This window comes from Janthinobacterium sp. TB1-E2 (assembly GCF_036885605.1).
GTDB classification, from domain to species: Bacteria; Pseudomonadota; Gammaproteobacteria; order Burkholderiales; family Burkholderiaceae_D; genus Janthinobacterium; species Janthinobacterium aestuarii.
In genome coordinates this window covers 5,605,244-5,660,839 of record NZ_CP142523.1, presented here as the reverse complement: position 1 = coordinate 5,660,839, position 55,596 = coordinate 5,605,244, and the positions used below count along the sequence as shown (strand labels likewise).

Sequence of the window (55,596 nt, the reverse complement as noted above, 5' to 3'; positions counted from 1 at the left end):
CGCGGCCGTGGCCGGCGGCAGCGTGAAGAAGACCGACATCGTGCGCTACCTGGAAACGGCCGGCGAAAGCGCGCGGCTGATCATGAACAATGCCTACCGCGCCGCCCATCTGATCCACAGCTTCAAACAGATCGCCGTCGACCAGGTCAGCGAGGCGCGCCGTTTGTTCGAATTGCGCGACTATATCGGCGAGGTGATCTCGAGCCTGCAGCCGACCCTGAAAAAGACGCGCATCAGCATCGATATCGACTGCCCGCCAGACATCATGCTCGACAGCTATCCGGGCGCGCTGGCGCAGGTACTGACCAACCTGGTGTTGAACTGCGTCGAGCACGCGTTTGATGCGGACACGGCCGGCAACATCCATATCGGCGTGCACCGCGATGGCGACGCGATCGCCATGCAGGTGCGCGACAACGGCCGCGGCATCGCACCCGACATGCTCGACCGCGTGTTCGATCCGTTTGTCACCACGCGGCGCGGGCAGGGCGGCACGGGACTGGGCTTGAATATCGTGTTCAACTTGATTGCCAAGCAGTTTGGCGGCACCATCACGGTCAGCAGCACCTTGGGGCAGGGTGCGGCGTTCCTGCTGCGCCTGCCCACGGTGACGCCGTTGCCGGAAAGCACCAACAGCCAGGCATAGGCAAGGAGACAGCATGGCACAGATAGAAAACAGTCAGCAAGTGGCGCTGTTGCGCGGGATTAATGTGGGCCGCGCCAAGCGCGTGGCCATGGCCGACCTGCGCAAGCTGCTGGGCGACCTGGGTTTTGCGCAGGTGCGCACCGTGCTCAACAGCGGAAACGTCGTGTATGACGGCGGCAAGGTGGCGCCGGCCGAGGCCGCTGCCCGCATCGAGGAAGCGCTGGTGCTGAAACTGGGCGTGGCGGCCAGGGTGACGGTGCTGTCGGCCAGCCAGTTTGCCGAGCTGGTCGAACAAAACACCTTGGCGCCGGCGGCCGATGCGGCCCGTCTGCTGACCCTGGTGCTGAACAATCCGGCCGACATCCAGCGTCTGGCGCCGCTCGTGCAGCAGTCGTGGCAGCCCGAAGCGCTGGCGCTGGGGCGCTGGGCCGCATATGCGTGGTGTCCCGATGGCGTGCTGGCCAGCAAGGTGGTGGCGGCGCTGGGCGTGCTGCTGGGCGACGGCGTCACCTCGCGCAACTGGGCCACCATGCAAAAACTGCATGCGCTGCTGAGCGAACCCGATGCGCCAGCCACCTCTTCATTTTCCAAGGAGCACTGATGCCTTCCATTACCGGTACCTTCGACGTCACCATCACCCCGGAAACCTTGTCGGACACGGCCGCGCAATCGGGACTGGGACGCTTGTCGCTCGACAAGCGCTACCACGGCGCGCTCGAGGCCAGCGCGCAGGGCGAGATGCTGAGCGCGCGCGCCAGCGTGAGCGGCTCGGCAGGCTATGTGGCATTGGAGCGGGTGGAGGGTACTCTGGACGGACGCCGCGGCAGTTTTTATTTGCAGCACAGCGGCACGATGACGCGCGGCGCGCCCGCCTTGTCGGTGACGGTGGTGCCCGATACGGGGACGGAGCAGTTGCAAGGACTCAGGGGCAGCCTGGCCATCCGCATCGAGGACGGCAAGCATTATTATGATTTTACGTATGACATTGTTGAGGCGCAATGAACTGGGATATCGTCAAGGGTGTCCTGATTGTCCTCGTCGCCATCAGCGTGGTGGTGACGGCCTTCGTGCTTATTTCCGCCTCGGGCCCGGACAAGGCGGGCTGCATCGCGCGGGCCCTGAAGTCCGGCATTCCGGTGGGGAACATCGAACGGGTCTGCCGCCTGCTCGACAAATGATGGCGCCATAACAAAACATTCCGCACCAGGCGGAATGTTCTTCAGCAGCACCTTGCCAGTGCAGGCGCCGTCAGTTATCGAATTTTTCCTGTTTTTCGCCGTGCAGGCTCAAGGCCACCAGGCCCAATCCCACCAGCAACATCGAGTACATGCTCGCTTCAGGCACGGGGGCCGGTACGTTGGCTTGCTGTGCGGGTGCGGCCGTCATGGGCCTCGGCGGCGCCAGGGCCACATGGCGCGCGCCACTGGTGCTCCAGTGCGGTGCCGCCGTCGCGCTGCTGCTGGCCAGCAGGCGTGCATACGGCAAGTCCGGCGTTTCCCAGCCGGGATTATTATTCAAGCTGATGCTTTCATCGATCATCACGCGTTCGCCGGCTTCGTGCAGCTTGCCGGCTGTCGTGTCGCTGACTGCCGCCATGCTCCATGTGCTGGCCGACAGCGCCAGCAAGGCCATGCATAGCGACTGATAGATTCTCATCGTGCTCTCCCTGTTGTTCACCGCGCGGCGCAGCCGAAACCGGCTAGCGCATGGACGGACAATTCGCCTGTACGGGGGCGTATCATGGTTTTTCTGCTGTTCTCCCATTACAGCATAGATCGTGACAATTTTGATACGCTTATTTCCTCTTTATTACGAATATTTGTCATTTTGATAGCGTAAACGTGATCGCTGCCGCACACTTTGCATAAGCACGCTATCGACGAAAAAACACTGTTGTTTTTTTGTGCGAATCGTCAGCACGAAAACAATATATTGATTAGTATATTGTTTATCGCACGCTATTCAACATGACCGCCTGTGGGAGGGCAAGATGGAGACAGTCGCAACACAACACGCCGAATACAACCTCGACGCCATGCGTGGCTCGGCCTACAAGGCCAGCTCGCTGCTCAAGGCCATGGGCAATGCCGACCGGTTGATGCTGCTGTGCCAGCTGTCGCAGGGCGAGCATTGCGTCAGCGACCTCGAGCAAAAAGTGGGCATCGGCCAGCCGACCCTGTCGCAGCAGCTGGGCGTGCTGCGCGAAGAGATGCTGGTGGCCACGCGGCGCGATGGCAAGCAGATTTATTACCGCGTCGCCAGCGCGCCCGTGCTGGCCGTGCTGCAAGTGCTGTACGCGCAATTTTGCGCGCCGCGCGCCCCGTTCAACGACGAAGCGGACTGAACCCTGCCATGACGATAGACTGGCAGCACTTCACGCCGTGGGCCTCGCTGGCCGGCGGCATGCTGATCGGCCTGGCGGCTGCGCTATTGATCCTGTTCAATGGCCGCATCGCCGGCATCAGCGGCATCGTCGGCGGCTTGCTGCGTCCGCATAGCGGCGACCTGGGCTGGCGCATCGCCTTTCTTGCCGGCCTGATCGGCACGCCCTTGCTGTACCAGCTGTGGCAAGCCTTGCCGCCTGTGCAGATCGACGCGGGCACGCCCGCCCTGATCGTGGCGGGCTTGCTGGTGGGCGTGGGTGTGCGTTATGGCGCCGGCTGCACCAGCGGTCACGGCGTGTGCGGGCTGTCGCGCCTGTCTCCGCGTTCGCTGGCGGCCACTTGCGCTTTCATGGCGGCCGGCTTCCTCACCGTCTATCTGTTGCGCCACCTATGAACAAACTGATTCTTTCCCTGTTAAGCGGCCTCGTCTTTGGCTTGGGCCTGATCGTCTCCGGCATGTCCAATCCAGCCAAGGTGCTCGCTTTCCTCGACCTGGCCGGCGCCTGGGATCCGTCGCTGGCGCTGGTGATGGGCGGCGCCATCGGCGTGGCCTTGCCCGCCTTCTGGCTGGCGCGGCGGCGCACCAGGTCGCTGCTGGGCGAAGCCATGCAGTTGCCGACATCGCGGCGCATCGACCGGCGCTTGCTGCTGGGCAGCCTGGCCTTTGGCGCGGGCTGGGGCATCGCCGGTTTCTGTCCCGGTCCCGCCCTCGTGTCGCTGCTGGCGGGCCAGCCGAAGGCGTGGATGTTTGCCGGCGCCATGCTGGCAGGCATGGCCGTGTTTGAAGTGCTGGAGCGCCGCAAGCTGCCTGCGCCGGCCTGAGACGGTACAATCTGGCGCATCGCCACTTTGGATACCGCTTACATGACCACCGTGATTTTCCGTGCCGGCGCGCGCGCCGCCCTGCTGTGCAGCGTGCTGGCGCTGGCCGCCTGCGGCAGCCTGCTGAAGAAGGAAGCGCCGCCCGCTCCCATGCCTGTGGCCGACGCCTTGCCCAATCCGCAAGTGCTGCTGCTTGGTGAAGTCCCTGACAATGCGCAAGGCCAGCGCCTGCGGGGCGAGGAATTGCGCCGCCGCCTGGCGGCCGGCTGGCGTCCCGTGATCGTCATGGAGCAGTTCGACCGCGAAAATCAGGACTTGCTGACGCGCGCCGCGCGCGAATGCGCCGACCCCGATTGCATCATCCGCGTGATGGAACAGCCGCGCTGGGACTGGAGCGTGTACCGTCCCGTGCTGGACCTCGTCATCAGCTACCAGCTGACCCTGGTCGCCGGCAATTTGTCGCCGGCCGATGCCTCGCGCATCGTGCGCGACGGCATCCAGTGGTCGATGCCGCCCGCCATGGTGGCCACGTACCTGGCCGCGCCCGTGCCGGCCGATATCCTGGAAGGGCAAAAGAAGGAAGTGCAGGCGGCCCGCTGCAATATGCTGCCCGACATGATGGTGGGTGGCGTCGTCAACGCGCAAGTGGCGCGCGATATCTGGATGGCCAAGCTGATCCGCGACCAGGCGCCGCGCGACGTGGTGCTGATCGCCGGCAATGAACATGTGCGCAAGGATATCGGTGTGCCCCGCTGGCTGAAGCTGGCCGACCCGCAACTGAACGTGCGCAGCATCGGCTACCTGGAGCAGGGGACCACCGGCTACAAGGGCACGTTCGACCTGACGCAAACAATGCCGGCGCAGCCGCGCCCGGATCCTTGCGCCAAGTTCAAGAAATAAGGTTCAAGAAATAAGCCTACTGCTGCACCCGCACCAGAGCGCTGACCCGGCTTGCCGTATCGAGCAGTTTCGGCAAGCTGTGTTCCAGCAGATGCGCCACGGACGGCCCCGCCGTCTGGCCGCTGACGTTGATCGCCGCCACCACCTTGCCGGCCCGGTCGAACACGGGCGCGGCCAGGGCGATCAAGCCCTGTTCCAGCTCTTCCTGCACCAGGCACCAGCCCTGGCGCCGCACTTGCGCAATCTCTTCCATCAAGACGTCGATATCGACCTTGGTCGCCGGCGTGATTTTCAGCAGCGCCATCTTCGACAGCCGTTCGCGCAGCACGTCCGGCGTCAGGCCCGATAGCAACACTCTGCCCATCGAGGTGCAGTAGGCGGGCAGGCGGCTGCCGATGCCCAGGTTGATCGACATGGTGCGGTGCGCAGACAGGCGCACGACATACACGATGTCGTCGCCGTCGAGCACTGTGGCCGAGCACGACTGGCGCAAGGTCTGCATCAATTCTTCCAGCAGCGGTTGCGCCTGCGTCCACACGGGCAGCGACGACAGGTAGGCGTAGCCGAGGTCGAGCACCTTGGGCGTCAAACGGAACAGCCGCCCATCCGCTTCCACGTAACCGAGATGCAACAAGGTGAGCAGGATGCGCCGCGCGCCGGCGCGCGTCAGCTGCGCCCGTTCCGCCACTTCGCTCAAGGTCTGCTGCGGCGCGTCCGCGCCAAAGCTGCGCAGCACGGCCAGGCCCCGCGCGAACGATTGCACATAGCTGTCGCCGGGACGCGGCGCGCCGTCGGCATCGGCGGTTTCTTCGGCGGAAAGGGAGGTGCTGCTGCGTGCGGTCATGGCAATTCCAATTGGTCAAGGTGGCAATTATAGCCATGGCGCTGGCGAAAACGGCAAATTGACAAGCGCCCCGATCAGGCATATTCTCACGAATAAGTTCTAAATACGAATATTTGTTCGTTATGCGAACAGATGGCCGATAGGTTTGATTGGGAGGAGACCGCAATGATCGACAAACTGCGTTCCAGCGTGCTTGATGCGCTGGCCGATATCCACGATGGCGCCACCGTCATGATTGGCGGCTTTGGCGGCGCGGGCCAGCCGGCCGAGCTGATCGACGGCTTGATCGCCCAGGGAGCGCGCGACCTCGTCATCGTCAACAACAATGCGGGCAATGGCGACACGGGCCTGGCGGCCCTGCTGAAAAACGGGCAAGTGCGCAAGATCATCTGTTCGTTCCCGCGCCAGGCCGATTCCCACGTGTTCGACGCGCTGTACCGCGCGGGCAAGCTGGAACTGGAACTGGTGCCGCAGGGGAACCTGGCCGAGCGCATCCGCGCCGCCGGCGCCGGCATCGGCGGCTTTTTCACGCCTACCGGTTATGGCACGGACTTGGCCAAGGGCAAGGAAACGCGCGAGATCGATGGCCGCATGTATGTGTTCGAGTCGCCGATCCACGCCGATTTCGCGCTGATCAAGGCGGAGCAGGGCGACCGCTGGGGCAACCTGACTTACCGCAAGACGGCGCGCAACTTCGGCCCGATCATGGCCATGGCCGCCAAGGTCAGCATTGCTTCCGTGCATGAAATTGCCGAGCTGGGCAGCATCGACCCCGAGCACGTCATCACGCCGGGCCTGTTCGTGCAGCGCATCGTGCAAGTGCCGCGCACTGCCACCGGCCCCGCCGGCTTCAAAGCAGCCTGAGGAGTATCAAATGAACAAATGGAATCGAGACCAGATGGCGGCCCGTGTGGCGGCCGACATCCATGAAGGCAGTGTCGTCAACCTCGGTATCGGCTTGCCGACCCTGGTGGCGAACCACTTGCCGGCTGGCGCGGACATCATCCTGCACAGCGAAAACGGCGTGATCGGCATGGGCCCCGCACCGGCGCCCGGCGAGGAAGACTACGACTTGATCAACGCGGGCAAGCAGCCCGTCACCCTGCTGCCCGGCGGCAGCTATTTCCACCATGCCGACAGTTTCGCCATGATGCGCGGCGGCCACCTCGACATCTGCGTGCTGGGCGCGTTTCAAGTGTCCGCCACGGGCGATCTGGCCAACTGGCACACGGGCGCGCCCGACGCCATTCCCGCCGTGGGCGGGGCCATGGACCTGGCCATCGGCGCGAAAAAAACCTGGGTCATGATGGAATTGCTGACCAAGACCGGTGAAAGCAAGCTGGTGCAGGCCTGCACCTATCCGCTCACGGGTATCGGCTGCGTCAGCCGCATCTATAGCGACCTGGCCGTGCTCGATTTGTCGCCCAACGGGGCCGTGGTGGTCGAACTGGTCGATGGCCTGAGTTTTGAACAGCTGCAAGCGTTGACGGCCGTGCCGCTGACGGACGGACGTTAATTCAGTATCAATACGCAAACCACTTTCTTGGAGGAAAGAACATGACCCACGCTTATATCTGCGACGCCCAGCGCACGCCGTTTGGCCGCTACGGCGGCGGCCTGTCCGGCGTGCGCGCCGACGACCTGGGCGCCGTGCCCATCCGTGCCTTGATGGCGCGCAATCCCGACGTGGACTGGACTGCCGTTACCGACGTGCTGTACGGCTGCGCCAACCAGGCGGGCGAGGACAACCGCAACGTGGCGCGCATGGCCGCCCTGCTGGCCGGCTTGCCCGACAGTGTGCCGGGCGCCACCCTGAACCGCCTGTGCGGCTCGGGCCTGGACGCCATCGGCAGCGCCGCGCGCTTCATCAAGAGCGGCGAAACGGGTTTGCTGATCGCCGGCGGCGTGGAAAGCATGAGCCGCGCACCATTCGTCATGGGCAAGGCCGACAGCGCTTTTTCGCGCGGCATGAAAATGGAAGACACGACCATCGGCTGGCGCTTCATCAATCCGTTGATGAAGGCGCAGTACGGTGTCGATTCGATGCCGGAAACGGCGGAAAACGTGGCGTCCGACTTCGGTATCAGCCGCGCGGACCAGGATGCGTTCGCGCTGGCCAGCCAGGTCAAGGCCCTGGCGGCGCAGCAGGCGGGCGTGTTCGACAGTGAAATCTGTCCCGTCAGCATCGCGCAAAAGAAAGGCGATCCCATCGTCGTTGTCCGTGACGAGCACCCGCGCGCCACCACGCTGGACACCCTGGCCAAATTGAAGCCTGTCGTGCGCGCGGACGGCACGATTACCGCCGGCAACGCCTCGGGCGTCAACGATGGCGCGGCGGCGCTGCTGCTGGCCGACGAGGCGAACGCGGCCCGTTTTGGCCTGACACCGCGGGCCCGTGTCGTGGCCATGGCGACGGCCGGCGTGGCGCCGCGCATCATGGGCATCGGCCCCGCGCCCGCCACCCTGAAAGTGCTGGCCATGACGGGTTTGACCCTGGCCGACTTCGACGTCATCGAACTGAACGAAGCATTTGCCGCCCAGGGCCTGGCCGTGCTGCGCCAGCTGGGTTTACCCGACGACGATGCGCGCGTCAATCCGAACGGCGGCGCCATCGCCCTCGGCCACCCGCTGGGTGCCTCCGGTGCGCGCCTGGCCATGACGGCCGTCAACCAGCTACACCGCACGGGCGGCCGCTATGCGCTCTGCACCATGTGCATCGGCGTGGGGCAGGGTATTGCATTGGTGCTGGAACGGGTCTGATTCCACACGCCCGCAGGCGAAAAAAAGTTACCGGCGATACGTATTAACGCGTATGCCGGGCGGCTTTTTGACTCTGATCAAGGGCGTATGATGCAAAACCAGCCCGGGCAACCGGGCTGGCGTTGGCTTTTTCACACGAACAAAAAGACTGATATGACATCCCACGATACTCCGCATGACGTTGCGCAGCTGACTTCCCAGCAGCGCATCAAGGCCATCATTGGCGCTTCCTCCGGTAACCTGGTCGAATGGTTCGACTTCTACATTTACTCGTTCTGCGCGCTGTACTTCTCGCACGCCTTCTTCCCCTCCGGTAACCCGACGACGCAGCTGCTGCAGACGGCAGGCATCTTCGCCGCCGGCTTCCTCATGCGTCCCGTGGGGGGCTGGCTGTTCGGCCGCATCGCCGACAAATACGGCCGCCGCCAGTCGATGATGATTTCCGTGCTGATGATGTGCGGCGGTTCCCTGATGATCGCCGTGCTGCCGACCTATGAAACCATCGGCGCCTTCGCCCCGTTCCTGCTGCTCGTGGCGCGTCTGTTCCAGGGCCTGTCCGTGGGCGGCGAATACGGTACCAGCGCCACTTACATGAGCGAAGTGTCGGAATCGGGCAAGCGCGGCTTCTTCGCCTCGTTCCAGTACGTGACCCTGATCGGCGGCCAGCTGCTGGCCTTGCTGGTGCTGGTGGTCTTGCAGCAACTGCTGACCCTGGAAGAGCTGCGTGCCTGGGGCTGGCGCATTCCGTTCGTCTTCGGCGCCCTGGCGGCCCTCGTGTCGCTGAACCTGCGTAAATCCCTGACGGAAACGACTACCGCCAGCGAGCGCAAGGACAAGGATGCGGGCAGCTTGCGCGGCTTGCTCAAGCACAAGCGCGCCTTTATCACGGTGCTGGGCTTTACGGCCGGCGGCTCGCTCGTGTTCTACACGTTTACCACCTACATGCAGAAATACCTGGTCAACACGGCCGGCATGGATACCAAGACGGCCAGCGCCGTCATGACCTGCGCTCTGCTCGTCTACATGATTCTGCAACCGGTGTTCGGCGCCTTGTCCGACCGCATCGGCCGCCGTACCTCGATGCTGTTCTTCGGCGGCCTGGCCACCCTGTGCGTGCTGCCCATCATGCATGCCCTGAAAGACATCACCAGCCCGTACGCGGCGTTTGGCCTGATCATCATCGCCTTGGCCATCATCAGCTTCTACACGTCGATCAGCGGCTTGATCAAGGCGGAAATGTTCCCCGTCGAAGTGCGCGCGCTGGGCGTGGGCCTGTCGTATGCGGTCGCCAACGCCATGTTCGGCGGTTCGGCCGAGTACGTGGCGCTGCAGTTCAAGGCCTGGCACGTGGAAGAGTATTTCTATTGGTACGTGACCGTCATGTGCCTGATTTCCTTCATCGTCGCCATCCGCATGCCGGACCCGAGCCGCTCGGGACTGCTGAAGTAAGCTTGCCGTAAAATGGGGGACACTGCGGTGTCCCTTTTTCATCACCGCCTTTTTATCGTGCCGATCAGGAGTTTTCATGTCGTATGTCATTCCCGCACCGATCCAGCCCAGCGTTCCCGTCACGGGCAGCGCCGACAGCTTTCCCGTCCACCGCATCTATTGCGTGGGCCGCAACTACGTCGACCACGCCAAGGAAATGGGCCACACGGGCCGCGAGGCGCCGTTTTTCTTCATGAAACCAAACGATGCCGTGCTGCCCGTGCCTGCGGGCACGACGGGTGAACTGCCGTACCCGGCGCAGACGCAGGATTTCCAGCACGAGATGGAACTGGTGGTGGCCATCGGCAAGGGCGGCAGCGATATCGGCGTGGCCGACGCGCTGAGCCACGTGTGGGGCTATGCGATCGGCCTGGACATGACGCGCCGCGACGTGCAGGGCGCAGCGAAAAAACTGGGCCGCCCGTGGGACACGGGCAAGGCCTTCGAGCACTCGGCGCCCATCGGCCCCATCACCCCGGCCGCGCAGGCGGGTGACATTGGCCATGCCGCCATCACCCTGCACGTGAACGGCGAGCTGCGCCAGGCGAGCACCATCGACATGCTGATCTGGAACGTGGCCGAAACCATCGCCGACCTGTCGACCTATTTCACTTTGCAGCCGGGTGATTTGATCTACACGGGTACGCCGGCCGGTGTGGCGGCCGTGCAGCGCGGCGACGAGCTGGTGGGCGCCATCGATGGCCTGGGCACCTTGCGCGTGAAAGTGGTCTAAGTTCTCAAGGAGACGCACATGATGAACGACACGTATTCCGTAGCCCAACCGACGCGCGCCGAGATCGACGCCTTGACCGGGCCGGCCCTGCTGGAATTCGGCACGGGCTGGTGCGGCCACTGCCGCGCCACCCAGGCGCCGCTGGCCGCCGCGTTTGCGCAGCACCCTGGCGTGCCGCATATCCGCGTGGAAGACGGTCCCGGCCGCGTCCTGGGGCGCGCGTTCCGGGTGAAGCTGTGGCCGACCCTGGTTTTTTTGAAGGATGGCCAGGAAGTGGCGCGCCTCGTGCGCCCGCTCGACAGTGCGGACATCTCCAGGGCGTTTGCCCTGATTGCGGCATAACTTGGGGTCAGACCCGCCGGGTCTGACCCCGGCAGTTGTCCACAACTTCTTGCCGCACCGCACCACTGCGCGTATCATAAGCCGCTTACAGCAAGATCAACCGCATCCTGAGTGATGCAGCGCGATGATCGCCGGCCCGCTCCACCCGGAGGGGCCGCAGGCAAGGACTCACCACAAATGACCGATGCCGCGATGCCGACGCGCGGGTCTGGTACGGAATGCCTGGCGATACGCCGGGCCTGATACACGTCGCCCACCCCCTGACGCCTTTCCTGCCGTGCCCCGGGTAACCGGATGGCGCACGACCGTTGTTTCTCTAAATCAGCACTGATCGCGGCGCGATAGCGCGCGTTGGTACACCGTTGTCTGCCGTTAACAACGGCGTGTTGCGGGGTGAAATTTGTTTGCGAATTTAATAGCAAATTCGCAGCAATTACGCCCGAGCACAGCTATGATATGTGAACCGCGCGCCTAGACAACGTGCTGTGCTGCTGCCTGAAAAAACATCCAGAGAATGGCCTTTAGACACCCTCCCCAAGGAGCGCAGTAAATGAGCACCCCCCCCAAGAAAAATTCCCCCGGCACGGTGCTGTTCGCCAGCCTGATCGGCACCACCATCGAGTTCTTCGACTTTTATATCTACGCCACCGCCGCCGTGCTGGTGTTCCCGAAACTGTTCTTCCCCGCCGGCGATCCGTCGGCCGCCGTGCTGCAGTCGCTGGCCACGTTCGCCATCGCCTTCTTCGCCCGCCCCATCGGTTCGGCCGTGTTCGGCCACTTCGGCGACCGCATCGGCCGCAAGGCCACTCTCGTGGCGGCCTTGCTGACCATGGGTATCTCGACCGTCATCATCGGCTTGCTGCCGACGTATGCCGCCATCGGCACCCTGGCGCCGCTGCTGCTGGCGCTGTGCCGTTTCGGCCAGGGCCTGGGCCTGGGCGGCGAGTGGGGCGGCGCGGTGCTGCTGGCCACGGAAAACGCGCCACCGGGCAAACGCGCCTGGTACGGCATGTTCCCGCAGCTGGGTGCGCCGATCGGCTTCTTCCTGTCGGGCGGTATCTTCCTGCTGCTGAGCGAAACCATGACCGATGAACAGTTCTTCAGCTACGGCTGGCGCATCCCGTTCCTGGCCAGCGCGCTGCTGGTCATCGTCGGCCTGTACGTGCGTCTGAAGATCACGGAAACGCCGGACTTCCAGAAAGTCATCGACAAGAACGAAGTCGTCAAACTGCCGGTCGCCACCGTGTTCCGCCAGCATGGCCGCATGCTGTTCCTGGGCACCATCATCGCCCTGGCCACCTTCGTGCTGTTCTACCTGATGACGGTGTTCGCGCTGAGCTGGGGCACGACCAAACTGGGCTTCACGCGCAAGGAATTCCTCATCGTGCAGCTGTTTGCCGTGCTGTTCTTCGCGCTGACGATTCCATTCTCGGCCGTGCTGGCCGACCGCCGTGGCCGCCGTGCCACCCTGATCTGGGTCTCCGTCGCCATCGCCATCTTCGGCCTGGTGCTCGCGCCGATGTTCGGTTCGGGCGTGACCTGGGAAGTGACCGTCTTCATGGCCGTCGGCCTGGGCCTGATGGGCATGACCTACGGACCGCTGGGTACAATGTTGTCCGAGCTCTTCCCGCCGGAAGTGCGCTACACGGGCGCCTCGCTGACGTTCAACCTGGCCGGCATCCTCGGTGCCTCGCTGGCGCCGTACATCGCCACCTGGCTGGCCACCAACTACGGCTTGCAATACGTGGGCTATTACCTGTCGCTGGCGGCCGTGCTGACCTTGGGCGCGCTGCTGATGGTGGGCAAGCCGCGCGCGGGCAAGGAAGCCTGGCAGTAACTGCTTGCTACACGATGGTCGAAAGCCGCCAGCTGCCCAGCTGGCGGCTTTTTTTATTTCGCCGCCACGTGGCCGTAGCAGGCTTTCAGTCCCGCATAGTCGTAGAAGACGCTGCCGGGCGCGATGCGCGCGCCGTCGCAAGCGGCCTGGAAATCGGTTTCCTTTTCGTTGTACAGCAGGCGCACGATCAGCTGTCCTGCGCCGTTGCGGTACACATCCCACTGCATATTGGCCGCCAGCGGCGAGATGCTCTGGCCGCGCCATCGAGTGCCGTCATGGCTGTCGCCGGCCGATGCCGGCAGCGGTGCCAGCGCCTCTTTCAAGCCCATGGCCGAAGCGAGCGGGATGATCATTTCGGCGTGCGTGAAGCGCAGCTTGGCCGCGTGGCGTAAATCCCCCTTGGCCAGCGCATCGACTTCCTTGAAAAAATCGTCGCGCAAGGCCAGCGCGAAGCGCCAGGTCACGCCTGCGCTGGTCGTGCTGCCCGGTCCTTTCTGGTAAAAATCCTCGTGGTCGGCGATATCGGCGTAGTAGCGCGCATCCTCGGCGGGCATGTAGCTGCTGAAATCGGCCGGCACTTCATGGCGCATGCCTGCGGCGATCGCATACAGTTCATATAGTTTTGTCGCGGCCGCATTCAGGCTGCGGATGACGGTCTTGCCGCTGCCCGTCATGGTGCGCGTGAGCTGGCCGTCCGCGCTGGTGAAGGTGTAGCTACCCGTGTCCGCATAGCTGGCGGCGCCGCGCTCGAGCTGGTCGAGGAAGGCGGGTGCGAACAGCCGTTCGAGCACGTGGCGCGCATGCGCGGCCGCCGCAGGCAGCCTGGCGGGGGCATCCATCAGCGCATGCAGCTGCTTGGTTCTCTCATAATACTGGTAGGCCTGGCTGGCGGCGTAGGTGGCGTAATACGGGCTGGCGCGATCAGCGACAAGATCCGTCCGCGGCGCCAGCTTGTGCGCGTACAGCAGGAAGCGGTTGACGCCATCCGCTTGCGGTACCGCCTTGCGTCCCTGCGGATACGGCGCCGGCGCGGGCGGCAGGTAGAGCAAGGGCGCCAGCGCGGGCGCGTGCTCGAGCAGTGACTGCGTGAAAAAACGGGCGCTGTCGCGCGCGCGGTCCACGCCGGAATCGATGGTGACGAGCTGGCGCGGCGCCGTCGCTGCGTCCTGGCCCACTTGCGCAAACAGGGCGGGCAGGCGCGCCAGCATGCGCACGGCCAGCTGCCGGTGTTCCTCGATGCCCGTCTGCGACAGATTGCCGTAGCCGGGTTTCTCGATGCCGGCCACGCCATAACCAAGCAGCGCGTTGGCCTTCATCAGGGCCAGGATGTCGGGACCCAGTTCGCGCCCCAACGGCGTGAGCGCATCCTGCGCGGCGGCCTGCTGCCACATCGCATACAGGGCCGCATCGCTCTTCATGCCGGTCAATCCGCGCGACCCGTGGCGCGCCACCAGTTGCGTGTAGATGGGCTGGAAGCCGGCCGGTGGCGCGGCATAGGTGGCCGGGTCCTGCTGCGGCGCATATGGCGTCTTGGTCTGGTAATGGCCTTCGGTGGCCAGGACGGGACTGGCGTACAGGGCAAGGGCCAGCGCAATGCTGGACAGGGGTAGCAGTAAGGGCATGGTTTTTTCGTGGTGAATATTTCTCGTACGCCAGCCTAGCACTGAACGAAAAAAAGCGGAAAAAAAGGCGGGCACGGCTGAATGCCGGCCCGCCTGTGCCGTCAGCGCAGCGCGTCAGCCTACCACTTCGGCGTGTACTTCAGGGTCAGCTGCACGTTGCGCGGGTCGCCGAAGTGGTTATTGCCGCCCGTGTCGTTATACGACGGGATCACGTAGCGCTTGTCGAACAGGTTGTTGACGTTGACGGCCAGCGACAGCTGCGGCGTGGCTTGCCAGGCCAGGCGCGCGTTCCACAGCGAGAAGCCGGCCACGTCGAACGAGCGGCCGAAGTCCAGCGTGTGGCTTTGCATGTTCACGCCGGCGCCGACGCTGAACTTGTTCCACTCGCCAGGCAAGGTATAGCCGGACCACAGGCGCAGCATGTGCTTCGGCGTCCACGTCGAGAAGACCTCGCCCTTGTTGTCCGGGTCGTCGAGGTAGGTCGTCGTCGTGTAGGCATAGCCGGCCGACAGCTGCAGGCCGCGCGCCACTTCGCCGGACACTTCCGCTTCCAGGCCCTGGCTGCGCACCTTGCCCGAGGCGCGCGAGCAGTACCAGCCGTCGCAGGCGAAACCGGCGGCGTAGTCGTTGACGGCGCGGTCCTTGTGCTCGTAGCGGAAGACGGCCAGCGAGGTGTTGACTTTGCCGTCCAGCAGTTCGCCCTTGACGCCAGCTTCATAGCTGTCGCCCGTGACCGGTTTCAGGACCTGGCCCGCCGCGTTGCGGTTCGTCTGCGGCTGGAACACGCCCGCATAGCTGGCGTAAGTGGACCATTGCGGCGTCAGCGCATACATCAGGGCCGCCGATGGCGTGAACTTGGCCGTGACCCTGGTGCTGTCCGCCGTGCCGCCCTTGGGGGCATACTCGAAGTCATACCAGCTGAAACGCCCGCCCAGCAGCGCTTTCAGGTTGCTGGTCAACTGGCCGTTCCAGGTGCCGTACAGGCCTTTCTGGCGCATGTCGTAGGTGCTGCTGGAGCTCACGCCGCGCGCGGCGATGGTGTCGAAGTCCTGCCATGGACGGTGGTGGTTGATATTGAAGATCTGCGCGCCTTGCGTCCAGGCGCGCGCATAGCGGTCGTCGGAGTGGAATTTCACATAGCTGGCGCCCATGACGACTTCCTGCGCGATGCCCAGGCCATCGAATTTGCCGCGCACGAAGGCGTCGATGCCGCGCTTCTGGTTCTTGAAATCGGTGGAGAAGTCGCCGTACATGGAACCGCTGCCATCGGCCTTGATGGTGCCGGCCATGCGCTGGTGGGTCGAATTGGTGCGTTCATTGACGCCCAGCGCGGCCGTCTTGAAGGTCCACCGGCTGTTGAAGTGGTGCTCGAGGTCCAGGTTGACGGTGGTCTGTTCCACCTTGCTGCGGTTCCAGTCGGCGCCCGTATAGGTCGAGCGGTGCAATCCCAGTTCGCTGCCGTCGGCGTAGCGCGCCAGGCCGATGAACATCGGGCGGCCGCGCCCATTGACGTTGCTCACGGCCAGGCCCACGGTGGTGGCGGGACCGAGGTCGTAGTCGAGCGCCGCATACACGGTGCGGTTCTTGCTCCAGACCTGGTCGATGAAGGAGTGGCTGTCGTCTTCATCGATGATGGCGCGTCCACGCAAAGTGCCTTCCGCATTCAGCGGCGTGCTGACGTCGAGCTGCGCGCCGTAATGGTCCCACGAACCGGCGCGGCCCGTGAGCGCGACCTGGCGCGTGGCCAGCGGGCGCTTGCGCACCAGGTTGACGGAGCCGCCCGGGCTGCCCGTGCCTTCGAGCAGGCTCGATGCGCCGCGCAGCACTTCCAGGCGATCGTAGATGACCATGTTTTCCTGGCCCCAGTTACCCAGCGCATAGGTGTTGCGGTCGATCGGCACGCCGTCGTACTGCCACTGGTCGATCTGGAAGCCGCGCGAGGTGATCACCACGCCCGCGCCCACGCCATGCACGCCGACCACGCCGGTGACGTTGTTGACGGCTTCGCGCAAGTCCGTGATGCCCTGGTCGTCCAGGCGCTGGCGCGTCAGCACGCTGACCGATTGCGGCATGTCCTTCATCGACTGCTCGCCCTTGCCGAGGGTGATCTTGCGCGCCGTGTAGGAGCCGCTGCCTTCCGTGGTGGCGCCTTGCTCGGCCTGGCCGACGATGGTAATCGACGGCATGGTGCGCTCGGCCGCCGAGGCGGCGCTTGCCGCTGCCGTGGGCGCGGATGCCGGCGCGGCCACCAGCACATAGCCGGTCGCCGTCTTGCCGATGGCGTAGCCGCTGCCGCGCAGCAGCACGGCAAAGCCGTCGTCGATGGCGTAGCTGCCCTGCAGGCCGGCCGTCTGCAGTCCCTGTACCTTGGCTGCGTCGATGACGATGGATACGCCCGCCTGCTGCGCATAGCGGTTCAGGGCGGCGGCCAGCGGACCGGCGGGGATGGCGTAGCTGGCGGTGGCAAGGCTGGCCTGCGCCTGGGCGGCTGCCTGGACGTGCATGCCGGCGCCAGCGAGCAGCAGGGCGGCCAGGGCCAGGGGATGGAGCCGCGTGCGCAGCGCGCGCGGCGAGGAAACGGTAAGGATACGAGCGGACATGGTGACAGCCTTTTTTGATTGATCTCAGCTGCCTTGACGCACGAGATGCGCAAAGTGGAACCGCGAACGCAAAAAATATTTACTTTTTGGCGGGGGCGTCCACCATCACCAGGTAGCGCGTCAGCATGCGGATGCGCAGCTGGGGGAAATTGTCGATCAGCAGCTGCAGCGCCTTGTCCGTGTCGTCCAGCGGCAGTACGGCCGCCACGCGGATGCCGGCGATCTGCGCGCGGTCGTAGTGCAGCTGGCCGTGACGGTGGCGCGCCAGCTCGTCGAGCACGTCGGCCAGCGGCAAGTCGTCGACCACCAGCTGGTGCGCGCGCCACGCTTGCTGCACGCTGGTCGCATCGATGCTGGTCAGTGGCCCGACGCCATCGTCGGTGATGCGCGTGCGCTGGCCCGCCTGCACCACGACGGCCCGATGCTGCGGCACCTGCGCCGATACTGTCGATTCGAGCATGCTCAGGATGGTGGCATCGTCTTCCCTGCGCACGGCAAAACGCGTGCCCAGCGCGCGGATCGCCGCCTGCTTGCTGTCGACGATGAAGGGGCGCTGCGCATCCTTGGCCACATCGACGAGGATGTCGCCAAGCACCAGCTCCACATGCCGTTCGCCCGCATTGAAGCGTACGTTGACGGCGCTGCCGCCGGCCAGGGTCAGGCGGCTGCCATCGGCCAGGGTGTGCGTCTGCCATTGTCCCGTGGGGCTGCGTAGGTCGGCCAGCAGGTAGGCGGGGCGCTCGCCGAGGACCAGCGCGCCGGTCAGCACCAGCACGGCCACGGCGCTGGCGGCGGCCAGCTGGCGCAGACGCTGGCGCTTGGGCGCGATGGCGGCCAGGGCGGCGCGCGCGGGGCGATGGTCGCCGCCGGCCGGCTCGCGCACGGCATGCAATTGGCGCAGCAGGTTTTCCATGCCGGCGGCCACTGTCGCGTGCAGTGGATCGGCCGCCTTCCACGCGGCGAAGCCGGCCCGCGCCATGTCGCGCTCGGCCGTGTCGTCGGCGCTCAGCTGCACGATCCAGCGGGCGGCCTGCTCGGCGGCGATATCGGTGCGCGTGCCGCTCATGCCGCCATGGCCGGGCAGGCGTGGCGGCAGGCCAGCAAGGCTTGCACCAGGTATTTTTGCACCATGCGCGTGGAGACGTTCAGCTGCGCGGCGACGGCGGCCTGCGGCTGCTCTTCCAGGTAGTGCAGCAAAAAGGCCTCGCGCGCCTTGGCGGATACTCCGTCCAGCGCCGTGGCGATCTGCCCGAGCGCCTGTACGGCCATCAGGATCTCGTCCGGCGAGGGCGCACCGGGCAGGCTGTCGGCCAGCAGGGCCAGTTCCGCCAGGTAGCTGCGTTCGAGTACTTGCCGGCGCGCGCGGTCGAGCAGCAAGCGCTTGGCCGTCGTCGACAGATAGGCACGCGGCTCGCGCATGCCGAACAGGGCGTCGCGCGAGGCGATGATGCGTAAAAAAGTGTCTTGCGCCACGTCGGCCGCGCCATGCGGGCAGCTGAGTTTCTTGCGCAGCCAGCCCACCAGCCAGCCGTGATGCTCGCTGTAGAGCGTGTGCACTTGCTGTTGCAGGCTGGGCTGGATGGCGGACATGGGGGATGAATAATATAAATGAGAATTATTCTCATTGTAAGCGGCAGAGGCGACTTGTCACAATCCCCGATTGCATGTGGATGGGGCTGGTGTTGCGCGCAGGCCGCATGCGTGGTGCTGCCGGAAATGAAAAAACCCGCCGCTGCACGGGGCAGGGGCGGGTTCTTCATACTGCAAATTCTTGGTGGTGATAGGTGGACTTGAACCACCGACCCCAGCATTATGAATGCTGTGCTCTAACCAACTGAGCTATATCACCAAACAGACCGGTCAGACCGGATGCTCGTTTTGACCAGAGGAAACCTGATCGATGTTCTTTGGTGGTGATAGGTGGACTTGAACCACCGACCCCAGCATTATGAATGCTGTGCTCTAACCAACTGAGCTATATCACCCAACAGCCGAGCATTATCCAGTCTTCCCATTTCCTTGTCAATGCCGGCGCAAAAAAATGTGCGGTTTTTTCACGCGCCGGCGCAGGCATGATTATTTCAATAACGGCTGGATCTGCGCCAGCATGGACGAGGCCGGATCAGGGCCCAGGCAGTTGATGACGATGCGTTCCGACATTGAGCGTAGCCTAAGTCGAGCCTAGCGCTTGGCCAGTTGTTGTGTGGCGATGCTTATTTCAGCAAAGGGACAATTTGTGCCAGCATGGCCGAGGCCGGATCAGGGCCCAGGCAATCGATGACGATGCGTTCCGGCATCGAGCGCAACCAGGTCAGCTGACGCTTGGCCAGCTGGCGCGTGGCGATGATGCCCGTCTCGCGCAAGGCGGCGCGGTCGATGCGGCCATCGAGGTAGTCCCATGCCTGGCGGTAGCCCACGCAGCGCATCGACGGCAGGCCCGGGTGCAGGTCGCCGCGCCGGCGCAACCCATCCACTTCATCGAGCAGGGCGTCGTTTTTCAGCATCAGGTCGAAACGCGCGGCAATGCGCGCGTGCAGCAAGGCGCGGTCCGACGGTTCCAGCGCGAACGATTGCAATTGAAACGGCAGCACGGTCTTTTCGCGGCGGTCCAGCAGGGCTGACATGGGCTGGCCGGACAGGGCGATGATTTCCAGCGCGCGGCCGATGCGCTGCGCGTCCTGCGGCGCCAGGCGCGCGGCCGTGACGGGATCTTGCTGCGCCAGGCGCGCATGCATGGCGGGCCAGCCGATGGCGGCCGCATCTTCTTCCAGCTGGGCGCGCAAGGCAGGATCGGCGCCGGGCAAGTCGTCGAGGCCATCGGCCAGGCCTTTGAAGTACAGCATGGTGCCGCCGACCAGCAGCGGCAGCTTGCCGCGTGCGGAAATTTCGCTCACCAGGCGCAGGGTATCGTTGCGGAACTGCGCCACGGAATAGGCGTCCAGCGGGTCGATGATGTCGATCAGATGATGCGGTACCTGGGCCAGTTCTTCCTGCGACGGCTTGGCCGTGCCGATGTCCATGCCGCGGTAGACGAGGGCGGAATCGACGGAGATGATCTCGGACGGAATCGCTTGCGCGATGGCCAGCGCACTGGCCGTCTTGCCGCTGGCCGTGGGGCCCATGATGGCGACGGCCAGGGGGAGGTGTGGGGTGTTTAGCATGTTGACTCTTGTAAGGTGATGCGTAGGTCGGATTAGCGCAAGCGTAATCCGACGTGATGCCGCCGCTGCAGTGTCGGATTACGCTGCGCTAATCCGACCTACTGGCCGCGCAGGAACAGTTTATCGAGCGCATTGATCTCGACCTGCACCCACGTCGGCCGGCCGTGGTTGCACTGGTCGGCGCGTTCCGTGCTTTCCATCTGGCGCAGCAGGGCGTTCATTTCCTGCACCGACAAGATCCGGTTGGCGCGCACGGCCGTATGGCAGGCCAGGGTGCCCAGCAATTCGTTCTGGCGCTCGATCAGCACGCGCGAGCCGCCGTATTCGCGCACGTCGCGCAGCACGTCGCGCGCCAGGGTTTGCGCGTCCGCGTTTTTCAGCAGTGTCGGCACGCTGCGCACGGCCAGCGTGGTGGGCGACAGGGCGGCGATGTCGAAGCCCAGCGCTTTCAATGTGTCCTGGTTTTCATTCGCCGTCGACACTTCGATGGCGTCCGCATAGAAGGTGACGGGGATCAGCAAGGATTGCACCTGCATGTCCTGACCGGACACTTGCGCCTGCAGCGCGTTTTTCAGCTGCTCGTACAGGATGCGCTCGTGCGCCGCGTGCATGTCGACCAGCACCAGGCCCTTGGTGTTTTGCGCCAGGATGTAGATGCCATGCAGCTGGGCCAGGGCAAAGCCCAGCGGATATTCTTCGCGCGCCATCGCTTCGGGCGAGGCGATGTACGGCTCCACCTGCGTGATCGGCGAGTTGGCGGCGCCTGCACCGCCGCCGAACAGGGCGCCATAGGCCGCCGTATCCTGGGCCACGCCTGGGGCGTCGGCAAAAAAGGGACGGTTCGCGCCGGGCGAGGCGGGCGCGAAGGTGTTCGTGAATTGCGCGCCGAACGAGGTCTGCGTCTGCTCGCGGCGCCAGATGCCGGACCCACCCAAGCCCGCGCCCGCGGTATCGCCGCTCAGACTGGAGGCGGCCGGCAAAGGCGCCGGTACGCTGCCGAACGCTGTGGCCGACGTCTGCGCCAGCGCGCGCTGCACGGCGTGGAAGACGAACTGGTGCACGGAACGGCTGTCGCGGAAGCGCACTTCGATCTTCGACGGGTGCACGTTGACGTCGACCAGGGCCGGGTCGAGGTCGAGCGCCAGCACGTACGATGGAAAACGGTCGCCGTGCAGCACGTCCTGGTAGGCCATGCGCACGGCGTGCACGAGCAGCTTGTCGCGCACGAAGCGTCCGTTCACATAAAAGAACTGGCCATCGGCGCGCGCCTTCGATGCCGTCGGCAAGCCGGCAAAGCCGTGTATGCGCAGGCTGCCGGCCGACTCGTCCAGCGCCAGGCGCGCTTCGGCGAAGTCATTGCCGAGGATGTGGGCGCTGCGCTTGGCCAGTTCGCTGATATTCCACTGGTCGATGGTGCGCCCGTTGTGCGACAGCGAGAACGATACGTCCGGCCGCGCCAGCGCGATGCGGCGCACGACTTCGGCGCAGTGGCCGTATTCCGTCTGCTCGGATTTGAGGAATTTTCGCCGCGCGGGCGTGTTGAAATACAGGTCCTGCACGTCGACCGTGGTGCCGTGCGCGCCCGACGACGGAGAGACGCTGCCATTGTGCGAGCCGACGATTTCCCACGCATGCGCCGCGTCAGCCGTGCGCGAGGTCACGGTGACGGCGGCCACCGAGGCGATCGAGGCCAGCGCCTCGCCGCGAAAGCCCAGGGTGCCCACGTTTTCCAGGTCGTGCAGCGAGGCGATCTTCGACGTGGCGTGGCGCGCCAGGGCCAGCGGCAGCTGATCCTTGTCGATGCCGCGGCCGTTATCGGTAATCGCGATGCGTTTCACGCCCCCTTCTTCCAGCCGCACCGTGATCTGCGTGGCGCCCGAGTCGAGCGCGTTTTCCAGCAGTTCCTTGACGACAGCCGATGGCCGCTCGACCACCTCGCCGGCGGCGATTTGCGAAATCAACTGGTCAGGCAAGGCCTGGATCGGGCGGTGGGGCGTAATGGGAGCGTTCATGCGCCAATTATACCGGGGTCAGACCCTCAACGCCGCCAACGCCAGCGTACTTGGGGTCAGACCCTCAACACCGCTAACTCAAAATTTAGCGCCTACGTGCCCGGGGGTCTGACCCCAGCCTTAGTCCCTATTTATTCCCCACCTCCCGCACCGGTATCGGCGCATTGCACACGTCGACGTGGCCGGCCGTGACCTTGCTCCACGGGCCGCCGCGGTGGCGCTGGGCTTCCAGCACGGCCTGGTAGGCGGCGCTGTCGGTGCGCATCACTTCCAGCTTGCTGCGCTGCTCGGGCGGCACGCTGGCGGCCAGGCGGATGGCCTTGATCGGCACGTTTTTCTCGGGGCTGTCATAAAAGCCCATGGGCCCCGTGCCGCGCGGCAGGGTGGACAGCAATGGCATGCCGGAGACGACCCTGCCGACGACGGTGATGTCGCGGTCCAGGTGGCGCGGCGACTGGCCGATGACGGCGTACAGTTCCGTGCCGCCGCCGCTGTCGCTGGCGCTGTCGCGGCCCACGCCCACGGTGGCATAGCAATGCGTGAGCCAGGCCGTGCCCGTTTTCGGATCGCGCGCGGACGGGAAACCGTTCGAATGGCCCACTTGCGGCGCATAGCCGTCGACGTCCGGCAGGCGCGTGAAGCTCTTGATATTTTTCAGCGGTACCGTGAATTCGCCGGGCAGGGTGCGCTGCGCATGCTGGATCGGCTTGGGATTCTTCTCGTTCGGATCGCCCCACTGCGCCACCCAGTTGTCCTGCGCGCGCGTGATCGCCAGGCCGTCGTAATACTGTTCCGCCACCAGGGCCTTGATATTGGCCACGTGCTTGGGCGCGAAGTCCGGTGCCAGTTCGATCACCACGCGGCCGGCGGGAATGTCCAGGTACAGGGTGTTGTCCGGGTCCAGTGGACGCCAGTCGGACGACTTCGAGGCCTTGATCACGTCGGCCAAGGTCGCCTTGGCGGGCAGTTCGGCGGGCGCCTTGATCTGGACGGGCGCCGCGTGGGCAGCCAGCTGTGCAAGGCCCAGTACGGTGGCCATGGTCAGGCCGCTCAGTGGGTGTCGATACATGTTTTCTCCTGGTCGGCGCGGGTTGCGCCGTGCAGAAAGTGTATACCGGAATGGCAATATTTCGTCGTAAAAACATTGCATACCGTAATCCTGAGAGTTGCCTGCCGATATGGTGTTTCCTTAACCTTTACTTAAATTGCCACACGCGCAAGGGCGCCGCATAATTAATCCAGAAATATCGGCCCGGGGACTGCCGTTGCGCGGGCCGGGTGGTGTATGATTCCGCCGCTACCTTTAGGGAAAAATATATGGATTTTGTGCAATTCCTCGACATGATCGTGCATGTCGACAAGACGTTGGGTATCTTGATCGAGCAGTACGGCACCCTCGTGTATGCGGTGCTGTTCGCCATTATTTTTTGCGAGACAGGCCTCGTGGTGCTGTTTTTCTTCCCTGGAGATACCTTGTTGTTTATCGCCGGCGCGTTTTGCGCGACGGGACAGATGCACCTGGGCTTGCTGATCTTCCTGCTCGTCACGGCGGCCATCACGGGCAATACGCTCAATTACTGGATAGGCGAGGCCATCGGGCAGAGGGTGTTTACCCACGATTACCGCTGGATCAACAAGGACGCCATGCGCCGCACGCATGAATTCTTTGAAAAGCACGGTGGCAAGACCATCATCCTGGCCCGTTTCGTGCCGGTGGTGCGTACCTTCGCCCCGTTCGTGGCCGGCATTTCCGACATGACGCATGTGCGCTTCCAGATGTACAACATCACGGGCGCCCTGTTGTGGGTGGTCGGTCTGGTCACGGCGGGCTACTTCTTCGGCAATATCCCGTGGATCCGCGACCATCTGACCTTGATCGTGCTGATCGGTGTCGGCGCCGCCGTCGTGCCGGTGGTACTGGGCGGCATGTGGAAACTCTACAAGCGCATGGTCGGCAAGTCGGCGTAATTGCTGCAAAGATCCAGGGCAAGCATGCTGCGGCGCCGTCCACAGCTGGCCCTGGATCCCGTTTTCTCTTCGGTACTTCTGTTTTGCTCCTGCCCTGATTCAAGTTTTGTTGCTTTACAGCCGTAAACCAGAAGGTATTCTCACTTTCTGGATTTCCATGCGACATTTGAGCGCCCTGTTAGCTTGCAGCCTTGCCGTGATGACGGCCATGGCAAGCGCCAAAGATGCCCCCGCCCCGGCGAGCGCCACCGCATCCGCGCCCATGTCGGCGTCGGCGCGCGCGGCCGCCATGAAAACCCTGACCGAGTCGGTGAAGGGCAAGGAGGCCAAGGCGCCTGTCGTCGTCGCGCCCACGGCGCGCGAAAAGGAGGAAGCGGCCGAAGTCGATCTGTCCGAACGCATCGCCGCGCGCCTGGCGGAAATGCGCGCCACCCAAGCTGCCCGCGCCGCCGCCCGCGCCAAGCGCGCCGCCGTGGTGAAGGCCGCGCCGCCGCCACCGCCACCCGTGCCGCGCGGCACGCACTGGTCGTACGAGGGCGACAGCGGTCCGGCCAACTGGAGCAAGATCAATGTCGACTGGGGCAAGTGCGGCAATGGCAGCCGCCAGTCGCCGATCGATATCCGCGACGGCATGAAGGTGGAGCTCGAGCAGATCAGCTTTGACTACCGCCCGTCGTCGTTCAACGTGGTCGACAATGGCCACACGGTGCAGGTGGGCGTGAGCGGCGGCAATTACATCACGGTGCAGAACCGCATGTTCGAGCTGCAGCAATTCCATTTCCACCGCCCGTCCGAAGAGCGTATCAATGGCAAGGCCTTCGAGATGGTGGTACACCTGGTGCACCGCGACGCGGAAGGCCGGCAAGCCGTGCTGGCGCTGCTGCTCGAACGCGGTGCGCCGCAAGCGACCATCCAGACCGTGTGGAACAACCTGCCGCTGGAAAAATTCGAGACCATGCAGCCGACCATCCTGCTCGACCCGGCCGAAATGCTGCCGGCGCGGCGCGACTACTACACGTACATGGGATCGATGACGGAGCCGCCTTGCAGCGAAGGCGTGCTGTGGATGGTAATGAAGCAACCGGTGCAGGCGTCGCCGGCGCAGATGGCGCTGTTCAGCCGCCTGTATCCCTTGAATGCGCGCCCGGTTCAGCCGACCAATGGCCGCATCATCAAGGAATCGAATTAAACGAATGCGAGGCGCTGGCGCCCGGTCCATTCGGCGCCGGCGGCCAGCGTATCGGGCTGGATCAGGGCCGGCTCGATGCAGATGAAGCGCGGCTGCTCGTCGTCGGCCAGGTCGGGCAGGGCGGCCGCGTCTTGCGCGCCCGGGTTCCACACGACGGCGTCCGTAAAGCCCTGCTGCTCCAGGCGCAGGGTGTGGCGGCCAGACTGCAGGCTCAAGGCGCCCGGCAGCTGGTAGTAGATGCGGTCCAGCTTGTCCGAAAATTGCAGCACTTCTTCCGCCTGCAGGGCATCTTGCGGCGTCTCGTCCGAATAGCGCACGCGCTGCAAGCCTTTGATGCGCGCTTCGCTCAAATCATCAATCGAAAAATACGTATGCAGGGCGGCCGAAAACGGAAACGCCTGCTCGCCCGTGTTGTGCACGGACAGGTCCAGTTCCAGCGCCTGCGCCTTGACGGCCACGCGCAGGCACAAGGTGAAGGCGCAGGGCCAGCTGGCGGCGATCGCTTCGGGCAAGTCGGCCTGGGTCAGGATAAACTGCGCCCATGCGGCGCCATCGCTGTCGCCGCTCGATTCCAGCTGCCACGTTGCCACGCGCGCAAAGCCGTGGCGCATGCCCGTACCGCGCGCGCCGAACTGGGGAAAGATCACGGGTACGCCACCGCGGATGGCGCGGCTGCCGTCGAGGGCCGAATCGCGGCTGCAGAACAGGCGCTCCTGGCCATCGCTGGTCTGCCACGAGACCAGGTGGCCGCCGTACAGGGTGACGGTCGCCTGCGCACCATCGGCCGCGCGGATGGTCACGGCCGGCAGCTCGCCAAAGATACTCTCGCTCATGCTAGGCTTTCATGTCAGGTCAGGCGGCTTTTCGCCAGCGGCGGATTCTTCGCAAAATAATTCTTGATGCCCGTGACGATGGCGTCGGCCATCTGGTCCTGGTAGCCGTTGTCGGTCAGCTTGGCTTCTTCTTCCGGATTCGAAATAAAAGCCGTCTCGATCAGGATGGAAGGGATGTCGGGCGCTTTCAGCACGGCGAAGCCGGCCTGCTCGACGGAGCCCTTGTGCAGGCGGTTGATGCCGCCGATTTCGCGCAGCACGGCCTTGCCCAGCTTCATGCTGTCATTGATCTGCGCCGTCGTCGACAGGTCGAGCAGCACGCTGGCCAGCTGCTTGTCGTGGTTCTTCACGTTCACGCCGCCGATCAGGTCGGCCTGGTTTTCCTTGTTGGCCAGCCAGCGCGCGGCCGTCGAGGTGGCGCCCTTTTCGGACAGCACGAACACGGACGAGCCGCGCGCCGTCGGCTGGATGAAGGCGTCGGCGTGGATGGAGACGAACAGGTCGGCCTGCACCTTGCGCGCTTTTTCCACGCGCATGCCCAGCGGGACGAAGAAGTCGGCGTCGCGTGTGAGCATGACGCGCATGTTCGGCTGCAGTTCCAGCTTGGTCTTGAGGCGCTTGGCGATGGCCAGCACCACGTCTTTTTCGCGGCTGCCCCGGCTGCCCATGGCGCCCGGGTCTTCGCCGCCGTGGCCGGGATCGAGCGCGATGGTAATCATGCGCATCACTTTCTGGCCAGGCTGGGGGCGCGCTTCGGGGCGCTGTTCCGGACGTACGTCGGGCACGGGCGGCACGATCGGTGTTGCCGGTGTGACGGCGGCCACGGGCGGCTTGCCGCTCTCGGGCAGAGGCAGCGCGGGCGGCGGTGTGTGCGTGTCGGCCATCGGTGGCTTGGCCGGGTCGCTCGACCAGTCGCCCTTTTCGATCATCTGCGCGATCAGGTCCGGTTCGCGCACGGGATACAGGTCGAAGATCAAGCGGTGGTTATAGGAGCCGGCCGGCGGCAGGGTAAACAGCTGCGGCGTGACTTCCTCTTTCAGGTCGAACACCAGGCGCACGACGTTGGGCCGGTTCTGGCCCACGCGCACCTGCTTGATGTACGGGTCGTTCGACTGGATCTTCGCCACCAGGCCCTTCAAGGTGGGATTGAGTTCCAGCCCCTCGATGTCGACCACCAGCCGTTCCGGATCCTTGACGATGAAGTGGGTCGCCTTGAGGATGCTGTCGTTTTCCAGGGTGACACGCGTGTAGTCCTCGGCCGGCCAGACGCGCACGGCGAGAATTTGCGCCGCCATCGCCGACATGGGCGCGAACACGGACAACAGCAGGGTGCCGCCGGCCTTGAGGACCGTGCGCCGGGTGATGGGCGAGGAGATCAAAGGTTCGGGGCGAATTTGAGACGGTGAAGGCATGACAGACCCAATTCAGAAGACGCTTGCAATTCTACATCACGTCCTGTACCCGCAACGTTCAAATAAATATTCAGGTCGGCCGGCGGCAGTACCGGTTCGGCTTTCTCCGGCCATTCGACGATGCAGATATTGCGGCCGTCGAAGTCTTCGCGAAAGCCTGCATCGAGGAATTCCTCGGCGCTGCCCATGCGGTACAGGTCGAAGTGGATGACGTTGACGCGCTGGCCATCGAGCTGCACCGTGTACGGTTCGGACAAGGTGTAGGTGGGGCTTTTCACGTGGCCCGCATGGCCGGCCGCGTGCAGCAGGGCGCGCGTGAGGGCCGTCTTGCCGGCACCGAGGTCGCCGTGCAGGTAGATCGCCAGGCCCGGCGCCAGCGCGCGCGCCAGCGCGGCGCCCAGCGCGGCGGTGCCGGCTTCGTCGTGGAGGTGGGCTTTGAAGTGTTCGGTCATTATCTTCGGTATCGCATAAAATGGAGGCTGCTGTCATTGTAACCGCCCGCGCGCCTGCCGTTTTCCGTAAAGTCCCTTATGTCCGCCACCGTCACCGATCTCGCCGTCCTGGCGCGCACCATCAAGGAATGGGGGCGCGAGCTGGGTTTTGCCGAGGTGCGCATCGCCGACGTCGACCTGTCGCACATGGAAGCGCCCTTGCAAGCCTGGCTCGATGCAGGGTATCACGGCGAAATGGATTACATGGCCAGCCACGGCATGAAGCGCGCGCGCCCGGCCGAACTGGTGCCGGGCACGGTGCGCGCCATCAGCGCCCGCATGAATTATCTGCCGCCGGCGCTGGGACCGGACTGGCGCGAACGCGAGGCGGCGCGCGACGCCGACCCTGAAGCGGCCGTGATCTCCGTGTACGCGCGCGGCCGCGATTATCACAAGGTGATGCGTTCGCGCCTGCAGCAGCTGGCCGACCGCATCAAGGGCGAGATCGGCGACTTCGGCTACCGCGTCTTCAGCGATTCGGCGCCCGTGATGGAAGTCGAGCTGGCGCAAAAAGGGGGATTGGGCTGGCGCGGCAAGCACACCTTGCTCATCAACCGCCAGGGCGGCTCCTTCTTTTTTCTCGGCGAGATCCTCATCGACGTGCCGCTGCCCGTCGACCCGCCGGAAACGCCGCGCTGCGGCCAGTGCTCGGCATGCATCACGGTGTGCCCGACACAAGCCATCCTGGGGCCGTACCAGCTCGACGCGCGCCGCTGCATCTCCTACTTGACCATCGAATTGAAAGGCGCCATTCCCGTCGAAATGCGCCCCTTGATCGGCAACAAGGTGTACGGCTGCGACGATTGCCAGACCGTTTGCCCGTGGAACAAGTTCGCCCAGCGCGCCGTCGTGCCGGACTTCGACGAGCGCCACAGCCTGGGCAGCGCCGGCATGGTGGAGCTGTTCGCCTGGACGGAAGAGGAATTCAACCGCCGCATGGAAGGCAGCGCGATCCGCCGCATCGGCCACGAACGCTGGCTGCGCAACCTGGCCGTCGGCATGGGCAACGCGGCCGCCAAGGCCAAGGGCCAGGCCGACATCGTCGCGGCCCTGCTGTCGCGCCGCGAGCACCCGTCGGCCATCGTGCGCGAACATGTGGAATGGGCGCTGGCGCTGCACGGCATCGCCTAGACCGTCCTTACACCTGCTTCAGGCGCAGCGCCGACCAGTCCGCGTCGATGGCGACCATCGCCACGCTGTCGAGCCCCACGGTTTGCGCAAAGTCGCGGATATCGTCGCGGTGGATATCGCTGCCCGCTTTGATTCCACCCTTGCGGTACGCCACCCACAGTGCGCCACCGGGCGCCAGGCGCGCCTGCGCCGCTGGCAGGAATTGCTCCAGTTCCGCGCGGCTGCGCGCGAACAGCAGTATCCAGTCCGCATTTTCACCTTCCCGTACCACCCGCTCGGCCGGCAACTGCGCCAGCAATGCCTCATGCTCGCCGCCGTCATTGAGCACGGCCAGGGCCGTGGCATTTTTCACATACATTTTTTCAGCAAAGGTTTTTTCGGACATGGCATCGGCGTGTGGAGTGGGGAAAGACGAGCATAACAAATTTCTCCTTGACTTATCGATATATCGTTATAAAATAGCGATACCTACTAACGATATATCTTTAAAGAGAAAACATGAGAAACTCACACCATACAGAACACGGCCACGGCGGTCATCATCATCACGGCCATTGTGGCCAGCATCACCACCATCATGGCGAGCATCGCCACGAATACTCCATGCATGGCCGCGGCCCGCGCGGCTTCGACGAGCGCGGTGACGGCATGGGCGGTGGTCCTGGCGGGCGCGGTGGACGCGGCGAGCGGGCCGAGCGCGTCTTCGGCCGCGGCGACTTGCCGCTGATCGTGCTGGCGCTGATCGAAATCAGCCCCCGCCACGGCTATGAAATCATCAAGGCCATCGAAGAGCGTTGCGGCGGCGCGTACGCCCCCAGCCCGGGCGCCGTCTATCCCACCTTGACCCTGCTGGAAGAGCAGGACCACGTGACGTCGTCCGAAAGCGCCAGCGGCAAGAAGCTCTACACGATCACGGACCTGGGCCGCGCATATCTCGACGAGAACCGCGCCCAGGTCGACGGCATCCTGGCCCGCCTCGACATGTTTGCCCGCGTCCAGGCGCGCAAGGCCTTGCCCGAGCGCGTGCACCAGGCCATGCACACCTTGAAGCATGCGCTACTGCTGAACAAGACCAATTGGAGCGACGCGGAAGCCGAGCGCGTCTCCGCCGTGCTGGAACAGGCGGCCAACGCCATCGTTGACGGCCACTGAGCCCACTTTACAAGGATACCCAATGACTACTGTATCAACTGCAACGCCACGCCCGCACGCCATCGAACGCGTGCGGCATGACTTGAAACTGCGCGTGCTCACCGTCGTGCGCACCGAACAGATCACGCCGCACATGCGCCGCATCACGCTGGCGGGCGACGACCTCGATGGCTTTGTCTCGCCGGCGCACGACGACCACGTGAAACTGTTCTTCCCCGCCCCGGGGCAGACTACTCCCGTGTTCCCCGTGCTGGGCAATGGCCCGAATCCCATCCAGTACGCGGAAGGCGCGCGTCCCATCGCCCGCAACTACACGCCACGCCGCTACGATGCCGCGCGGCGCGAGCTGGAAATCGACTTCGTGCTGCATGGCGATGGCCCAGCGGCCAGCTGGGCGGCGCAAGCCGCACCGGGCCAGACCCTGGGCGTGGGCGGCCCGCGCGGCTCGATGCTGGTGCCACTCGACTTCGACTGGTATGTGCTGGTGGGCGACCAGACGGCCTTGCCGGCCATCGCCCGCCGCCTGGAGCAGCTGCCGGCCACGGCGCGGGCCATTGCCGTGATCGAGATCGTCGAAGACGGCGAGCAGATCGCGCTCGATTGCGCGGCGCAGCTGGAGGTGCGCTGGGTCGCGCGCAATGGCCGCAAGGGGCCGCTGCTGCTGGACGCGCTGCGTCAGGTCACGCTGCCGTCAGAAGGCGACGGCTATGTGTGGGTGGCGTGCGAGCATGCGCAGGTGCAGGGCTTGCGCGGGCACTTTATTGAAGGCGGGGTGCCGAAGCAGCATCTGCATGTGGCCAGTTACTGGAAGCATGGGGCGGCCGAGCATCATGAACATCACGATGAGTGATGGTGGTGGTGTCGGCTTACGCGCGGGGCGCTAAGCCGACCTACGCCTGATGTGCCGCGCCAGCCGGAGGCCCGCTTCGCGCATGAGACGATTGCCTGGTTTTTAACTTTCCAATTGCATATAATATTTTTTTATAGAAATAATATTCAAGGGGAAAATGTTGAAATTACTGTCTTTGAGCGTGCTGGCCGCAGTGCTGATGGGATGCTCGACGCCGCGTCCACCCGTTGTCATGCCGGAATTCCAGCAGGCGGAATATGACGCCTTGCAAAAAAACGGTACTGGCGGTGTCAAGGGCCAGGCCTTCATGAAGACCAAGGGCGGCGAATTCAAGAAGGCCGGTGGCGAGAAGGTCACTTTGCGACCGAAGACGGAGTATGCCCGCAAGCTGGCCATGCTGCCTGCCTCGCTGTACAAGCGTCAGGTGGTCGGCACCGTCAGCCCGAAGATCCGCGACTATGACCGCACGACCATGGCCGACAGCGACGGCCGGTTCGAATTCACGGAAGTCCCCGATGGCACCTATTACGTCACCACCAACGTGACGTGGTCGGTGTTCTATCCGGGCGCCTTCACGCCCGTCGAAAGCAAGCAGGGCGGCACGCTGACCTCCGAAGTGACGGTGGCGGATGGCAAGGTCTCGACGGTCATGCTGACGCGGTAAGCCCCGTTTCCGTTGTCGTCAACAACCGCGCCCGCTTTACCTTCGTCTTGAGTGGTGGTGTCGGCTTACGCGCTGCGCGCTAAGCCGACCTACGCCTACGCCGACCTGCATTGCAATGTAGGTTGGATTAGCGGCGCGAGAGCGCCGCGTAATCCAACGACAGCGTCATTACTTCAACAACCCAGCCAGCTCCACCGCCGTCTTGACCTGCATCTTGTCGAAGATATGCGCGCGGTGGACTTCCACGGTGCGCATGCTGATGCCCAGCTTGTCGGCCACCACCTTGTTCATCTTGCCCGCCAAAATCAGGTCCAGCACTTCGCGTTCGCGCGTCGACAAGGTGGCCAGGCGCGCGTGCACGGCGGCCAGTTCGCCGGCCTGGCGCGAGTTGGCCAGGCCTTGCTGTACGCGGTCCATCAGGTCGTTGTCGTTGAACGGCTTTTCAAAGAAATCGAAGGCGCCCCGTTTCAGGCTGTCGACGGCCATCGGCACGTCGCCGTGGCCGGTGAGGAAGATCACGGGCAGGCGCGCCGTCAGGTCGCGCTTGACCAGCTGGTCGAACATGGCGATGCCGTTCATGTCGGGCATGCGCACGTCGAGCAGCACGCAGTCGCCGGCGGCGTCGAAGTTGCCGTCCAGGCTATCGAGAAATTGCTGGGCACTGGCGTAGCTGCGCGCCTCGATGCTGCGCGAGGCGGCCAGCCAGGACAGGGAGTCGCGTACGACCTCTTCGTCGTCGATGATGTGTAGCATGGGGTCTCCGGCTTGTCGTTATGCGTTATTAGTTATTCGTTAGTGCGGCGCGCTTGGCGCGGCCGGCACGCTGAAGGTAAAGATCGTTCCGCCAGCGGGGTTGGCGCCGAAGGTCAGCGCGCCGCCGTGAAATTCGATGGCGGTGCGGCAGATATTCAGGCCCATGCCCATGCCTTCGGACTTGGTCGAGAAAAACGGCGAAAACAGCCGTTCGGCCACGTCCTGGGGAATGCCATGGCCATGGTCGATCACGTCCACCGTCACCATGCCCTGCTGCGCGTCGTGGCTGGCCCGCAGGCGCATGATACGCCGTCCCGGCGCCGCATCCTGCATGGCCTCGATGGCGTTGCGCGTCAGGTTCAGCAGCACTTGTTCGATCATCACGGGATCGGCGCGCAGCAGCGGCAGGTCCGGCGGCAGCTCTTCCTGGATGGTGACATAGTATTTGCGCGCCTGCAGGTCGATCAGCGCGCGGATGCCGTCGATCAGGGTGCGGATGGCGATATCCTGGCGCTGCGGCTCGCTCTTGCGCACGAAATCGTGCACGCTGCGGATGATCTGGCCGGCCCGCTGCGCCTGCGCGCTGGCCTGTTCCAGTGCCGGCTTCAATGTACCCGGATCGACGGGGGCGTCATGGTCGATGGCGCGGCGGATCAAATTCAAGGCGCCCGTCGTGTAGCTGGAAATGGCCGCCAGCGGCTGGTTCAATTCGTGCGCCAGCATCGACGCCAGCTCGCCCATGGTGGCCAGGCGCGAACTCGTTTGCAGCTTTTCCTGCTGCTGGCGATTGAGTTCCTCGACCCGCTTGCGGTCCGAGATATCGAGCACGGACCCCATCCAGCCCGTCTGCTGGCCGTTCTTGTCCACCAAGGGCGCCTCGAAGATCAGCACGGGCACGCGCGTGCCGTCCGGGCGCTGGAAATAGGTTTCGAACTGCGGCGTGGGATTGCCGGCCAGGGCCTTGACGAAGCGCTGCTGGTATTCCTCCAGCGCTTCGGGCACCCAGTAGGGCATGGGCGGCAGGCGTCCGAGGATTTCCTCGGGCGGATAGCCGACGATCTGGCAAAACGCGGGATTCACATACGTGACCCTGCCTTCCAGGTCGCGCGCGCGCATGCCCGTCACCAGCGAGTTTTCCATCGCCGTGCGAAACAGCATCTGCTGGCGCAGCGCGCCTTCGGCCACCAGGCGGCGCGAAATATGCCGCCACAGGGCAAGCAAGCTCCACAGCAAACCCAGCGACAGGGCGATGACGGAGCCGACCAGCAGATTGGGCAGCAGCTTGGGCTGGCTTTTCACGCTGTCGGTAAACAGGGTGATGCTGGCGCCGGGCACGTCGAGCGCGCGCTTGTGCGTGTACACGCCGTGACCGGGGCCGGCGGCGGCGCGCCGCGCCAGCACCTTGTCGTCGCGGTCGATCAGCGAAATCTGGTTATCCTGCGCAAACCACCACGGCACCATTTCATCGAGCAGGCTGCTGATCTGGTAGGTGGCCACCAGGCTGCCCACATAGCGCTGGCCATCGAACAGGGGCTGGTGGTAATCCATCAGCATGGCGCCCGGCGGCGCGTCGGGAAAGCCCGTCTGCTGCGAAGGTTGGGCATACTGGCCCCGGTGCAAACGGCGCGCATTGTCGGCAGCCGTCAGCGAGGCCGGCGAAAACGACAGCGCGTGCGGCAGGCTGTTGTCGCTGGTGGCCAGCACCTTGCCGCTGGTGTCGAGCCACAGCACGCGCTGCAATTCGCGGCCATTGCGCAACATCTGCTGCAGCCGTTCGTGCACTTTTTCCGCGCCCAGCGAGCCGCTGGCGATGTCCACGCCCAGGTTGAACAGACTTTCCTCGTTGCGCGCCAGCTGGAAGCGGATGGTCTGCTCCACCCACAGCGTATCGGCGATCAGCTGCTCCTGGCGTTCGTTGCTCTCCATCTGGCGCGCCTGCCAGGGCAGCCAGAACAGGATGGACAGGAACAGCAGCAGCAGGATGACGGGCAGCAGCCAGCGCATCGGGCTCGATAGCTTGAAGCGGCGCGCAAGGGTGGGGGGAGTCGGCATGGCTGGCAGGGTAGCGGCTTATCGGGAACCGGCTATTGTGGTTAACCACAATAGCCGAAGCAGTTTCTTTGGCACAATATTCAAGTAGACAAATAATAAAGTTTTTCAAAAACCACTCAGGAGACAAAAATGCAGATGAAAACCATGTTCGTCGCGCTGTGCGCGGCCATCGGCGCCACCGTCGGCGTCCACGCTTACGCGCAAGCCCCCATCGTCATCAAGTTCAGCCACGTCGTGGCCACCGACACGCCGAAAGGCCAGGCCGCCGAGCGCTTCAAGCAGCTGGCCGAAAAAGCCACGAACGGCAAGGTCAAGATCGAACTGTACCCGAACAGCCAGCTGTACAAGGACAAGGAAGAACTCGAAGCGCTGCAGCTGGGCGCCGTGCAGATGCTGGCGCCCTCGCTGGCCAAGTTCGGCCCGCTGGGCGTGAAGGAGTTCGAAGCATTCGACCTGCCCTACATCTTCCCCACCAAGACGGCGCTGTATAACGTCACCGAAGGCGAAATCGGCAAGAGCCTGCTGAAAAAACTGGAACCCAAGGGTATCACGGGCCTGGCCTACTGGGACAACGGCTTCAAGGTGATGTCGGCCAACAAGCCGCTGCACATGCCGGCCGACTTCAAGGGCCTGAAAATGCGCATCCAGTCGTCGAAGGTACTCGACGCGCAGATGCGCGCGCTGGGCGCCAATCCGCAAGTGCTGGCCTTCTCGGAAGTGTATCAGGCGCTGCAGACGGGCGTCGTCGACGGCACGGAAAATCCGCCATCGAATATGTACACGCAAAAGATGCATGAAGTGCAAAAGCACGTGACCGTGTCGAACCACGGCTACCTGGGCTATGCCGTCATCGTCAACAAGAAATTCTGGGATGGCTTGCCGCCCGATATCCGCGGCCAGCTGGAAAAAGCCATGCGCGAGGCGACCACGTTTGAAAAAGCCATCGCCCAGCGCGACAACGACCAGGCCCTCGACGCCATCAAGAAAGCGGGCAAGACGCAGATCTATACGCTGACGGTGCAGGAACAGGCCGAGTGGCGCAAGGCGCTGGCGCCCGTGCAAAAGGCCATGGAAGCGCGCATCGGCAAGGATCTGATCTCGGCCATCAACAAGGAAAGCGCGAAGTAAGCGCGCTGGCCGCGCCACCCGGCGCGGCTGTCAGGGATATTCCTGTCTTTCTGTAGCAACGGCACCTGCGCGTCCTGCGCGGGTGCCAGCGTACCCGCATTCTTTGAAAGTCCACCATGAAATTTCTGGATCACCTGGAAGAGTGGCTGATCGCGACCCTGATGGGCGCGGCCACCTTCATCATCTTCGTTGCGGTCGTGCACCGCTACCTGGCGGGCCTGCCGATACCGGGCCTGCAAGACTTCCTGATTCAAATCAATACCAGCTGGGCCCAGGAACTGTGTATCTACATGTTCGTCTGGATGGCCAAGTTCGGCGCCGCATATGGCGTGCGCACGGGCATCCACGTGGGTGTCGATGTGCTGATCAACCGTATGAACCCGCGCTGGCGCGACCGCTTCATCGTCTTCGGCCTCGGTGCCGGCGCCCTGTTTACGGGCATCGTGGGGACCCTGGGTGCCAGCTTCGTGTGGTCGATCGGCCACACGGACCAGACCTCTGCCGACATGGAAATCCCCATGTGGCTGGTGTATCTGGCCGTGCCGCTCGGTTCCTACCTGATGTGCTTCCGCTTCCTGCAAGTGATGGTGCATTTCATCAAGACGGGCGCCTTGCCGAAACACGACCACTCGCATGTCGAGGGGCTGGAAGACGAACTGACGGCTGAAGAAAAAGGAGCCAAGGCATGAACGCGCTGATCATTTTTGTGTTGCTGCTGGCGCTGATGCTGACCGGCATGCCGATTTCCATTTCGCTGGGCCTGACGGTACTGACGTTCCTGTTTACCATGACCAGCGTGCCCATCGAATCGGTGGCCCTGAAGATTTTCACGGGCATCGAGAAATTCGAGATCATGGCCATCCCGTTCTTCATTTTGGCCGGTAACTTCCTCACGCATGGCGGGGTGGCGCGGCGCATGATCAACTTCGCCAGCTCCATGGTCGGCCACTGGCATGGCGGCCTGGCGCTGGCCGGCGTGATGGCGTGCGCGCTGTTTGCGGCCGTGTCCGGTTCCAGCCCCGCCACCGTGGTGGCGATCGGCTCCATCATCCTGCCGGCCATGGTCAAGCAGGGCTATCCGCGCGGTTTCGGCGCCGGCGTCATCACCACCTCGGGCGCGCTGGGCATTTTGATTCCACCGTCGATCGTGATGGTGATGTATTCCGTCAGCACGAATACCTCGGTCGGTAAACTGTTCATGGCGGGCGTGATTCCCGGCATGATGCTGGCCATGCTGCTGGGCCTGACCACGTGGTTTTTGGCGCGCAAGCACAACTATCCGCGCATGAAAAAGGCCAGCTGGGGCGAGCGCTTCGTCACGTTCAAGAAGAGCGCCTGGGGCCTGCTGCTGATCGTCATCGTCATGGGCGGCATCTATTCGGGCGCCTTCACGCCGACGGAAGCGGCCGCCATGGCTGCCGTGTACGCCTTCATCATCGCCGTCTTCGTCTACAAGGACTTGAAGATCAAGCAAGTGGGCAAGGTCTTGCTCGATTCGGCCGCCATGTCGGCGATGCTGTTGTACATCATCACCAATGCCGTGCTGTTCTCGTTCCTGATGACCAGTGAAAACATCCCGCAAGCGATGGCCGAATGGATCACGGGCAAGGGCCTGGGCGTGATCAGCTTCCTGCTGGTGGTCAACGTGCTGCTGTTGTTGGCTGGTAACGTCATGGAACCGTCGTCCATCGTGCTGATCATGGCGCCTATCCTGTTCCCTGTCGCCATGAAGCTGGGCATCGATCCCGTGCATTTCGGCATCCTGATCGTGGTCAACATGGAAGTGGGCATGTGCCATCCGCCCGTGGGCTTGAACCTCTATGTGGCGTCAGGCATCACGAAGATGGGCATTTCGGAGCTGACCGTGGCCGTGATGCCATGGCTGCTGACGATGCTGGCCTTCCTGGGCCTGATCACCTACGTACCACAAATCTCGCTGTGGCTGCCAAATTTAATTTACAACTAAAACAGTTGTCCCCGTCATGGTGCAAAAAAAGTCGATACGGCCGAATAAATGCGCTATGATGGGCAGCCTTAAGGGGAAACACGTATATGCATATGCGCCCCGGTAGCAAGGCTGAAATACAGAATTGGCAACAAGGTTAGTGGGGGAGTGGTCTATAAAAACGGTATTGATACCGGGGATATATTGAGGAGACACACGTTTCACAGAAGTTGTTGAGTCATAGCTGTCTGCGGCCACAAGCCGGCACCGGCGGACCCAAATGACCGGGAACGTGAAGCAATATTTGAAGCGCACCGACTGGTGCGCTTTTTTTTCGTGCGCAGGAAACGTCCGCCGGCACGCCCAAAGTCGGTGCATAATTCCCGTGGCGCCGCTTCCCGCGCCGGCAGGTTGCATATATGCCACACTTGAATAATGATCAGCAGATGAAAAAACAACAGGGCAGTGAACTGTTCAGCGCCATCGTGGCCGCGCCATTCGGCGCCATGGGCGTGCGCGCGCAGGATGGCCAGATATGCGAACTGGTCTATCTGCCGCCGCACTTTGACGAGAAAGACGCGCAGGATGCCGTCTCCGAGCGGGCCTGCCAGCAACTGGCGCGCTATTTCCGCGATCCCGATCATGTCTTCGACCTGCCGCTGGCCGCTGCGGGCAGCGCCTATCAGCAACGGGTGTGGGCGGCGATCAGCGGCATTGCGCGCGGCCAGGTGCGCACGTATGGCGACGTGGCGCGCCTGATCGGCTCGGCGCCGCGCGCCGTGGGCCAGGCTTGCGGCGCCAACTGGTTTCCCGTGGTGATCCCCTGCCACCGGGTTACGGCCGCTGGCGGCCTGGGCGGCTTTGCCCACCACGACGATGCGACGGGTTTCCACCTGGGCGTCAAGCGCTGGCTGCTGGCGCACGAAGGCGTGGCGGGCATGGGGTGGTCAACACGATGATGAACAGCCTGCTGGCGCCCGACAACGCTACCCTGATCGATGAATTCTGCGACAGCCTGTGGCTGGAAGACGGCCTGTCGAAAAACTCGCTCGACGCCTACCGGCGCGACATGCGGCTGTTTGCGCGCTGGCTGGAAGTGGCGCGGCCCGGGCGCGAAGGCCTGTACGAAGTCTCCACGGCCGACATCGAAGCGTATTTCGCTGCCCGCCACGACGAGAGCAAGGCGACGTCGTCGAACCGGCGCCTGTCCGTGCTCAAGCGGTTTTACCAGCTGGCCCTGCGGCACAAGCATATCGCCGCCGACCCGTGTCTGAAGATGGTCTCGGCCAAGCAGCCCGCGCGCTTCGTGCATACCCTGAGCGAAGCGCAGGTGGAAGCGCTGCTGGCGGCGCCCGACGTGAGCACGCCGCTGGGCCTGCGCGAACGCACGATGCTCGAACTCATGTATGCGAGCGGCTTGCGCGTGTCGGAACTGGTGGACTTGAAATCCGTGGAACTGAGCCTCAACGATGGCGTGCTGCGTATCACGGGCAAGGGCAGCAAGACGCGGCTGGTGCCGTTCGGTGAACAGGCGCGGCTGTGGATCGAGCGCTACCTGAAGGAGGCGCGCGGCATCATCCTCGACGGGCAAATGGACGACGCGCTGTTCGTCACGCGGCGCGGGGGCGCCATGACGCGGCAAATGTTCTGGGTCATCATCAAGAAACATGCGCTGAGCGCCGGCATCACGGCGCCGCTGTCGCCGCACACGCTGCGTCACGCGTTCGCCACCCATTTGCTCAACCATGGGGCGGACTTGCGTGTTGTGCAATTGTTACTGGGGCACTCCGATATTTCCACCACGCAGATTTACACGCATGTGGCCCGCGAACGGCTGAAACTGCTGCATGCGCAGCATCATCCACGCGGCTAAACATTTGGTGTTTGCTCCAACTACGTCATAATGTGCCTTATATGCTTATCTGTAACATCTAAAAACTAAAGAGGTAGTAAATGGCCAAGACAAATTTCCAATACGAAAAACGGCAAAAAGAGCTGGAAAAGAAGAAGAAAGCCGAGGAAAAAGCCAGGCGCAAGCTGGAAGCGAAGAACAATCCGAAGCCGGCCGATGGCGAAGAGGGTGCCGAGGGTGAAGAGCCCGAAGCGGACGATGCGGACGACGCTACCGACGCGCCCGCCCAGCCCCAGTAATTCCCCATGCTTGACGACCGGTGCGGCACCATCGCCGCACCGGTAACTCCTCGTTCTACTTTCTCCCCGCTACAAGCTCGGCCGCTGGCCGATCGCCAGTTGCAGCTGCGTGCTGGCGATGGCCGCATCGGCGCGCGCCTGCACATAGCCCTGGTAGGCCTCATCGGCCGAACGCTGCGCCGCCAGCCATTCCAGCAGCGACGCATTGCCTTTGACGTAAGACAGGCGCATGCCATCGACCACCTTTTGCGCATCGACCAGCACGCCGTCGCGGTAGCGCGCCAGCCTGTCCTGCGCCGAACGCAATTGCCGCTGCGCCGTGCGCACCTGCGTTTCCACCGTCAGTTCGGCCTGGCGCAAGGCCAGCATCGCCTGCGTGACACTTGCTTCCGCCTGCACGATATCGCCCGTGTCGCGCCGCGACAGGGGGATGGGAATGGCCAGCGAGATGGACAGGGCGCGCGAGCGGGCCGCGCCTTCGACGGGATTGCCGCTGCCATCGATGCCGTCATGGTAGCCGCGCGCGGCGGCAAGGCCCACGGTGACGGTCGGATCGACGGCGCGGTTGGCGCGCACGAGGGCCGCGCCGTCGCGCAGATTGTCGACGGTGGCGCGGGCGATGCGCACATCGCTGCGGGCCTCGAGCGCCTGCGGCACCAGCACCCTGGCATCCTTGTCGGCATGCGCGGTGAAGTCGCACGCCAGCTGCGCGTCCGGAAACAGCGCGTCGAACTGATGCCCCAAGGGTGGCGACAAATTCAACATGGCGCTGTCCGCCTCGCTGCGCGCCTGCGCCAGCTCGGCCTGGAACTGGTCGCGTTCCACGCGCGACTGCAGCAGCTCGATGCCGCCCACGTCGCCCGCCTTGCGCCGCACGGCGTTCGCCTCGACCACTTTTGACAGGGCCGCCATGGTCTGCTCCTTGCGCGCTGCGACGTCGCGCGTGCGGCACGCTTCCGTGAACGCGGCGGCGGCCGTGCCATACAGCTCGCTCTTGAAGCCGGCCACCGTTTCCTCGGCCAGCGCGACACTGCTGTGCGCCGCTTTTAACCGCGCGGCGCGCTTGCCGCCCGTCTCGATGGCCATGCTGATGGCCGGGTTCCACGTGACGGGACGGTGTTCGGCGCTGCGCACGGTTTCGCGCGTGGCGCCCAGTGTGAACTCGGGATCGGGACGCAGGCCGGCGATGCCGATGCCGGCCTTGGCCGAGACGATGCCTTCCTGCTGCGCCCGCAGTTCCAGGCTGTGGCTTTCCACGGCGGACAGGTAAGTGTCAAAGCTCAAGGGCGTGGCAAAGGCGCCGGGCGCGATCAGCCAGGCCGCCACCAGTACATTAAAACGTGTCATGGGTCTCTCCTTCGGTATGCGTCTGGCGTTTTTGCAGGTGCGCCTCGATCAGGTAATACAGGGCCGGCAACAGCAGCAGGGTGAGGGCGGTGGCCGTCACCAGGCCGCCCACGACGACGGTGGCCAGCGGGCGCTGCACATCGCTGCCCAGGCCCGTCGCCAGCATGGCCGGCGTCAGGCCCAGGGCGGCCACGGTGGCCGTCATCAGCACGGGGCGCATGCGGTCGCGCGCGCCTTCGAGCACGGCGTCGCGCAAGCTCTTGCCCTCCTCACTGCGCAAGCGGTTGATCTGCGCCAGCATCAGCACGGCATTCAGGACGGCCACGCCGAACAGGGCGATGAAGCCGACGGCGCTCGACACATTCAAGGTCATGCCGCGCAGGTGCAGCGCGGCCAGGCCGCCCAGCATGGCCAGCGGCACGGCCAGCAAGACCAGCGCGGGCTGGCGCAGGTTGCGGAACTGGCCAAACAGCAGCAGGAACATGGCGCCCAGGGTCATCGGCAGGATTAGCGCCAAACGGCTTTGCGCGCGCTGCAGGTTTTCGAACTGGCCGCCCCATTCGACGCTGATGCGCTGGTGCTCGCCTGCCACGGTTTGCGCCACCAGCGGGCGCGCTTCGGCCAGGAAGCCGGCCAGGTCGCGCCCGCGGGCGTTGAGGCGCACGATGATGTGGCGCCGTCCCATTTCACGCACGATCACGCTTTCGCCCGAGGTGGTGCTGATGGTGGCTACCTGCGCCAGCGGCACCTTCGCACCGTTGGCGGCCGTGAGCTTCAGGCTGGCGATGGCGTCCGGGCTGGAGCGCGTGGCGGGCGGAAAGCGCACGGCGATGTCGTAGCTTTTTTCTCCCACGTAGACCTGGCCGATGGGCGCGCCGCCGATGCCGGTGGAAATCAGGTCGGCCACGTCGGCCGCATTGATGCCGTAGCGGGCCGCCTTGGCGCGGTCCAGCTCCACCTTCAGGTTGGGCAAGGGCGGTTCCACGTCCACGGCCACGTCGGAGGCGCCGTGGACGGTTTTCAGGACATTGGCCACCTTGCCGGCGATGGCGCGTACTTCATCGAGGTCGTTGCCGAAGATTTTCACCGTCAGGTCGCTGTGCGCGCCCGACAATTTATCCTGCACGCCATCGATCATCGGCTGCATGAAGGCCACGGTGATACCGGGCATGCGGGCGAAGCGTGCATTCATTTTCGCGATCAGCTGCTGCTTGCTCATGCCCGATTTCCAGCTTTTATACGGATGCAGTCCCACACTCGCCTCGATGTGCGACGGCGTCCAGTAATCGGTGCCGTCGTCGTTGCGCCCCGTCTGTGTGACGATGGTCGACACTTCGGGGAATTCCAGCGCGGCGCGCCGCAGTTCGCTGGCCATTTCGGATGCCTTGTCGAGCGTGATCCCGGGCGGCATCTGCACCTGCAGCCACAAGGAGCCCTCATCGAGGTACGGTAAAAAGTCGCGCCCGATGCTGCCGCCCAGGATGGCAAGCGCTGCGAGCGATCCTGCGCACACCATTGCCACCCAGCGCTTGCTGCCCACCATGCGCTCGAGGAAGCGGCCATACGCGCCCGCCAGCGTGTCCAGCGCGCGGTTGTGGGGCATGCGGCGCGGCTTGCGCAAGGCCAGCCAAGCCAGGCCCGGGATCAGCACCAGCGCCACCACGAGCGCACCTACGAGCGCCGCGCCCACCGCATACGCCATCGGCGAAAACAGCTTGTATTCGATGCGCTGGAAGGCGAACAGTGGCAGATAGGCGGCGATGATGACGGCCATGCCGAACATGATGGGACGTGCCACTTGCAGGGTCGCGTCGATGGCGTCCTGCAGGGTGAGGGGCCGCTCCTGATCCCGTTCGCGGCGGCGCAGCATGTTTTCCAGCACCACCACGGAACCATCGACGAGGATGCCGAAGTCGATCGCGCCCAAGGACAGCAAATTGGCGGGAATCCTAAAATGGTGCATGAAGATGAAGGCGATCAGCAGGGCCAGCGGTATCGTCAGCGCGACGATGGCGGCCGCGCGGGGGCTGCCCAGGTACAGCAGCAGCACGAGGGCGACGAGCAGCATGCCTTCGCCCAAGGTAAATCCCACCGTGTGCAGGGTGGCGTCGATCAGCGAGCTGCGGTCCAGGTAGGGCACGACCTTGACGTCCTTCGGCAGCACGTTGGCGTTCAAGTCGTCCACGGCCGCATGGATGCCGGCCAGCGCTTCGGACGGATTGAAATCCTTGAGCAGCAGGGTGATGCCTTCGATGGTGTCGGGGTTGCTGTCCTTGCCGAGGATGCCGCGCCGTTCCACGTTGCCGTAAGCAAGCTTGCCCAGGTCCTTCACCAGCACGGGCACGCCATCCTTGCTGCTGACGACGACATTGCCCATGTCATTGAGCGAGTGCAGCAAACCTACGCCGCGCACCACGTACGATTGCTGGCCGCGGTCGATCACGCTGCCGCCGCCGCTGATGTTGTTGGCGTTGATGGCGTCCTTGACCTGCGCCAGCGAGAAGCCGTAGCTGTCCAGCTTTGCGGGATCGAGTTCCAGCATGAACTGCGTTGTCAGGCCGCCGAAATTGCTGACGTCCGCCACGCCACGCACCTGCTGCAGGCGCGGGATCACGGTCCAGAACTGCAGCTCGGACAGTTCGCGTAAAGACCGTGTTGTCGATTCCAGCGTGTAGCGGTAGATCTCGCCCGTGGGCGAGGTATAGGGATCGAGCCCCGGCTTGGCATCGTAGGGCAGGTTCACGCTGGCCAGGCGTTCCTGCAGCCGCTCGCGCGTGAAGTAGCCGTCGCTGCCATCCTCGAACACGACCGTGATCAAGGACAGCGCGAATAGGCTGCGCGTGCGCAGCACGTGCATGCCCGGTGTGCCCAGCAGCGCGCGTTCCAGGGGAATCGTGATCTGCTGCTCGATTTCCTCGGCGCCCAGCCCCGGCACCTGCGTGACGATTTGCGAGGTGACGTCGGCGATATCTGGATACGCTTCGATGGGCAGCTGTTTCCAGCAATAGACGCCGTAGGCGGCGACGAACAGCAGCACGAGCCAGACGATGCCGCGCCGCTGGCAGCAGGTGGCGATGAAACGGTCAATCATTGAGCAGCACTCCTTCCTTGACGACGATGCGTTCCCCGGCCTTCAGGCCCGAGACGATTTCCACTTGCTCGCCATGGCTGGCGCCCACCTGCACCGTGCGCGGTTCGAAGCGCAGCGGGCTGCGCTCGACCATCACGCGCGTTGATGGTCCGCTTTGCAGCACGGCGGCGGCCGGCACGAGGAGGGCGCGGCGGGAAGCGCCGGCAAATCCCGCGTGGGCGAACATGCCCGGCTTGAAGGCACCGGCGCGGTTGTCGATGGCCACGCGCACTTTCACCGTGCGCGTCTCGGGATCGAGCACGGCGCCGACATAGGCGACCTTGCCCTCGAAAGCCTTGCCGGGCCAGGCGTCGACGGTGATGCTGGCCGTTTGTCCCACGGCCACCTGCGCCAGGTCCCGCTCGGCCACATTGGCCGACAGCCACACGGTGGAGAGATCTGCCACCGTCATGACGGGCGCGTTGATATCGTTCCAGTAGCCGCCCTGGGCGCCTTCCATGGCGATCACGGTGCCGGCGATCGGTGAACGCAGCACATAGTCGCGGCGGGTGCCGCGCGCGCCGGCGCCGTACTGGGCCAGCTTGTCGGCGCTGGCCTGGGCATCGCTGCCGGCCTGCGCAAAGGCGGCCTGCGCCGCTTCGTACTCCTTGCGCGCGGCGATTTCCGCATCGAACAGCGTCTTCTGGCGCTCGAGTTCCTGGCGCGCCTGCAGCAGGATGGACTTGGCCTTGCTGTCGTCCGCGTAGGCGGCGCTCAGTTCCGCCGAATCGAGCGTGAACAGCGGTTCGCCCGCCTTCACGCTGTCGCCCAGTGAACGCTGCAAGCGCGTGATCCGGCCTGCCAGCGGCGGCGTGATTTTCACCAGCTTTTCCGGCATCGCCTCGATGCTGCCGGGCGCCTGCGTCTGCGTGGCGATCTCCTGTTCCTGCACGGCGGCGATCTGCAGGCGCTGGCGCAGCGGCGACATCTTGTCGACGGCGATGCTGCCATCATCCAGGTGCATGGCCTGGGCGGGCGGCGTGGCTGCCGCTGTCGGCTTGGCGCAGCCGGCCAGGGCCGAACAGGCGAGAGCGAGGGCGCAGCTGGCGCCCAGGGCGTTGCGGGTGGTCGTGTTCATCCCGTGTTTCCTTGTTATTGATGGTGATGGGGCATGCGTGGATGCCGTGCCCATGCGGGCAAGAGAGGGGCGCAGGTGGCGCAGGCAGCGTCAGTACAGCGCCGGAAAAGCATAGCAATGTGCTCCTGAAGAAGCGCCCAAGAACGCCTGAATCATTCTTCAGGTTCCGTGTGCGCACGCTGCGGCGCGGTAAAATGCCAGCATGGAAAACAAGGCGCGACGCGAAAGGCAGGCATGAGAATCCTCCTGGTGGAAGACGACCGCAAGGCGGCGCGTCTGCTGGCCCGCGGCTTGCAGGAAGAAGGTTTTGTCGTCGATGTGGCGCACAGCGCGGAAGAGGGCGAGGATGAAAGCTACGCCGTCGACTACGATGCGATCGTGCTGGACTGGATGTTGCCGGGCAAGCAGGGCATCGACTTTTGCCGCGACCTGCGCACGCGCGGCATCCAGACGCCCGTGCTGATGCTCACGGCGCGCGACGCCACGGCCGACCGGGTGGCGGGCCTGAATACGGGCGCCGACGATTACCTGACCAAGCCGTTTGAATTCGAGGAACTGCTGGCGCGCATCCGCGCCTTGCTGCGTCGCTCCGACATCAGCCGCCCGCTGGTGCTGGCGCTGGCCGATCTGACGCTCGATCCCGTCAGTCATCAGGCCACGCGGGCCGGCGCGCCTCTGGTGCTGACGCCCAAGGAGTATGCGATTCTGTTGATCCTGCTGCGCCAGGCGGGCGAGGTGGTCAGCCGCGCGCGCCTGGCCGAACAGATCTGGCAGGCGGACCTGATCGGCATCGATAACCTGATCGACGTCCACGTGCGCAATTTGCGGGGAAAAGTGGATGCGCCGGGCTTGCCACCCTTGATCCACACGGTGCGTGGACGCGGTTTCCGCCTGGCGGAAAACAACGGTGGCTAGCTTTCGCAAACGCTTGCTGCTGGTGCACCTGGCCGTCATCCTCGCCATCGTCGCTTGCACGGCGCTGGCCGGCTACTGGGGCCTGTCGCGCGCCGTGCACGGCCAGCTCGATGCGGCCCTGCTGGCGCTGGGCGAGACGGAAATGGCCATGCTGCCGGCCGCGCCGCGCCAGCCCGTGCAGGTGCACGAGGTGGCGCCGGGACTGGCGCCGCCGTCATTGACGCGGCTCGACCGCTTGGTGCAGATCATCGATGGCGAAGGCCGCGTGCTGGCGCGCAGCCGCAACCTGGAGGCGGCGCAGCTGCCGGCGCCGTCCGCCCTGCTGGCGCGCCTGGCGGCCGGCGAGACCGTCTTCGAGACCCTGCCCAAGTTTGGAGAAGAGCCGCTGCGCATGGTGTCGATCCCCGTGCCCTCGTCCGGCGCGGGCCTGGCCGTGCAGGTTGCCGGTTCGCTCGACGACACCAACCACGTGCTGGCCGCGGCCACCGTGCTGTTTGGCGCCATGGCGCTGGCCTTGTTGGCGGCCGTGGGGCTGGCCGGCGAAATGCTCACGCGCCGCGTGCTGGGCGCCATCGATGACGTGGTGGACCAGGCGCATTCGATCGGCGAAGCCAGCCTGCACCAGCGCCTGCCCCATCCCGGCACGCAGGACGAGATCGGCCGCCTGGTCGACACACTGAACGCCATGCTGGACCGCCTGGAACACGGCTACGATGCGCAGCGCCGCTTCACGGCCGACGCCTCGCACGAATTGCGCTCGCCCCTGTCGCGCCTGCGCACGGAAATCGAAATCACCCTGCGCCGCCCGCGCGAAGCGCCCGAGTATGTCGATGCGCTGGCGTCCTGCCTCGATGAAGTGCAACGCCTGACGACCCTCGTGGAAGAGTTGTTGATGCTCACGCGCCTGGACGTGGGCCAGGAGCGCAATGCCGTGGAAACCATCGCGCTTAATCCCCTCGTGCGGGCGGCCGCGCAGCGCCTGGAAAAGGCGGCGGCGCAGCGCGGCATCCGCATCGTCTTCGATGACAGTGTGGCCGTGCAGGCGCGGGTGGCGGCCGGTCCCGTGGACTTGGTGCTGGCCAATCTGCTCGATAACGCCGTGAAGTTTTCGCCGCCCGACAGCGTCATCGCCGTGCACGTGGCGCGCGATGGCGCGCATGCAGTCGTCGGCGTGGCGGACGCGGGACCGGGCATCGGCGTGGAAGACTTGCCGCATCTGTTCGAGCGCTTTTACCGTGGCGCCCAGGCGCGCGCGGGCGAGGCGCCCGGTTTCGGCCTGGGCCTGGCCCTGTCGCAAGCCATCGTGCACGCGTATGGCGGCAGCATCGAGGCGCAGAACCGCCTGCAAGGCGGCGCGCTGTTCCTCATGCGCCTGCCGGCCTCAGATTGACGGCGCGACGCCTTCCCAGCGCACTTGCCGCACTTGCGGCCAGGCGCCCGCGCGGTTGACGAAGCGCACCAGCACGGCGCGCTGCACGGCCTGGCACAGCACCGTGGCGATCAGCTGCACCACCTGTCTGGCTTCGTCCCAGCTGCGCAGCATTTGCGACGGCGCCAGGCCCGCGCCTTTCAGTTCGGCCAGCAGCAGGCGCACGACATGGTCGGCTTGCGCCGCAGGGCAGGTGACGGTCAGGCGGTAGGTGGCGACAGCCGGCCCACGTTTGGCAAACCAAAGGAAGAACTTTTTCATCACACACCTCGCTCAGCGACAAATTCCGCGTTGTTCACGAGCGCCCAGCGCACGGCCGAGACGCTGCCTTCCAGGCTCACCTGGCTGACGATCTGCTCCAGCAATCCCAGGCTGGACAAGGGCGTGAGCAAGTCGGCCCGCACTTCGATGCGTCCCGCGTGCGCGGCATCCTCGCTGTGCAAGGATTGCAGCATCAGGGCCGGCATGCCGCTGATCAAGCGCAGCATCAGCTTGCGCACCTGGACTTCCTGCTCCGCCTCGCATACGGCCGTCACGCGGTAGATGCTTTCCGTCTCGATGCCCGCTTCGCTGCCGTGCGCGTTGATGCGCTGCGCCAGGTGGCGCAGCACGAGGTTGGCGATCAGCACGAAGCCCGTGCCGATGGCCGCTTCCAGCGCAAACCCCAGGCCGCACAGGATGCCGATGGCTGCCGAGCACCACAGGGTGGCGGCCGTGTTCAAGCCGCGCACCGTCATGCCTTCGCGCATGATGACGCCGGCGCCCAGAAAGCCGATGCCTGACACCACCTGCGCGGCGATGCGCATATGGCCAGAGGCATCGCCTTCGAGCACGGAAACCATCACGAACAGCGAGGCGCCGACGGACACCAGCGCGTTCGTGCGCAGGCCCGCCATGCGCTGGCGCAGCTGGCGTTCGGCGCCGATCATGGCGCCCAGGGTCAATGCCGCGGCAACGCGCAGCGCAAAGTCAAATACCACCATTATTTCTCCCGGCTGGGGAGGAACAGGCGAGTGCATAAGGCGAAGACTATCCGCCCGGATTGGGGCAGCAGACGACAACGGTGGAACGAAGAGGGGGAAGTGGCGGCGAGAGAATACTGCCGCTGGTAAAACCGCACCTTGCCGAGGGCAAGGCGGGCGGAATGCGCGCGTCTTGCCTAAGGCCGATCGCCGATGGTCAATCGACTACTGTCACTGGAACAAGCACCCACGAGTCACTCCATATCATTGATAACGGGGACAGTCTAGCCAGTGGGGCTGCTTTGGTCAACTGAAGCTCTCTTCAGGAAGCCGCCGCGTCGTCCCCGCAAATGCGGGGACGGTGAAGGCGACCGGTGGATCAGTGGGCGTGTGCCTTGGCGTCGTCGGCATCGGCGTGGGCATGCTCGCCGCCGCCAAAGAAGCGCGCGGCGCGCTTGCCCAGGCTATCGAGGTAGGTGTAGGCGACGGGCACCACCACCAGGGTCAGCAAGGTCGAAGTGATCACGCCGCCGATGACGGCGCGGCCCATCGGCGCCTGCGATTCGCCGCCGTCGCCCATGCCGATGGCCATCGGCAGCATGCCGAAGACCATCGCCAGGGTCGTCATCAGGATGGGGCGCAGCCGCACTTGGCCCGCTTCCATCAGCGCCTCGAACTGCCCCAGACCTTCGCGCTGGCGCTGGTTGGTGAAGTCGACCAGCAGAATCGCATTCTTGGTGACGAGGCCCATGAGCATGATGAAGCCGATCACGGAGAAGATGTTCAAGGTGCTGCCCGTAATGAGCAATGCAGCCAGCACGCCGATCAAGGAGAGCGGCAGGGACACCATGATGGCGATCGGCTGCAAAAAGCTGCCGAATTGCGAGGCCAGCACCAGGTAGATGAAGATCACGGCGATCCCCAGCGCCATCATCGCGCCGCCCATGGTTTCGGCCATCTGCTGCGCATTGCCGGCCACGTCGAAGCGCACGCCCGGCGGCAGGTCGATCGATTGCATCGCCTTTTGCACATCGGCGTCGACGTCGCCGGCGGGACGGCCCTGCACGCCCGCATAGATCGCGACGCGGCGCTGCAAGGCCTGGCGTTTGAGCACTTGCGGGCTCGATGACGGCACGAAGTCGACCACCTGGCGCAGCGGAATCATGACGGGCTTGCCGTTCGCGTCAAGCTTGCTCGACGCCAGCGACAGGTCGGCCAGGTCGGCCACCTTTTGCCGGCCCGACTTGGGCAGCTGCACGTTGACGTCGTAGTTCTGTCCGTCGGACGCCAGCCAGTGGCTGACCGTGTCGCCGGCGACAAACGGGCGCAGGGCATTGCCGATCTGCTGCACCGACAATCCCAGGTCGCTGGCCAGTTCGTTATTGATCTTCACGGTGGTCGACGGATTGGCGCCTTCCTGGCTGTATTCCATGTCGGCCAGGCCCTTGATGTTGCGCATCTTGTCCATCAGCGTGTGCGCCACCGCATCGAGCTTGCCTTCGTCCGTGCCGAGGATGGCGATGAAGATGGGACGCTGGCCGACGGACAGGGTGATGCCGGCAATCGGCGCCAGGCGCTCGCGGATCAGTTTTTCCAGTTCCTGCTGCGAGCGGCGCTTGTGCGTCTTGATGTCCGTCAGCTTCAGGTTCACCTCGGCCGCATTGCGTCCATCGGGCGTGCCGATATTGGCCACCAGGCTGTCGATCTCGGGGAATTCCTTCAGGGCCGTTTCGATCTGGCGCACTTTGCTATCCGTGTATTCGAGGCTGGAGCCGACGGGCGTCTTGAAGCGCAGGTTGACCCAGCCCTGGTCCGTCTCGGGGAACATCTCGCCGCCGATCATGGGCACGAGCATCAGGCTGCCCGCGAACAGGGCCACGGCCGTGGCCAGGGTCGTCTTGCGCCAGCGCAGGGCCAGCGCCAGCACCTTGCCATACCAGACGTGCAGACGGTCGATGCCCGTCTCGATCCAGGCCATGAAGCGGCCCAGCCACGGCACGTACTTGAAGCGGTCCTTGACGGGGTCGCGCCAGACGGACGACAGCATGGGGTCGAGCGTGAAGCTGACGAACAGCGACACGAGCACGGCGACGGCCACGGTGATGCCGAACTGCAGGAAGAAGCGGCCGATGATGCCGTCCATGAAGGCGACGGGCACGAACACGGCGACGATGGCGAATGTGGTGGCCATCACGGCCAGGCCGATTTCATTGGTGCCGTCGTTGGCCGCCTTGTAGTGGTTCTTGCCCATGCCCAGGTGGCGCACGATGTTTTCGCGCACGACGATGGCGTCATCGATCAAGAGGCCAATGCACAGGGACAGCGCCATCAGGGTCAAAAAGTTCAGGGTAAAACCGAAGGCCTTCATGGCGATGAAGCTGGCCAGCACGGAGATCGGCAGGGTCAATCCCGTGATGATGGTCGAGCGCCACGAGTGCAGGAACAGGAAGACGATCACCATGGTCAGCACGGCGCCTTCGATGATGGTGCGCTTGACGTTATTGAGCTGGCTTTGCACGCGCTCCGATTCGTCGTCGAGCACGCGCAGGGTGATATCGGGCGGCAGGGTCTTTTGCAGGTCCGCCGCCACTTTCAGGATGCCGGTGCCCACTTCGACTACGTTGGCATCCTGCACCTTGGTGATTTCCATGGTCACGGCCTGCTGGCCGTTCATGCGCGAGATCGACAGTTCTTCCTGCTCGCCGTCGACGACGGTGGCTACCTGGTCCAGGTAGACGGGGCCGACGGCGCGGCGCGCGACGATGATCTTGCCGAATTCGCGCGCATCCTTGATCTTGCCTTCCACGCGCACCAATTGCTCGGCCGCGCCATGGCTGATGGAGCCGGCCGGCAAATTCGTATTCGTGGCCTGGATGGCGCGGATCACTTCATCGACGCCGATGCCCTGGGCATTGAGCTCGATCGGCTTCATGCTGATGAGGATCTGGCGCGCGCGCAAGCCGCGCAGCTTGACTTGCCCCACGCCGGCCACGCCCTGGAAGCGCTTGCTGATGATCTGCTCCGTCATGGTCGACAGCGCGCGCAGGTCATGTCCGGTGGAGGTCAGCACGATGGTGGCGATGGGGCGCTCGTTGTCGCCCTCGGCGCGGGCGATGAACGGGTCCTTGGCTTCTTTCGGGAAGCGCGGGCGCACCAGGGCCACCTTGTCGCGCAAGTCCTGCATGGCCTTGTCCATATTCGTCGACAGCTCGAATTCCAGGTAGACGCCGGCGCGTCCTTCCCACGAGTTGGCACGGATGGTCTTGATGCCGCTGACGGTGTTGACGGCGTCCTCGATGGGGCGCGTGATGTCGTTTTCCACGGCTTCGGGCGAGGCGCCCGGGTAGTTCACTTCAATGGCGGCGAACGGGAACTGCACGCTGGGCATGCTCTCCACGCCCAGGCCACGGTAGGAGAAGATGCCCAGTACTACCAGCGCCACCATGACCATGGTGGCGAAGACGGGATTTTGAATACTGACTTTGGTCATCCACATGGCTCAGTCCTTCCGTGCCAGCACGGCTGCCGGCGCGGCGGGAGCGGGAGCGGCGGCGGGCGCGGCGAAGGTCACGCCGTGGCCAGGTTTCACGCCATCGAGCTTGGCGACGATGACTTTCGCGCCCGGCACCAGGCCCGATGTCACTTCCGCATAGCCTTCATCTTCATTGCGCAAGCCCAGGGTGACGGGCTGGGCGACGACCTTGTTGTTGACCAGCGCATACACGACGGGGCCCTGTTTTTCATTGCGCACGGCCGTCAGGGGCACGAGCGGCGCCACGGGCGAGCGCTCGGTGACGATGCTGCCCTTGGCGAACATGCCGCCGCGCAGCGCGCCATCGCCATTGTCGACGGCGATGTAGACGAGCATGGCGCGCGAGCCGCTCTCGGTGGTGGGGTTGATGCGCGTGACCTTGCCGGCGAAGTCGCGCGCGCCGAAGCCGTCGACCTTGAAGTGCACGTCCTGGCCCAGCTTGATGCGGGGGATTTCCGCGCTGGGCACGGGTGCTTCCAGGGTCAGCTGGGCCAGGTTGACGATGGTGTAGACGGGCATGTCGGGCGAGACTTTTTCGCCGGCCTGCAGGTGGCGCTTGCTGACGATGCCGGCCATCGGTGCGCGTATCACCGTGTCGGCCAGCGCGATGCGGGCGATGTCGAGCATGGCGGCGGCGGACTTGACGTTGGCGCGCGCCAGGTCGACGGAGTTTTGCGTCGTGTCGTAAGCCGTCTGCGAAATGTATTTTTGCTTGAGCAGCGCCTGGCTGTTCGCTTCATTCTTGCTGGCCATCGACAGGCGCGCCTGCGCTTCGTCGAGCATGGCTTGCTGCTGCGTCAGGCGGGCGCGCTGGTCGGCCGCATCCAGGCGCACGAGGATTTGCCCATTGGCTACGTGCTGGCCTTCCTGCAAGGTCGTTGCCTCGATCACGCCGGAAACCTTGGCCTTGATGGTGGCCTGGGTCACGGGCGCCAGCGAGCCGGACAGGGGCAGGCTGATACTGAGGGCGCGCGCATCGATGGCGGCCACGTCGCCCTGCGCCAGTTCATGCACGGGCGTCTTTTCCTGCTCCTTCTTCTTGCTCGCCTGCTGCTCGGCCGCCTTGGCGGCTTGCTGCTTCGACTGCATCACCGTCCAGCCGCCGCCGGCCAGGCCCAGCACGACGAGGATCAAGACGGGCGTGCGCCAGCGCCGGCGGCGCGTGGCGGCAAGGGGGGAGGCGGGGGGCAGGGTCTCGTTTTTCATAGGTTTTTTAGTCAGGAGCGGCGCAGGGGTTCGGCGCCAGGTCTCGGTGCGGCCGGCCTGCGGCAGGCCGGGGGAATTCGGGTAGCGCATCACCGTGGCGGCCGCAGACAGCACGCCTGCCGCTGCGGCCGTTCACGGCGATGCGCATGTTGCCACTTTAGGAAGATTCAAGCCGGGCCGCCATCGCTGTGCGACAGATTGCACAAAATCGGGGCTGGAATGCAAAAAACGGCGACCGGAGACCACGGCCAGCATGCGCGCCATGCGCGTCACGATGCTTGCGCATCCTCAAGAAGCCGATTCGCCGGCGCGCAAGAATGGTCGGGATGGTTGCGCCACCGGACAGGCCATACGCCTGCCGGTTGCCGCGCGGCCGCGCCACAGGGGGCCTGATGTCTGATCGGATTGCCGGAGCCGCCCCGTCGCCGGGCCGTTTGCTGGCCGCGGCCGAACCGCAGGCGGGGCCGGCCGGCAAGGCGCTCGATTTGCTGTCGATCATTGTTACCGCGATCGAACAGGCACCCGGCCTGGCCGTACGCGGCATCGACCGCGACGGCATGGTGCGCTACTGGAGCGCTGGGGCTGCGCGCCTGTATGGCGTGGCGGCCGAATTGGCGCTGGGCCAGCCTTGGGCCACAGTGGCCGCCGCGCTGCCCGGCGCCGCCAGCGTGGCCGAGGCGGCGGCGGGCGAACTGGCAGCCGTGTGGGAAAGCGGCAAGGCGCGCAGTACGCGCCTGTGGAAGCTCGCTGCCGACGGAGCCGCGCCGCGCTGCATCTGCTCCACCGTGTTTCCCGTCATCCAATCCGGGCGTGTGCGGCAAGTAGTCTGTGTCGATGTCGATATCACGGCCGGCGGCCACGACGGCGCCGCGCAGGGCGCCTTGTTGCTAATGGGCGACAATTTCCGCCAGTTGTACGAGAAATCGGCCGACGCCATCCTGCTGCTGCGCGACGAACATATCGCCGAAGCGAATCCGGCCGCCATTGCCCTGTTTCAATGCGAAGACCGGCCACGATTGCTGGGGCGCCGCCTCAGCGACTTTTCGCCCTTGCGCCAGCCCGATGGCGCATTGTCCTCGTTGCGCGGCACGCAGCTGGCGGCGCAAGCCCATGCCGACGGCAACTGCCGCTACGACTGGCGCTATCAGACGTGCACCGGCGAGCTGTTCTGGGGAGAAGTGCTGCTCACATCCGTCACGCTCGACCACACCTATCTGTTTTATGCCGTGATCCGCGATATTTCTTCGCGCAAACTGGCCGAGCGGGCCCTGTACCTGTCGGCACAGGTGGTCGAACATGCGCGCGAAGCCATCGTCGTGATGGATCCGCAGCAGCGCGTCGTCAGCATGAACCCCGCGTACAGCGAGATCAGCGGCTATAGCCTGGACGATATGCTGGGCAAGCCTTTTGTGTTGCACGGCGTGGAGCCGGACGCGCCCGCGTTTTTCGACCACGTGTGGGATGAGGTCGAGGCGAACGGCTATTGGCAAGGCGACATCCTGGGCCAGCGCAAGGCGGGCGGGCGCTACCCGGCCTGGCTGTCGCTGACGGCCATCCGCGACCCGCAGGGGCAATTAAGCAATTACCTGGCCATCCTCAGCGACATCAGCGAGCGCAAGAAAAACGAGGAGCACACGCGTCACCTGGCCGAGCACGATTTCCTCACCGACTTGCCGAACCGCGTGCTGCTGCTGGACCGGCTGTCGCTGGCGCTGGCGGCCGCGCGGCGCAAGCTGAGCATGCTGGCCATCCTGTACCTGGACCTCGACCACTTCAAGCACATCAACGACAGCATGGGCCACCACGTGGGCGACTTGCTGCTTAAGGAAGTGGCACGGCGCCTCGTGCGCTGCGTGCGCGGCGTCGATACGGTCAGCCGGCATGGCGGCGACGAGTTTGTCATTATCCTGGCCGAGGTGGGCGGCATCGACCAGGTGGCCCACGTGGCGGCCAGCCTGCTGCATGCCGTGACGCAGGTGTACCAGCTGGGCGAATATGAACTGCACGTGTCGACCTCGATCGGCGTGGCCATCTTTCCCAGCGATGGCGACGGCATCGATACCCTCGTGCACAACGCCGACATCGCCATGTACCACGCGAAGGAGAACGGGCGTAACAATTTCCAGT

52 protein-coding genes and 2 tRNA genes (2 of these 54 only partly in view) are annotated in these 55,596 nt (G+C 64.6%); 30 read left to right on the top strand and 24 right to left on the bottom strand.

Going from position 1 to position 55,596, the window contains the following annotated elements; translation table 11 throughout:
- The 4 genes in view from OPV09_RS25505 to OPV09_RS25490 are tightly spaced (at most 13 nt apart) and all read left to right on the top strand, a layout consistent with a single transcriptional unit that may run on beyond the window.
- Positions 1-646, top strand: partial view of a HAMP domain-containing sensor histidine kinase gene (locus tag OPV09_RS25505; protein ID WP_338679698.1) — the 3' end only. 920 nt of this gene lie to the left of the window's left edge; the window shows 646 of its 1,566 coding nt (coding positions 921-1,566); its start codon lies off the left edge, out of view; it ends in the stop codon at positions 644-646.
- 13 nt (positions 647-659) lie between these two features.
- Positions 660-1,247, top strand: coding sequence for a DUF1697 domain-containing protein (locus OPV09_RS25500; protein ID WP_338679697.1), 588 nt, complete (start codon positions 660-662; stop codon positions 1,245-1,247).
- The gene (locus OPV09_RS25495; RefSeq protein ID WP_338679696.1) at positions 1,247-1,648 is read left to right on the top strand and encodes a DUF3224 domain-containing protein; all 402 of its coding nucleotides are present in this window, start codon (positions 1,247-1,249) and stop codon (positions 1,646-1,648) included. The genes OPV09_RS25500 and OPV09_RS25495 overlap by 1 nt, the downstream gene beginning before the upstream one ends.
- Positions 1,645-1,824 (top strand): hypothetical protein, encoded by a 180-nt coding sequence (locus OPV09_RS25490; RefSeq protein ID WP_034746783.1) that lies wholly within the window; start codon positions 1,645-1,647, stop codon positions 1,822-1,824. Before OPV09_RS25495 ends, OPV09_RS25490 begins: the two co-directional genes overlap by 4 nt.
- 70 nt (positions 1,825-1,894) lie before the next feature.
- Here OPV09_RS25490 and OPV09_RS25485 read toward each other — a convergent pair whose 3' ends face one another.
- A complete protein-coding gene (locus OPV09_RS25485) occupies positions 1,895-2,302 on the bottom strand; it encodes a PEP-CTERM sorting domain-containing protein (protein WP_331777068.1) in 408 nt (135 codons plus the stop codon).
- Between the two features lie 334 nt (positions 2,303-2,636).
- Here OPV09_RS25485 and OPV09_RS25480 point away from each other — a divergent pair, with 334 nt between their 5' ends.
- The 4 genes from OPV09_RS25480 to OPV09_RS25465 are packed head-to-tail and all read left to right on the top strand — an operon-like array spanning position 2,637 to position 4,752.
- A complete protein-coding gene (locus tag OPV09_RS25480) occupies positions 2,637-2,990 on the top strand; it encodes an ArsR/SmtB family transcription factor (RefSeq protein WP_034746789.1) in 354 nt (117 codons plus the stop codon).
- Positions 2,991-2,998: 8 nt separating this feature from the next.
- Positions 2,999-3,424: a YeeE/YedE family protein gene (locus OPV09_RS25475; protein WP_338679693.1), complete on the top strand. Its 426-nt coding sequence runs from the start codon at positions 2,999-3,001 to the stop codon at positions 3,422-3,424.
- Positions 3,421-3,852: a YeeE/YedE family protein gene (locus tag OPV09_RS25470; RefSeq protein WP_319990742.1), complete on the top strand. Its 432-nt coding sequence runs from the start codon at positions 3,421-3,423 to the stop codon at positions 3,850-3,852. The genes OPV09_RS25475 and OPV09_RS25470 overlap by 4 nt, the downstream gene beginning before the upstream one ends.
- Positions 3,853-3,894: 42 nt before the next feature.
- Complete coding sequence (locus OPV09_RS25465) at positions 3,895-4,752, top strand: ChaN family lipoprotein (RefSeq protein ID WP_338679692.1); 858 nt, start codon at positions 3,895-3,897, stop codon at positions 4,750-4,752.
- A 16-nt stretch (positions 4,753-4,768) separates the two neighbouring features.
- On the opposite strand, the gene OPV09_RS25460 is transcribed toward OPV09_RS25465, so the two are convergent.
- Positions 4,769-5,596 (bottom strand): IclR family transcriptional regulator domain-containing protein, encoded by an 828-nt coding sequence (locus OPV09_RS25460; protein WP_338679691.1) that lies wholly within the window; start codon positions 5,594-5,596, stop codon positions 4,769-4,771.
- A gap of 165 nt (positions 5,597-5,761) precedes the next feature.
- Between OPV09_RS25460 and OPV09_RS25455 the strand changes: the two genes are divergently transcribed.
- From OPV09_RS25455 to OPV09_RS25425, 7 genes are all read left to right on the top strand, one after another.
- On the top strand, positions 5,762-6,460 hold the full coding sequence (locus OPV09_RS25455; RefSeq protein WP_072455090.1) for a 3-oxoacid CoA-transferase subunit A: 699 nt from the start codon (positions 5,762-5,764) through the stop codon (positions 6,458-6,460).
- A gap of 10 nt (positions 6,461-6,470) precedes the next feature.
- Positions 6,471-7,112: a 3-oxoacid CoA-transferase subunit B gene (locus tag OPV09_RS25450; protein WP_070301238.1), complete on the top strand. Its 642-nt coding sequence runs from the start codon at positions 6,471-6,473 to the stop codon at positions 7,110-7,112.
- Between the two features lie 41 nt (positions 7,113-7,153).
- Positions 7,154-8,356 carry a 3-oxoadipyl-CoA thiolase gene (gene pcaF, locus OPV09_RS25445; protein ID WP_338679689.1) on the top strand — a complete coding sequence of 401 codons (1,203 nt, stop codon included), beginning with the start codon at positions 7,154-7,156 and terminating at the stop codon, positions 8,354-8,356.
- A 153-nt stretch (positions 8,357-8,509) separates the two neighbouring features.
- The gene (locus OPV09_RS25440) at positions 8,510-9,805 is read left to right on the top strand and encodes an MFS family transporter (protein WP_338679688.1); all 1,296 of its coding nucleotides are present in this window, start codon (positions 8,510-8,512) and stop codon (positions 9,803-9,805) included.
- A 76-nt stretch (positions 9,806-9,881) separates the two neighbouring features.
- Positions 9,882-10,577 carry a fumarylacetoacetate hydrolase family protein gene (locus OPV09_RS25435; RefSeq protein WP_072455094.1) on the top strand — a complete coding sequence of 232 codons (696 nt, stop codon included), beginning with the start codon at positions 9,882-9,884 and terminating at the stop codon, positions 10,575-10,577.
- A gap of 18 nt (positions 10,578-10,595) precedes the next feature.
- Positions 10,596-10,919, top strand: coding sequence for a thioredoxin family protein (locus tag OPV09_RS25430; RefSeq protein WP_338679687.1), 324 nt, complete (start codon positions 10,596-10,598; stop codon positions 10,917-10,919).
- A 550-nt stretch (positions 10,920-11,469) separates the two neighbouring features.
- The gene (locus tag OPV09_RS25425; RefSeq protein WP_034746812.1) at positions 11,470-12,756 is read left to right on the top strand and encodes an MFS transporter; all 1,287 of its coding nucleotides are present in this window, start codon (positions 11,470-11,472) and stop codon (positions 12,754-12,756) included.
- A 53-nt stretch (positions 12,757-12,809) separates the two neighbouring features.
- Here the strand turns inward: OPV09_RS25425 and OPV09_RS25420 are convergent, their stop codons facing one another.
- The 9 genes from OPV09_RS25420 to OPV09_RS25380 form a co-directional block, all read right to left on the bottom strand.
- Positions 12,810-14,378 (bottom strand): histidine-type phosphatase, encoded by a 1,569-nt coding sequence (locus tag OPV09_RS25420; protein WP_338679686.1) that lies wholly within the window; start codon positions 14,376-14,378, stop codon positions 12,810-12,812.
- 119 nt (positions 14,379-14,497) lie between these two features.
- On the bottom strand, positions 14,498-16,978 hold the full coding sequence (locus OPV09_RS25415) for a TonB-dependent siderophore receptor (protein WP_338679685.1): 2,481 nt from the start codon (positions 16,976-16,978) through the stop codon (positions 14,498-14,500).
- A 79-nt stretch (positions 16,979-17,057) separates the two neighbouring features.
- On the bottom strand, positions 17,058-18,044 hold the full coding sequence (locus OPV09_RS25410; RefSeq protein WP_338679684.1) for a FecR family protein: 987 nt from the start codon (positions 18,042-18,044) through the stop codon (positions 17,058-17,060).
- Positions 18,041-18,568: a sigma-70 family RNA polymerase sigma factor gene (locus tag OPV09_RS25405; protein WP_034746818.1), complete on the bottom strand. Its 528-nt coding sequence runs from the start codon at positions 18,566-18,568 to the stop codon at positions 18,041-18,043. Before OPV09_RS25405 ends, OPV09_RS25410 begins: the two co-directional genes overlap by 4 nt.
- Positions 18,569-18,750: 182 nt before the next feature.
- Positions 18,751-18,827: transfer RNA gene (locus OPV09_RS25400), tRNA-Met, on the bottom strand.
- Positions 18,828-18,886: 59 nt separating this feature from the next.
- Positions 18,887-18,963, bottom strand: a tRNA-Met gene (locus OPV09_RS25395).
- Positions 18,964-19,191: 228 nt separating this feature from the next.
- Positions 19,192-20,139: a tRNA (adenosine(37)-N6)-dimethylallyltransferase MiaA gene (miaA, locus tag OPV09_RS25390; protein ID WP_338679683.1), complete on the bottom strand. Its 948-nt coding sequence runs from the start codon at positions 20,137-20,139 to the stop codon at positions 19,192-19,194.
- A gap of 98 nt (positions 20,140-20,237) precedes the next feature.
- Positions 20,238-22,151 carry a DNA mismatch repair endonuclease MutL gene (gene mutL / locus OPV09_RS25385; protein ID WP_338679682.1) on the bottom strand — a complete coding sequence of 638 codons (1,914 nt, stop codon included), beginning with the start codon at positions 22,149-22,151 and terminating at the stop codon, positions 20,238-20,240.
- A gap of 127 nt (positions 22,152-22,278) precedes the next feature.
- Positions 22,279-23,220: a peptidylprolyl isomerase gene (locus OPV09_RS25380; RefSeq protein WP_338679681.1), complete on the bottom strand. Its 942-nt coding sequence runs from the start codon at positions 23,218-23,220 to the stop codon at positions 22,279-22,281.
- Between the two features lie 248 nt (positions 23,221-23,468).
- On the opposite strand from OPV09_RS25380, the gene OPV09_RS25375 reads away from it, so the two are divergent.
- Both OPV09_RS25375 and OPV09_RS25370 read left to right on the top strand, forming a co-directional pair.
- Entirely contained in the window at positions 23,469-24,119 is a 651-nt protein-coding gene (locus OPV09_RS25375; RefSeq protein ID WP_034746831.1) for a VTT domain-containing protein, read from the top strand.
- A 157-nt stretch (positions 24,120-24,276) separates the two neighbouring features.
- A complete protein-coding gene (locus OPV09_RS25370; protein ID WP_034746833.1) occupies positions 24,277-25,308 on the top strand; it encodes a carbonic anhydrase in 1,032 nt (343 codons plus the stop codon).
- Here OPV09_RS25370 and OPV09_RS25365 read toward each other — a convergent pair.
- From OPV09_RS25365 to tsaE, 3 genes are read right to left on the bottom strand one after another with little or no spacing between them, the layout of a single operon-like run.
- The gene (locus tag OPV09_RS25365; RefSeq protein ID WP_319990755.1) at positions 25,305-26,141 is read right to left on the bottom strand and encodes a D-hexose-6-phosphate mutarotase; all 837 of its coding nucleotides are present in this window, start codon (positions 26,139-26,141) and stop codon (positions 25,305-25,307) included. The genes OPV09_RS25370 and OPV09_RS25365 overlap by 4 nt on opposite strands.
- Positions 26,142-26,155: 14 nt before the next feature.
- Positions 26,156-27,553 (bottom strand): N-acetylmuramoyl-L-alanine amidase, encoded by a 1,398-nt coding sequence (locus OPV09_RS25360; protein ID WP_034746839.1) that lies wholly within the window; start codon positions 27,551-27,553, stop codon positions 26,156-26,158.
- Entirely contained in the window at positions 27,517-28,005 is a 489-nt protein-coding gene (tsaE, locus tag OPV09_RS25355; RefSeq protein WP_034746843.1) for a tRNA (adenosine(37)-N6)-threonylcarbamoyltransferase complex ATPase subunit type 1 TsaE, read from the bottom strand. The genes OPV09_RS25360 and tsaE overlap by 37 nt, the downstream gene beginning before the upstream one ends.
- Before the next feature lie 78 nt (positions 28,006-28,083).
- Here tsaE and queG point away from each other — a divergent pair, with 78 nt between their 5' ends.
- On the top strand, positions 28,084-29,175 hold the full coding sequence (queG, locus tag OPV09_RS25350) for a tRNA epoxyqueuosine(34) reductase QueG (protein ID WP_070301251.1): 1,092 nt from the start codon (positions 28,084-28,086) through the stop codon (positions 29,173-29,175).
- A 7-nt stretch (positions 29,176-29,182) separates the two neighbouring features.
- On the opposite strand, the gene OPV09_RS25345 is transcribed toward queG, so the two are convergent.
- Positions 29,183-29,560: a DUF3052 family protein gene (locus tag OPV09_RS25345; protein WP_319990756.1), complete on the bottom strand. Its 378-nt coding sequence runs from the start codon at positions 29,558-29,560 to the stop codon at positions 29,183-29,185.
- Positions 29,561-29,778: 218 nt separating this feature from the next.
- Between OPV09_RS25345 and OPV09_RS25340 the strand changes: the two genes are divergently transcribed.
- From OPV09_RS25340 to OPV09_RS25330, 3 genes are all read left to right on the top strand, one after another.
- Positions 29,779-30,327, top strand: coding sequence for a PadR family transcriptional regulator (locus OPV09_RS25340; RefSeq protein WP_034746852.1), 549 nt, complete (start codon positions 29,779-29,781; stop codon positions 30,325-30,327).
- Between the two features lie 22 nt (positions 30,328-30,349).
- A complete protein-coding gene (locus tag OPV09_RS25335; RefSeq protein ID WP_051990799.1) occupies positions 30,350-31,177 on the top strand; it encodes a siderophore-interacting protein in 828 nt (275 codons plus the stop codon).
- 157 nt (positions 31,178-31,334) lie between these two features.
- A complete protein-coding gene (locus tag OPV09_RS25330) occupies positions 31,335-31,841 on the top strand; it encodes a carboxypeptidase-like regulatory domain-containing protein (RefSeq protein ID WP_319990757.1) in 507 nt (168 codons plus the stop codon).
- A 168-nt stretch (positions 31,842-32,009) separates the two neighbouring features.
- On the opposite strand, the gene OPV09_RS25325 is transcribed toward OPV09_RS25330, so the two are convergent.
- Together OPV09_RS25325 and OPV09_RS25320 are read right to left on the bottom strand one after the other, a co-directional pair.
- Entirely contained in the window at positions 32,010-32,594 is a 585-nt protein-coding gene (locus OPV09_RS25325; protein WP_070301256.1) for a response regulator transcription factor, read from the bottom strand.
- Between the two features lie 39 nt (positions 32,595-32,633).
- A complete protein-coding gene (locus OPV09_RS25320) occupies positions 32,634-34,646 on the bottom strand; it encodes a sensor histidine kinase (protein WP_072455110.1) in 2,013 nt (670 codons plus the stop codon).
- A gap of 135 nt (positions 34,647-34,781) precedes the next feature.
- Between OPV09_RS25320 and OPV09_RS25315 the strand changes: the two genes are divergently transcribed.
- The 6 genes from OPV09_RS25315 to OPV09_RS25290 all read left to right on the top strand — a co-directional run bounded on the left by OPV09_RS25315 (position 34,782) and on the right by OPV09_RS25290 (position 39,870).
- A complete protein-coding gene (locus OPV09_RS25315) occupies positions 34,782-35,774 on the top strand; it encodes a TRAP transporter substrate-binding protein (RefSeq protein ID WP_413774532.1) in 993 nt (330 codons plus the stop codon).
- Positions 35,775-35,890: 116 nt separating this feature from the next.
- Positions 35,891-36,463, top strand: coding sequence for a TRAP transporter small permease (locus OPV09_RS25310; RefSeq protein ID WP_034746865.1), 573 nt, complete (start codon positions 35,891-35,893; stop codon positions 36,461-36,463).
- Positions 36,460-37,740, top strand: a complete 1,281-nt coding sequence (locus OPV09_RS25305) for a TRAP transporter large permease (protein WP_034746868.1) — start codon at positions 36,460-36,462, stop codon at positions 37,738-37,740. The genes OPV09_RS25310 and OPV09_RS25305 overlap by 4 nt, the downstream gene beginning before the upstream one ends.
- 425 nt (positions 37,741-38,165) lie before the next feature.
- Entirely contained in the window at positions 38,166-38,678 is a 513-nt protein-coding gene (locus tag OPV09_RS25300) for a methylated-DNA--[protein]-cysteine S-methyltransferase (protein WP_034746871.1), read from the top strand.
- Complete coding sequence (xerD, locus tag OPV09_RS25295) at positions 38,675-39,592, top strand: site-specific tyrosine recombinase XerD (RefSeq protein WP_225242529.1); 918 nt, start codon at positions 38,675-38,677, stop codon at positions 39,590-39,592. Before OPV09_RS25300 ends, xerD begins: the two co-directional genes overlap by 4 nt.
- An 80-nt stretch (positions 39,593-39,672) precedes the next feature.
- Positions 39,673-39,870: a hypothetical protein gene (locus OPV09_RS25290; RefSeq protein ID WP_034746874.1), complete on the top strand. Its 198-nt coding sequence runs from the start codon at positions 39,673-39,675 to the stop codon at positions 39,868-39,870.
- 69 nt (positions 39,871-39,939) lie between these two features.
- On the opposite strand, the gene OPV09_RS25285 is transcribed toward OPV09_RS25290, so the two are convergent.
- Genes OPV09_RS25285 through OPV09_RS25275 form a run of 3 tightly spaced genes read right to left on the bottom strand, consistent with a single transcriptional unit; the run spans position 39,940 to position 45,425 of the window.
- Positions 39,940-41,217: a TolC family protein gene (locus OPV09_RS25285; RefSeq protein ID WP_338679680.1), complete on the bottom strand. Its 1,278-nt coding sequence runs from the start codon at positions 41,215-41,217 to the stop codon at positions 39,940-39,942.
- The gene (locus OPV09_RS25280; protein WP_338679679.1) at positions 41,204-44,308 is read right to left on the bottom strand and encodes a CusA/CzcA family heavy metal efflux RND transporter; all 3,105 of its coding nucleotides are present in this window, start codon (positions 44,306-44,308) and stop codon (positions 41,204-41,206) included. The genes OPV09_RS25285 and OPV09_RS25280 overlap by 14 nt, the downstream gene beginning before the upstream one ends.
- Positions 44,301-45,425, bottom strand: a complete 1,125-nt coding sequence (locus OPV09_RS25275) for an efflux RND transporter periplasmic adaptor subunit (protein ID WP_338679678.1) — start codon at positions 45,423-45,425, stop codon at positions 44,301-44,303. Before OPV09_RS25275 ends, OPV09_RS25280 begins: the two co-directional genes overlap by 8 nt.
- A gap of 234 nt (positions 45,426-45,659) precedes the next feature.
- On the opposite strand from OPV09_RS25275, the gene OPV09_RS25270 reads away from it, so the two are divergent.
- Together OPV09_RS25270 and OPV09_RS25265 are read left to right on the top strand one after the other, a co-directional pair.
- The gene (locus tag OPV09_RS25270; protein ID WP_070301262.1) at positions 45,660-46,340 is read left to right on the top strand and encodes a response regulator transcription factor; all 681 of its coding nucleotides are present in this window, start codon (positions 45,660-45,662) and stop codon (positions 46,338-46,340) included.
- Positions 46,333-47,730 carry a sensor histidine kinase gene (locus tag OPV09_RS25265; RefSeq protein WP_338679677.1) on the top strand — a complete coding sequence of 466 codons (1,398 nt, stop codon included), beginning with the start codon at positions 46,333-46,335 and terminating at the stop codon, positions 47,728-47,730. The genes OPV09_RS25270 and OPV09_RS25265 overlap by 8 nt, the downstream gene beginning before the upstream one ends.
- Here OPV09_RS25265 and OPV09_RS25260 read toward each other — a convergent pair.
- From OPV09_RS25260 to OPV09_RS25245, 4 genes are all read right to left on the bottom strand, one after another.
- Positions 47,722-48,030, bottom strand: coding sequence for a hypothetical protein (locus OPV09_RS25260; protein WP_338679676.1), 309 nt, complete (start codon positions 48,028-48,030; stop codon positions 47,722-47,724). The genes OPV09_RS25265 and OPV09_RS25260 overlap by 9 nt on opposite strands.
- Complete coding sequence (locus OPV09_RS25255; protein WP_205412515.1) at positions 48,030-48,749, bottom strand: MgtC/SapB family protein; 720 nt, start codon at positions 48,747-48,749, stop codon at positions 48,030-48,032. The genes OPV09_RS25260 and OPV09_RS25255 overlap by 1 nt, the downstream gene beginning before the upstream one ends.
- Before the next feature lie 361 nt (positions 48,750-49,110).
- Positions 49,111-52,227 carry an efflux RND transporter permease subunit gene (locus tag OPV09_RS25250; RefSeq protein WP_338679675.1) on the bottom strand — a complete coding sequence of 1,039 codons (3,117 nt, stop codon included), beginning with the start codon at positions 52,225-52,227 and terminating at the stop codon, positions 49,111-49,113.
- A 3-nt stretch (positions 52,228-52,230) separates the two neighbouring features.
- On the bottom strand, positions 52,231-53,469 hold the full coding sequence (locus OPV09_RS25245) for an efflux RND transporter periplasmic adaptor subunit (RefSeq protein ID WP_338679674.1): 1,239 nt from the start codon (positions 53,467-53,469) through the stop codon (positions 52,231-52,233).
- Between the two features lie 392 nt (positions 53,470-53,861).
- Here OPV09_RS25245 and OPV09_RS25240 point away from each other — a divergent pair, with 392 nt between their 5' ends.
- Positions 53,862-55,596, top strand: the 5' portion of a protein-coding gene (locus OPV09_RS25240; protein ID WP_338679673.1) for a sensor domain-containing protein. Its footprint extends 800 nt past the window's final position; the window shows 1,735 of its 2,535 coding nt (coding positions 1-1,735); it begins with the start codon at positions 53,862-53,864; its stop codon lies off the right edge, out of view.

What these genes read in the sequence shown, in the direction of transcription:
- OPV09_RS25500 (WP_338679697.1), top strand. Translation starts at nt 660, where the DNA reads ATGGCACAGATAGAAAACAGTCAGCAAGTGGCGCTGTTGCGCGGGATT.
- OPV09_RS25495 (WP_338679696.1), top strand. Translation starts at nt 1,247, where the DNA reads ATGCCTTCCATTACCGGTACCTTCGACGTCACCATCACCCCGGAAACC.
- OPV09_RS25490 (WP_034746783.1), top strand. Translation starts at nt 1,645, where the DNA reads ATGAACTGGGATATCGTCAAGGGTGTCCTGATTGTCCTCGTCGCCATC.
- OPV09_RS25485 (WP_331777068.1), bottom strand. Translation starts at nt 2,302, where the DNA reads ATGAGAATCTATCAGTCGCTATGCATGGCCTTGCTGGCGCTGTCGGCC.
- OPV09_RS25480 (WP_034746789.1), top strand. Translation starts at nt 2,637, where the DNA reads ATGGAGACAGTCGCAACACAACACGCCGAATACAACCTCGACGCCATG.
- OPV09_RS25475 (WP_338679693.1), top strand. Translation starts at nt 2,999, where the DNA reads ATGACGATAGACTGGCAGCACTTCACGCCGTGGGCCTCGCTGGCCGGC.
- OPV09_RS25470 (WP_319990742.1), top strand. Translation starts at nt 3,421, where the DNA reads ATGAACAAACTGATTCTTTCCCTGTTAAGCGGCCTCGTCTTTGGCTTG.
- OPV09_RS25465 (WP_338679692.1), top strand. Translation starts at nt 3,895, where the DNA reads ATGACCACCGTGATTTTCCGTGCCGGCGCGCGCGCCGCCCTGCTGTGC.
- OPV09_RS25460 (WP_338679691.1), bottom strand. Translation starts at nt 5,596, where the DNA reads ATGACCGCACGCAGCAGCACCTCCCTTTCCGCCGAAGAAACCGCCGAT.
- OPV09_RS25455 (WP_072455090.1), top strand. Translation starts at nt 5,762, where the DNA reads ATGATCGACAAACTGCGTTCCAGCGTGCTTGATGCGCTGGCCGATATC.
- OPV09_RS25450 (WP_070301238.1), top strand. Translation starts at nt 6,471, where the DNA reads ATGAACAAATGGAATCGAGACCAGATGGCGGCCCGTGTGGCGGCCGAC.
- pcaF (WP_338679689.1), top strand. Translation starts at nt 7,154, where the DNA reads ATGACCCACGCTTATATCTGCGACGCCCAGCGCACGCCGTTTGGCCGC.
- OPV09_RS25440 (WP_338679688.1), top strand. Translation starts at nt 8,510, where the DNA reads ATGACATCCCACGATACTCCGCATGACGTTGCGCAGCTGACTTCCCAG.
- OPV09_RS25435 (WP_072455094.1), top strand. Translation starts at nt 9,882, where the DNA reads ATGTCGTATGTCATTCCCGCACCGATCCAGCCCAGCGTTCCCGTCACG.
- OPV09_RS25430 (WP_338679687.1), top strand. Translation starts at nt 10,596, where the DNA reads ATGATGAACGACACGTATTCCGTAGCCCAACCGACGCGCGCCGAGATC.
- OPV09_RS25425 (WP_034746812.1), top strand. Translation starts at nt 11,470, where the DNA reads ATGAGCACCCCCCCCAAGAAAAATTCCCCCGGCACGGTGCTGTTCGCC.
- OPV09_RS25420 (WP_338679686.1), bottom strand. Translation starts at nt 14,378, where the DNA reads ATGCCCTTACTGCTACCCCTGTCCAGCATTGCGCTGGCCCTTGCCCTG.
- OPV09_RS25415 (WP_338679685.1), bottom strand. Translation starts at nt 16,978, where the DNA reads ATGTCCGCTCGTATCCTTACCGTTTCCTCGCCGCGCGCGCTGCGCACG.
- OPV09_RS25410 (WP_338679684.1), bottom strand. Translation starts at nt 18,044, where the DNA reads ATGAGCGGCACGCGCACCGATATCGCCGCCGAGCAGGCCGCCCGCTGG.
- OPV09_RS25405 (WP_034746818.1), bottom strand. Translation starts at nt 18,568, where the DNA reads ATGTCCGCCATCCAGCCCAGCCTGCAACAGCAAGTGCACACGCTCTAC.
- miaA (WP_338679683.1), bottom strand. Translation starts at nt 20,139, where the DNA reads ATGCTAAACACCCCACACCTCCCCCTGGCCGTCGCCATCATGGGCCCC.
- mutL (WP_338679682.1), bottom strand. Translation starts at nt 22,151, where the DNA reads ATGAACGCTCCCATTACGCCCCACCGCCCGATCCAGGCCTTGCCTGAC.
- OPV09_RS25380 (WP_338679681.1), bottom strand. Translation starts at nt 23,220, where the DNA reads ATGTATCGACACCCACTGAGCGGCCTGACCATGGCCACCGTACTGGGC.
- OPV09_RS25375 (WP_034746831.1), top strand. Translation starts at nt 23,469, where the DNA reads ATGGATTTTGTGCAATTCCTCGACATGATCGTGCATGTCGACAAGACG.
- OPV09_RS25370 (WP_034746833.1), top strand. Translation starts at nt 24,277, where the DNA reads ATGCGACATTTGAGCGCCCTGTTAGCTTGCAGCCTTGCCGTGATGACG.
- OPV09_RS25365 (WP_319990755.1), bottom strand. Translation starts at nt 26,141, where the DNA reads ATGAGCGAGAGTATCTTTGGCGAGCTGCCGGCCGTGACCATCCGCGCG.
- OPV09_RS25360 (WP_034746839.1), bottom strand. Translation starts at nt 27,553, where the DNA reads ATGCCTTCACCGTCTCAAATTCGCCCCGAACCTTTGATCTCCTCGCCC.
- tsaE (WP_034746843.1), bottom strand. Translation starts at nt 28,005, where the DNA reads ATGACCGAACACTTCAAAGCCCACCTCCACGACGAAGCCGGCACCGCC.
- queG (WP_070301251.1), top strand. Translation starts at nt 28,084, where the DNA reads ATGTCCGCCACCGTCACCGATCTCGCCGTCCTGGCGCGCACCATCAAG.
- OPV09_RS25345 (WP_319990756.1), bottom strand. Translation starts at nt 29,560, where the DNA reads ATGTCCGAAAAAACCTTTGCTGAAAAAATGTATGTGAAAAATGCCACG.
- OPV09_RS25340 (WP_034746852.1), top strand. Translation starts at nt 29,779, where the DNA reads ATGCATGGCCGCGGCCCGCGCGGCTTCGACGAGCGCGGTGACGGCATG.
- OPV09_RS25335 (WP_051990799.1), top strand. Translation starts at nt 30,350, where the DNA reads ATGACTACTGTATCAACTGCAACGCCACGCCCGCACGCCATCGAACGC.
- OPV09_RS25330 (WP_319990757.1), top strand. Translation starts at nt 31,335, where the DNA reads ATGTTGAAATTACTGTCTTTGAGCGTGCTGGCCGCAGTGCTGATGGGA.
- OPV09_RS25325 (WP_070301256.1), bottom strand. Translation starts at nt 32,594, where the DNA reads ATGCTACACATCATCGACGACGAAGAGGTCGTACGCGACTCCCTGTCC.
- OPV09_RS25320 (WP_072455110.1), bottom strand. Translation starts at nt 34,646, where the DNA reads ATGCCGACTCCCCCCACCCTTGCGCGCCGCTTCAAGCTATCGAGCCCG.
- OPV09_RS25315 (WP_413774532.1), top strand. Translation starts at nt 34,782, where the DNA reads ATGAAAACCATGTTCGTCGCGCTGTGCGCGGCCATCGGCGCCACCGTC.
- OPV09_RS25310 (WP_034746865.1), top strand. Translation starts at nt 35,891, where the DNA reads ATGAAATTTCTGGATCACCTGGAAGAGTGGCTGATCGCGACCCTGATG.
- OPV09_RS25305 (WP_034746868.1), top strand. Translation starts at nt 36,460, where the DNA reads ATGAACGCGCTGATCATTTTTGTGTTGCTGCTGGCGCTGATGCTGACC.
- OPV09_RS25300 (WP_034746871.1), top strand. Translation starts at nt 38,166, where the DNA reads ATGAAAAAACAACAGGGCAGTGAACTGTTCAGCGCCATCGTGGCCGCG.
- xerD (WP_225242529.1), top strand. Translation starts at nt 38,675, where the DNA reads ATGATGAACAGCCTGCTGGCGCCCGACAACGCTACCCTGATCGATGAA.
- OPV09_RS25290 (WP_034746874.1), top strand. Translation starts at nt 39,673, where the DNA reads ATGGCCAAGACAAATTTCCAATACGAAAAACGGCAAAAAGAGCTGGAA.
- OPV09_RS25285 (WP_338679680.1), bottom strand. Translation starts at nt 41,217, where the DNA reads ATGACACGTTTTAATGTACTGGTGGCGGCCTGGCTGATCGCGCCCGGC.
- OPV09_RS25280 (WP_338679679.1), bottom strand. Translation starts at nt 44,308, where the DNA reads ATGATTGACCGTTTCATCGCCACCTGCTGCCAGCGGCGCGGCATCGTC.
- OPV09_RS25275 (WP_338679678.1), bottom strand. Translation starts at nt 45,425, where the DNA reads ATGAACACGACCACCCGCAACGCCCTGGGCGCCAGCTGCGCCCTCGCT.
- OPV09_RS25270 (WP_070301262.1), top strand. Translation starts at nt 45,660, where the DNA reads ATGAGAATCCTCCTGGTGGAAGACGACCGCAAGGCGGCGCGTCTGCTG.
- OPV09_RS25260 (WP_338679676.1), bottom strand. Translation starts at nt 48,030, where the DNA reads ATGAAAAAGTTCTTCCTTTGGTTTGCCAAACGTGGGCCGGCTGTCGCC.
- OPV09_RS25250 (WP_338679675.1), bottom strand. Translation starts at nt 52,227, where the DNA reads ATGTGGATGACCAAAGTCAGTATTCAAAATCCCGTCTTCGCCACCATG.
- OPV09_RS25245 (WP_338679674.1), bottom strand. Translation starts at nt 53,469, where the DNA reads ATGAAAAACGAGACCCTGCCCCCCGCCTCCCCCCTTGCCGCCACGCGC.